We start from the raw sequence: 57,671 nt of genomic DNA on the forward strand, positions 1-57,671 counted from the left end.
TCGACCTCCTCGACGGCGCCCACGTGCTTGAGGGGGCAGTGCGCGAGTGTGCGCAGGCGCACCGGGCGCAGGTTGACCCCCAGCTCCAGCTGCTGGCGCAGCCCGCCGATGACGCGGACCGCGTGCCGGTTGTCGGGGATGCGGGCGTCGCCGAGCGCACCGAGCAGCACCGCCCGGTGGTCGCGGCGGACCGCCGGGATGTCGATCTCGACGTCCCCGTGCTCCAGGAACCAGTCGGCGCTCCAGGGCAGCACCTCGGTCCTCAGGCCGGTGCCGAAGACGTCCTCGACCACCGCGTGCACCTTCAGCACCTCGGCCATGACCTCGGGCCCGATGCCGTCCCCCGGGATGACCGCGACGGTACTCATACGGCCGCCGCCTCCGTCCCCACCCGCGCGCACGCGTACGCCACAAGGCCGCCCGCGGTGAGCAGCTCCCGCTCGAACGCGGAGGGCGGGGTGATCGGGGCGGAGGTCCCGCGGGTCACGTTGACCAGCTCGCCGCGCTCGTCGTCGACGAGCAGCCGGTCGCCCTCCCGGATGCCGTACGCGAAGTCCCCGACCTCCACCAGCCGCAGCCCGATGTTGAGGGCGTTGCGGAAGAAGATCCGCGCGAAGCTGTGCGCGACGACGAAGGGCGCACCGGACGCCTTGATGCCCATCGGGGCGTTCTCGCGGGAGGAGCCGCAGCCGAAGTTCATCCCGCCGACGATCACCGAGCCGCTCAGGTCGTGCCCGGACGCCGCGTAGTGGTCGAGGAACGGCTGGTTCCCCGCGTGGGCCATGATGTGCTTCTTGTACTCGGCCGGGTCGGGGATCTGGCAGAACACGCCGGGCAGGATCACGTCGGTGTTGACGTGGTCGCCGAAGACCCAGGCGAGGTTTCCGCCGTCCCCCGAGCCGGCCGCGCCCGCCGCCGGGGCCGCGGGGGCGGCCTCCGCAGCGGCGGTGTGCGGGGCCCGGCCCTCGCGCGCCGAGTGGAGAGCGAACAGCTCGTCGACGCCGCGCCGCAGCGTGTCCTCGTCGGCGTAGTAGTCGCTCCGGTCGCCGATCGGGGCGAGCACGCCGGTCAGGGCGGCCCGCGCCGCAATGGCGGGGCTGGCCAGGACGACGCTGGCATCGACGTCACCGCACCGGCCGCGGAAGTTCCGGTTGGAGGTGAAGACCGCGACCTCGCCCTTGCCGAGCACACCGGACTTGATGCCGATGCAGGGACCGCAGCTGGAGGACTCCACGTAGCAGCCGGCCTCGATCAGCACGTCGATGAGGCCCTCCTTCATCGCCGCCCGGTACGCCTTCTGGGAGGCCGGGATGACGATGGTGCGGACCGCGTCGTGGACGCGCCTGCCCCGCAGGACGTCCGCGACGACCCGCAGGTCCTCCAGGTGGCCATTGGTGCAGGACCCGATGAAGACCTGGTCGACGGGTATCTCGCCGTTCTCGTTCGCCCTGCGGGCCAGCGGCGCCACGCCGGTCATCAGGTCCTCGCGCCCGGCGTACTCGTCCCAGTTGCGCAGCACGTGCTGGAGCTGGTGGGTGCCGACGGCGTTGTCGGGGGAGAACGGCAGGGCGACGGTCGGCTCGATCAGGCCCAGGTCGACGTCGATGACGTCGACGTACTCGGCGTCGTCCTCGTCGATGGTGAAGGACGGGTACTCCGCCTCGTCGCCGAGGTAGTCGGCGAGCACCGCGTCCGTGGGGAACAGGCCGTACTTGGCGCCCATCTCCACCGCCATGTTGCTGAGCGACAGCCGGTCGGTGATCGCCAGGGAGGCCAGGCCCGGCCCGCCGAACTCCAGGCTCCGGTAGACCGCGCCGTGCACGCCGATCAGCCCGCACAGGTACAGGGCCACGTCCTTGCCCTGGACGTGCGGGCGCAGGCTCCCGTGGAAGCGGACGAGGGTCGCCTCGGGCACCCGCATCCAGCAGCTGCCCCGCACGAGGGCCATGGCCAGGTCGGTGGAGCCGATGCCGGTGGCGAGCGAGCCGATCGCGCCCGCGGTGCAGCTGTGGGAGTCCGCGCCGACCGCGACGTCCCCGGGGCGGATCAGCCCCTGCTCGATGAGGATCTTGTGCTGGATGCCGCCGTCGTAGCCGACGTCGAACACCTTGATGCCGTGCTCGCGCGCGAAGCGCCGCAGTTCCACGAGGATCGAGGCCATCGAGGCGGTGTGGGTGGGGACCACGTGGTCGAAGACGAAGGCGGTCCGCTCCCGCTGCGCGGCGAGGCCGGCGGCGATGTACGCGTCGTCGAAGCCGGAGTCGCGCAGGATGTCCAGGGCCCACTTGACGGTCATCTCGCTGCCCCAGCACAGGTCGAACGGCAGGTCCACGACCTCGCCGGTGCTCACGGGACGGCCGAGTTTGTGCTCGAAGAGCTGCTTAACGAGAGTCATCGCTGAACGCGTCCATCCTGGTCGCCGAGAAGCTGTTTCTTGAGGCAGTCGAAGACGGCGACGTACGGCTCGATCCGCCGCTGCGCCGCCGGCGAGGAGAACCGGATCCATCCCCGCACCGGAGCGGGGCGGCAGCCGCGGAGCCGCTTCGCGTCCGCCGAGCCCATGCCGTACGCGATACGGCGCGGGCCGCCCGCGACGGCCCGCTCGATCTGGTGGTAGAAGACGAGGTTGAAGTAGGCGTAGCCGGCGCCCACGGTGCCGGCGTCGAAGCCGAGGAACTTGGGGTGCAGGACGCCTCCGGCCTCCAGGCACAGCAGGAAGCCCGCGACGTCCGGTCGTGCCCCGTCCCGCGCGCCCTCCGCGTCCCGTCCCCGCACCACGTACAGGGCGGGCCCCAGGGCCGGAGCGGCCAGCAGCGCCGTGAACAGCCTCTCCATCGCGTCCCGGTCGACGGGCAGCCCGTACTTCTTCTGCTGGCCCTCGGACAGTTCGGCGCAGCGGGCGACGACCGCCCGGTCCGGGTCCGTGACCCGCTCCACGCGCAGCCCGGCCTCCTCGAACTTGCGGATCTCGGAGCGGACCACCGTACGGCGCTTGCGGTCCAGGGTTTCCAGGTACTCCTCCAGGGAGGCGCAGGACCCGGTGTCGAGGTCGTACTCCAGGTCGGAGAGGAACCCGAGGTAGCCGTGTGCGGTGAGCGCGCGGTGCAGGTCCGCGTCCCCGCCGGACTCCCACAGGAAGGACTGCGAGGGGATCCCCTCGGTCCGGCAGAAGGCGTCCACCGCGCCGAGGAGTTCACCGATGGCGCCCTCGCGGTCGGTCCCGGGCAGGGTCAGGACGTCGCAGGCGTAGCCGTACGGGCTGGTCATCACGAGCGCCGGATAGCCCGCGGCCCGCGTGTGCCCGGCCTCGGCGCGCACGACGGCGTCGAGCAGCGCCCCCGCCCCGGCCGACTCCTCGGGCGACCGGTCCCGCTCCAGGGCCTGCCGCAGGTGGTCCCTCTCGTAGTCGCCGAACAGGGCGCCCGTCGGATCGTGGTACGGGAACGCGTCCGGGTCCCGCACCAGCAGGCCCTGGACGCCGGCCACCGTACGCCCGCCGTCCCGCAGCAGGAAGAGGACCAGCTCGAACCCGAAGCACTCCTCGACCGCCCGCAGCCAGTCGTACGAGAGGTACACCTGGGCCGCGGGGACCAGTGCGTTCCACTCCTCGCGGCCGACGGCGGACGCCGACCGCAGCACGGCGACCTCAGTGGCCACGGACGCCCCCGCTCTTCGTGGCGACCGCGATCAGGCGCTCGGCCCGGTGGTCGTAGGGTCCGCCCTCGTAGTCCCCGTGGAAGCGGACCTCGGCGAAGCCCGCGCCGTGCAGCATCTCCCGCAGTTCGCGAGCGCTGTAGAGGTGGATGGTCATCGAAGCGGTGGCCGCGCGCGTGCCGTCGACGGAGTACCAGTCGCTGCGCAGCCGGCACCAGTCGTCGAGCACCGTGTCACGCTGTACCAGCACCTTTCCGTCCAGCTCGGAGAGCGAGACCCGCTCGTCGCGCCGCGCCAGGACCTCCTTGCCGACGACGTCGACGAGCAGCGTCCCGCCCGGTGCCAGGCTGGTGTGCGCGTTGCGCAGCACCTGGACGTTGTCCTCGTGCCGGTCCAGGTACCCGAACGAGGTGAACATGTTCACCACGGCGTCGAACGCCCCCGGCTCGGCGAAGGCCAGCATGTCCGCCTCGACGAGCCGGACCTCGACACCGGCGTCCGCGCACCTCTTCCGGGCCCGCTCCAGCAGCGGCGCGCTCAGGTCCACGCCCGTGACCGGGTGGCCGGCCCGGGCAAGGGGCACGGTGAACAGGCCCGGACCGCAGCACAGGTCGAGGACGCGGGCGCCGGCCGGGAAGCGCAGGAGCGGGGACCGCTCCACGATCCGCTCGGCCTGCGCCGCCCGCTCCGCCGAGAACAGGTGGGGGTAGAAGTCCGTCCAGAACGCCTGGTCGGCGAACCAGGCACCCGTGTCGTGCGCGTCGCTCATACCGCCGTGCCCGTCCGTTCGTGGTAGATCCCGATCACCTGGGCCTCGGTGACGCTCGACTTCGTCAGCACGGACGCCTCCTTGACCTCGCGCAGCACCGCGCCGAGGACCTCGTCGTCGTGAGCGAGCCCGTGCTTGTCCAGGACGTGGGAGATGATCCCCTTCCCGGAGTGCTTGCCCATGACGATCCGGCGGGTGTGGCCCACCAGTTCGGGCCGCAGCGGTTCGTAGGCGGTGGAGTCCTTCATCACGGACGACACGTGCAGGCCGGACTCGTGCGAGAAGGCGTTCCCGCCGACGATCGGTTTCATCGGGCTGACCTCGATGCCGGACAGGCCGGCGATCAGGTCCGACATGGGCTTGAGCCGGGACAGGTCGATGTTCGTCTCGAAGCCGTACAGCTGCGTGAGGGCCACCACGACCTCCTCCAGGGAGGCGTTGCCGGCCCGTTCGCCCAGGCCGTTGACCGTGCACTGCACCTCGTCCGCGCCGCCGAGGATGCCGGCAACGGTGTTGGCCGTGGCCAGGCCGAAGTCGTTGTGGCAGTGCAGGGACAGGGTCACGTGGATCTGCGAGCGCAGCCGCTGGATGAGTGCGCGGAAGGCGTCGGGCGTGGTGGAGCCGACGGTGTCGGCGACGCCGACCAGGTCCGCTCCGCTCTCCTGGGCGAGGACCAGGACCTCCTCCAGGTAGTCGTACGGCGTCCGGGTGGCGTCCTCGGACCCGCAGCCGACGTACATGCCGAGGTCCTTGGCGTAGGCGACGCCGTCGGCCATCTCGCGCTTGAGGCGGTCGCGCACCGCACTGTCCGTACCGCCGAACTTGACCCGCATGTGCACGTCGGAGGTGGGCAGGAAGGTGTAGATGGCGTTCGCCCCGCAGGCCCTGGCGAGGTCGATCTCGGTGCGGTTCGGCCGGCAGAACGCCACCACGCGTGCGTCCAGACCCAGTTCGGCCATGCCGCGCACGGCGTCCTGGTCGGCCCGGGAGGACGCCGGGAAACCGGCGTCGATGACGTCGACGCCCATCTCGTCCAGGAGACGGGCGATCTTCACCTTCTCCTCGACCTGGAAGGCAACGCCGCAGGTCTGCTCGCCGTCGCGCAGTGTCGTGTCGCAGACGCGGATCCTGCGTGCGGGGGACGGGGTCTCGCTCATGCGCCTGCTCCCAACAGGTATGCGCGGCACCGGGTGCCGATGACTTCACCGGAGAAGCGGGGACGGCGTCCGTAGACCACCCAGGTGGTGGTCACCGCGCCGATGTAGCGGTCCAGCCGCAGCGCCCCGTTCGACTTCTCCAGGTATTCGAGGTGGGTCAGCCCGGAGTCGTACGCCCCTGCCAGCAGCTGGGCGCCGACCACGGGCTTGGAGGCCACGGGGATCACCTCCTCCCACTGCGACACGTCGACGTAGCCGGCGGTGGCGGGGACCAGTCCGAGGGAGCGGGGCCGCTCCACGTCGGCGCGGCTGAGGAGCACCAGTTCCTTCGTCGGGTGGACGAAGGTGTCCACCACGTGGACTTCGCTGAAGTACCGCTCGGTGAGCAGGTGCACCTCGGGGTGGGCGCTGCACTGCACGAGGTAGTCGGACTCCCCGCGCCGCACGCGTTCCAGGCCGTCGTGCAGGTCGAGGGTGAGGTCGATGCGGGCCTCGTCCTCGATGCCCTGGAAGGCGAAGTAGCGCTGCAGGGCGTTCTCGTGGCAGCTGCCCTCGGGACCGAGGGTGGTGAAGGTCAGGGTCATCGCAGTGCCTCCGTGCCGGCCGCCGCGGGAGCGTCGATGATCTCGTCCTCCAGGCGGCATGCCTCGTCGATGAGCAGGGTGGCCAGGGAGCGCATGAAGTCGGGCGAGAGGCCGAGCCGCTCGCCCCGGGCGGCATACGCCTCGCGGACCGCGGTGACGCGGTGCGGCTGCATCATCGGGATGCCGTGGGTCCGCTTGACCTCGGCCACCTCGCAGCAGACGGTCAGCCGGGCCGCCACGAGCTCGGCGAGCTGCTGGTCCAGGGTCTCCAGCCGCTCGCGGAACGGCCGCAGGACCTCTTCGGGGGTCGCGTTCACCGCGATACCTCCAATGCCAGGGCGCGGGCCGCGCCGCGCAGGGACGGGAGTCCGTATCCGCCCTCCTGGACGAAGACGGTGGGCAGCCGCTGCTGCGTCACGAGCGCGGCGACGGGACCGAAGACCTCCGGCGCCAGGCTCCATGAGCCGTGCGGGTCGCCTGCGAGCACGTCGTAGCCGACCGAGACCACCAGCGCGTCGGGATCCTGGCCGCGCAGGTGGGAGACGGCGTCCCGGACGAGTGCCAGGAATCCCTGCGGACCGGGGTCGGAGCCGGTCCCGAAGAGGCCGGGGCCCGGCGGGAAGGCGTAGGGGAAGTCGTCGGGCCGGGTGGAGTGCACGGACGCGAACGGCAGCGTGGCGTCGCCCTCGACGCAGGCGAGCGTGCCGTTGCCGAGGTGGTAGTCGACGTCGAGGATGCCCACCCGTGCCGCGCCCTCCTCCTGGAGGGTCCGGGCGGCGACGACGGCGTTGTTCAGGAAGCAGTACCCGCCGTACCAGCCGGGCCCCGCGTGGTGCCCCGGGGGCCGCACCAGTGCATAGGCGTGCTCGCCCCGGGCGGCCGTCAGCTCGGCCGCCCGCACCGCGGCGGCCGCGGCGCCCAGGGCGGCCGGCCGGACGCCGCGCGTCACGGGCGTCTCCTGCCGCAGGCCGGGGGCCGCGAACGCGTCGTCGAGGACGGACTCGGAGCCGTCCGGTACCCCGTGGCGCAGGTGCTCCAGCAGCTCCTTGCCGTGCACGGCGGTGGCGAGGCGCTCGGCCCGTTCCGTGTCGTGCGCGCCGGGCGGGGAGAGGACCGCCCCGCCGTCGAGGAGACCGGCCAGGATCCGGTGGATCCGCTCGGGCACCTCCTTGCTCGCCACCCGGGCGCCGCCCGGCTCGACCGTGAACGGCAGGGCCTCGGACTCCTGCGGTACCACCACGTGCAGGGTCATGACAGGTCCTTGATCACGCGCGGGCCGATGACACGGAAGCCGGAGCGCTCGTAGAAGGCCAGCGTCCGGGGGTAGGAGGGGAACTGCTCGGCGGGCAGGCAGACTTCGACCCGCCGTACGCCGTCTTCGGAGCACAGCGCGTCCAGTTCGGCCAGCAGCAGGGCCGCGACCCCCCGGGAGCGCAGTTCCGGCTCCACCCACAGCTCCTGGACGTGCCGGTAGGGCGCGGCCAGCCGCAGTGCCGTCTGGGTGGTGTACCCCAGTACGCCGGCCAGCCGCCCCCGGCCGTCCCGTGCGACCAGCACCCCGGCGCCGTCCCGGCCCGCGATGGCGTCCGCCACCGCCGCACCGAGTCCCGGGATCGTGTGCGAGGCGTCCCCGCGCAGCTCCCGCAGGAGCGCGGTGACGGCATCGGCCACCGCCTCCGCCTCGTCGGGCCTGGCCCGACCCGTCTCGAATTCCACCGTGCTCATCCGCGGCACCTCGCAGCCGTTCCCGATGTGGCCTCCTGCAGCTCCTCGACGCCGAGGACCCGCAGCAGCGCGCGGGCCTTGAGCCGCGTCTCCTGGAACTCCTCCTCGCCGTCGGAGAGGACGATGAGTGCGCCTCCCACGCCGATGCGCACGCGGTTGCCCTCCCAGACGATGGTGCGGATCACGATGGACTGGTCCGCCGCCCCGTCGAAGCCGAACCAGCCGAGGCTGCCGGAGTAGACCCCCCGCTCCTCCGGTTCGAGCTCGTCGAGGAGTTCCACGGTCCGCTTCTTCGGCGCGCCGGTCATCGATCCGCCGGGGAAGAGCGCCTGCACGCAGTCGACGGCGCCGCGGTCGGGGCGCAACTGCCCGCGCACGGTGGTGACGAGCTGGTGCACGGTGGCGTAGGACTCCGCGGCCATCAGCCTGGGCACGTGGACCGTGCCGGCCGCGCAGACCTGTCCGAGGTCGTTGCGCAGCAGGTCGGCGATCATCAGGTTCTCGCTGCGGATCTTGCGGTCCGTCTCCAGCGCCGCGCGGGCGGCCTCGTCGGCCACCGGATCGGGGTGCCGGGGGGCTGTGCCCTTGATGGGCTTGGCCTCCACCGCGCCGTCGGCCGCGACCGCGACGAACCGCTCCGGCGAGGAGCTCAGCAGCGAGCGTTCGCCGAGCCGGACGTAGGCGGCGTAGGGCGCCGGGTTCGTGGCCCGCAGCCGCAGGTAGGTCTCCAGCGGGTCGGCCTCGCTGGTGCCGCTGATCTGGTACGTGTAGCAGGCCTCGTACGTCTCGCCGTCGCGCAGCCACTGCTGCACGGTGTCGAAGTGGCGCAGGTACGTCTCGCGGTCGACGCCCGGCTCCAGCACCGCCGGGGCGCTCTCGCGCCGTGGCCGGGGCACGAGCGGGCGGCGTGCCAGCGTGCGCACCTCCTCGCACCAGGTGTCGTGTTCCTCGGCGGACAGGCCCACCGTGACGAGGTAGCGCCGGCCGGCCTCGTGGTCGTAGGCCACGTAGCGGTCGACGCGGAGCAGTTCGGCGTCCGGCCGCTCACCGCTGCCGGCCCGGCCGATGCCGACGCTTCCCTTGACGCCGTAGCCGAGGTAGCCGAGGTAGCCGCCGGCGAACGGCACGGGCGACGCGCCGGCCGGCACCGCAGTGGCCGCCAGACCGGCCCGCAGGTGCTCGAAGACGGTGCCGGGCAGACGTTCCACGGCCTCGTGGGTCTCGCGCTCCACGACGCCCGCCCCGGCGTACGCCCGCAGGACCTGCAGGCCCTCCCCGGCGCAGGAGCCGAGGTAGCTGTAGCGCCCCATGCCGTACGCGGCGCGTGAGCTGTCGAGCCAGAAGCTGTACGGGCTGTCGGCGAAGGCGCGCAGGAAGAGGCCCTCGGCGTCGACGTCCGCCTCCAGTTCGCTCCAGCGCAGCGTCGGGGTGATGCCCAGGAAGTTCGCGACGATCGCCTCGCCGTACTCGCTGTCCACCGACTCGGGGTGGAACTGCACGCCGTGCAGCGGGCGTTCGCGGTGCCGCAGGCCCATCAGGACGCCGTCCTCGGCCCAGGCGGTCGCCAGGAGGTGTTCCGGCAGCGGCTCGGTGACGGTGAGGGAGTGGTAGCGCACGGCGCGGAAGCCCTGCGGGATGCCGGTGAAGACGCCGGTCCCGGTGTGGGTGATCGCGCTGGTCCGTCCGTGCACGGTCTCCGGGGCGTGCCGCACGTCGCCGCCGAAGGCGAGGGCCAGGCCCTGATGGCCGAGGCATACCCCGAGGACGGGCACGGTGGCCCGCTCCAGCAGGTCCCGGCACAGCCCGAAGTCCTCTTCCCGGGCGGCGGTGCCGGGGCCCGGGGAGATCACGACATGGGTGAAGCCCCGTCCCAGCAGTTCGTCCGCCGTCGCCTCGTCGTTGCGCACGACGACGGGCGGCACACCTGCCACCTTCCAGATCAGCTGGAAGAGGTTCCACGTGTAGGAGTCATAGTTGTCGACGAGAAGGATCCGCAGGTCTATCACGATGTGGTCGAGCTCCTTGATGGCCGGCCCGGCTTTTTGGGCACGGTGAACCGGCTGACCGACTTTTCTATCGGTGGTGATTCATCGGTGAATCGCTTGCGCCGAATGCAGCGCACGGCGGCACGTTCAGGCGGAATCCAGGCATGGCGATGCGGATGAAAGTGACATGGTTTCAACCCCCGTTGTCTCTGTCACTGCTCGGATCTTCACCGGACGTTCATAATCGGCCGTTGGTCGATGGCCGCGGCGGTCCGGTGAGGCCGTTCCGACGTTCGATGCTAGTCATGCCGGGCCGAATATGCATCCTTGTGTGACTCAACCCACTGCGACCTGCGGTAACTGCGGCCCGGCTCGTGCAGGTCAGTTGTCACACCTCCGACGGCGTGGCCGCAAGCCAATATTGAGGAGCCGTCAGCCACCCGGGGGCACGGCTGCGGCCGTCATGACCGCCAGGTCGGCCGCAGGGGGTCGCGAGAAGATGGCGCGTTGCCGGGGAACCGGGCGCGGAATGGCTGAAAGCGCGGAAACGGAATCCTCCCTGACGGTTCGGTCATGTCCAGGCGCTTCGGGGAAATGGGGCGCGGGGCAGCGAGCCGAACATATCGACCTGCTCGATAGTTTCCAGCCACATGCAGTGCGGGCACTGGGATATTGGCCGGATAGCGTCTTTCCTTCCCGGCCACGCCGGAGGCAAAGGGAATGATTCAAGCCAGTGGCTCCGCGTGATCACCTTCACGCCCGGGTCGTTTTTGTCGGCACTTGCTTGCTGGTACGTTGATCGGAACAACCCCGTTCGTAAAGCCGGTTCACAAGACCGGCTCGACCTGAAAGGGGGGCCGGGAAATTCACGCTCGTAACACGCGTGATCCCGCGCCGGGTCTCCGGGAGGCGCCATGCCCCACAAGGTGATTCTGGCGCTTCTCGCAATCGGCTCCTTCGCCGTCGGTACGGACGGCTTCGTCATCAGCGGCATCCTCCCGCGCATCGCCGGCGAGTTGGACGTGTCCGAGCCGATGGCCGGGCAACTCGTCACGGCCTTCGCGCTGAGCTACGCGATCAGCGCGCCGGTCCTGATGACCCTGACCGCCGGACTGTCCCGGCGCGTCATGCTGCGCGGCTCCATGCTGGTTTTCCTGCTCGCCAACCTGCTGGGCGCGCTCGCCCCGACCTACGGGACGCTCATGGCGGCCCGGATCCTGGCCGGGATCAGCGCGGCCCTCTACATGAACACCGCCGCGGCCACCGCGACGGCGCTCGCGGGGGAGCGGTACCGGGGACGGGCCGTCTCCATGATCATCGGCGGCCTCACGGTGGCCACCGCGCTCGGCGTGCCCGGCGGTACGCTGGTCGGCCAACTCGGCAGCTGGCGCCTCACCCTGGCGCTGGTCGTCGCGCTGGCCCTGCCCGTCTTCGTCGGCCTCTTCGTGGTCCTGCCCGCCGTACCGCAGCCGCCCGCGATCGGCATGCGGGACCGGGTCCGGATCGGCGCGCAGCGACCGGTGCTGCTGGCCGTCCTGGCCAACCTGTTCGCGGTCGCGGGCTGCTTCACCGTCTTCACCTACCTGGCGGCCTTCACCCGCGCCACCACGGGCATGGACGACGCCCGGGTGAGCATCGTCCTGCTGGTCTTCGGCGTCGCCGGGGCCGTGGGCAACGCGGTCGGCGGCCGGCTCGGCGACCGCATCGGGGCCGAACGCACCTTCACCGCCGCGGTGTCGGGTGTAGCGCTGACGATGGCGCTGCTGGGCGTGCTGGCGAGCTTCTTCGCCTCCGGCTCGGCGGCGGTGGTGGCGGTCTTCCTCGCCGTGACCGTCGCCTGGGGCACGGTCTACTGGGCCGAGCCGCCCACCGCCATCCACCGCGTCCTGGACCTGGCACCGACTGCCCCGAGCGTGGCCATCTCCGTCAACAGCTCCGCGTCGTACCTCGGCGTGGCCCTCGGCGGTGCGGTCGGCGGTGCGGTCCTCGACCGGCTCTCGCCGGCCGCCCTGGCCTGGACGGGCGCGGGGCTGGAGCTGGTCGCCCTGGCCCTGGTCGTCCTGCCCAGGATGGCGGCGGGCCGGGGCGGTCGCGCCGGGAAGGCAGCCGGTGTGCTGCGGGAGCCCGTGCCCGAGGGATGACCCGACGACAGCCGGGACGTCCGGATCCGCATGAAACACATACAATCCATACGATTTTGGGGGAGGTTGGCCACCCGTGGCTAACGACGACGTTTTCGACCGCCTCACCACCTGCGCCGTCGACGTCCTGCAGGTCAAGGCCGAGTCCGTGACCGCGGACGCGAGCCTGACCGACGATCTCGGCGCCAGCAGTCTCATCCAGGTCGAACTGGTCATGGCCGTCGAGGAGGAGTTCGGCATATCGGTGCCGGACGAGTCCGTCGAGGAGATCCGGACCGTCGGCGACCTGCACCGGCTGATCCTCTCGCTGGTCGCCCGATGACCGGCGGGAAGCACGGTGCACGCCGCGTGGCGGTCACCGGGATCGGTGTCGTCAGCGCCTGCGGCACGGGCGCGGACGCCTTCTGGGAGGGCCTCTTCACCACCCCGCCGGACGGCCACCGGGAACTGGCGGACTGGGACCCCTCACCCTGGATGGACGTCCGGGAAGCGCGGCACACCGACCGGTTCACCCAGTTCGCCGTCGCCGCCGCCGACATGGCGTGCCGCGACTCCGGCCTGACCGAGGTGGACGCCGAACGCAGCGGCGTCGTCGTCGCCACGGCCCTCGCCGGCGTCAGTACCTTCGAACGGCAGAGCATCGTCCACCACGAGCGCGGCGGCAGGCGGGTCTCCCCCTTCCTCGTGCCGATGATGATGGCCAACGCGGCCGCCGCGACGGTGGCCATGCGCCAGGGCTGGCGCGGACCGTGCGAGAGCCTGGAGACCGCCTGCGCGGCCGCCACCCACGCCATCGGGCACGCGGCACGGATGATCGCCGACGGCACCTGCGACCGGGTTCTCGCCGGCGGCACCGAGGCGGCGATCACACCCACCATCGTGGCCGGGTTCACCAACATGCGGGCCCTCTCCGCGTCCGGCCGCACCCGGCCCTTCGACGCGGAACGCGACGGCTTCGCCATCGCCGAGGGGGCCGCGGTGCTGGTCCTGGAGGACTGGGACACGGCGGTGGCGCGCGGCGCCACCCTGTACGGCGAGGTGCTCGGCTCCGGCAGCACGGCCGACGCGCACGACATCACCATGCCCGCGCCCTCGGGAGCCGACGCGGCCCGCTGCATCCGCCTGGCCCTGGAGGACGCCGGCGTGCGCCCGCAGGACGTACGGCAGATCAACGCCCACGGCACGGGCACCCTGCGCAACGACGAGGCGGAGACGAACGCCATCCTGTCGGTCTTCCCGGACTGCCCGCCGGTGACCTCCACCAAGGGGGCCACCGGACACGCCTTCGGCGCGGGCGGCGCGCTGGAGGCCGTCGCGGTGCTGCTGTCCATGCGCCACTCGGTGATCCCCCCGACCATCGGCCTGACCACCCCCGACCCGGCGCTCGCCGTGGACGTCGTGACCGGCGACGGCAGGAAGTGGGAGCCCGGACCGTCCCTCACCCAGTCGTTCGGGTTCGGCGGCCACAACGGCGTCCTCGTCCTCGGCCCCGCCGGATAGCGTTCGGAGCGAAGCGATGGAAACAGAGCGACACGGCGACCCGCACGAGGTCTTCGCGTGGATCGACGACAGCACCCGGCGTCGTGACCGGGCGGGCCTCACCCGCCGGGTCCAGGTCCGGGGACCCCGCCCGAACGTGATCGACTTCGGCGGCAACGACTACCTCGGCCTCACCCGCCACCCCGGTGTCGTCCGGGCGGCGGCCGACGCCACCGTGACCTGGGGCGCCGGATCGACCGGCTCCCGGCTCGCCACCGGCACCACCGAGGTGCACGTCGAACTGGAACGGGAACTGGCCGACTTCGCCGGGGCGGAGGCCGCCCTGGTCTTCTCCTCCGGCTACCTGGCCAACCTGGGCGCGGTGACCGCCCTGGCCCGCCCCGGCACCCTGATCGCCTCCGACGCGTTCAACCACGCCTCCCTGATCGACGGCTACCGCCTCTCCGGCGCCGACGTGGTCGACACCGGCCACGCCGACCCGCAGGCGCTGGAGCGGGCGCTCGCCGAACGGGACCAGCAGCGCGCGGTGGCCGTGACCGAGTCGGTGTTCTCCGTCGACGGCGACCTCGTCGACCTGCGCGCGGTCCTTGACGTCTGCCGCCGTCACGGCGCCGGGCTGCTCGTCGACGACGCCCACGGCTTCGGTGTCATCGGCGCGGCGGGAGAGGGCGCGGTGAGGGCCGCCGGCCTGGCCGGCAGCCCCGACGTGGTCACCACCATCACCCTGTCGAAGTCCCTGGGCGCCCAGGGCGGCGCGGTGATCGGCCCCTGCCGGGTCGTCGACCACGTCATGAACATGGCCCGAAGCTTCCTCTTCGACACCGGGCTCGCCCCGGCCTCCGCCGCCGGAGCCCTGGCGGCACTGCGGGTCCTGCGCGCCGAACCGGACCGTCCGGCCCGGACCCGGGCGGTCGCGGTGGCGCTGGCCGAACGCCTCTCCGCCGCCGGCCTGCCGGTGACCGAGGCGCAGGCGGCCGTGGTCTCGGTCCGCGGACCCTCCGCGGCCCTGACCGCACAGTGGGCGCAGGACTGCCTCGCCGACGGCGTCAAGGTCGCCTGCTTCCGCCCGCCGTCGGTCCCCGACCGGTTCTCCCGGATCCGGCTCACCTCCCGGGCCGACCTCACCGAAGCGGAGATCGACCGCGCCATCGACGTCGTGGTCAAGCACAGCCCCTGGTAGCCCGACCGGCCCGGGTCCGGGCCGCGGCTCCGGGCCGAGTGATGGAGGACGTCATGACGATCGCCGGCGGGTTCCTCACGCACGCCGCCGAGTCACCCGACCGGACCGCTCTCGCCGTCGGCGACGGGCCCGGGGGACGGTGGAGCTACGGCGCGCTGCGGCGCGGCGCGCTCGCTGTCGCCCGGGCCCTGCGCGCCGACTTCGGCCCGGACCCCGCCCCCGGGGTGCGGATCGCCCTCCTGCTCGGCAACCGCGCGGAGTTCGCACCGCTCTTCCTCGGCGGCGCGCTCGCCGGCATCCCGGTGATGGTCCTCGACCCGGCGTGGAGCAGCGCCGAACTGGCGGCCGTCCTGCACGACGCGCCGCCCGCACGGCTCTTCTGCGCATCCGCCACAGGACCGGTCGCCCGCTGCGCGGACCCCGCCACCCTCGTCGACGTCACCGACCCCCAATTCGCGGCATGGCTGCGCGGCGGCCCCGCGCCGCCGACCCGCGGCGCGGCCACGCCGTTGCCGTACGTGGCGCCCGACAGGCCCTTCTACGTGGGCTTCACCTCCGGGAGCACGGGCCGCCCCAAGGGCGTGGTCCGCTCGCACCGCTCCTGGTTGCGCACGTTCGACCGCTACACCGCCGCCTTCGGCATCGGGCCGGCCGACACCGTGCTGCTGCCCGGCTCCCTGGCGCACTCGCACTTCCTCTTCGGGCTGGTGCACGCCCTGCACGTCGGCGCGACCGTACGCCTGATGCCCGTCTTCGACGCGGACCGCGCGCTCGACGACCTCGAACGGCACCACGTCACCCGGCTCTACCTGGTGCCGACGATGTTCCAGGCCCTGCTCGAACACGCCCGTCGACACCCGGGCCGCCGCTTTCCGCAGGTGCGCTCGCTGCTCTCGGCGGGCGCGAAGTGGTCCCCGGCCCGGCGCGCCCTTGCCGGGGAGCTGTTCCCGAACGCCGATGCCGCGGAGTTCTACGGCGCCACCGAACTCAGCCTCGTCTCCGTGCAGCACGGCCACGAGGACGGGCCCGGGGACTCCGTCGGCAGACCGGTGGACGGCGTGGAGCTGTCGCTGCGCTCACCCGCGGGCGAGGAGGTCGCCGCCGGCGAGCCCGGCCAGGTGCACGTCCGCAGCGACATGCTGTTCACCGGCTACCTGTCCGCGGAGGACGGCGACGGTCCCGACCGGGACGGCTGGTTCACCGTCGGGGACATCGGCCGCGTCGACGAGCGGGGCTACCTGCACCTCGTCGGCAGGAAGCAGGGGATGTTGATCAGCGGGGGCCTGAACGTGCATCCCGAGGAGGTCACGGCGGCCCTGCTCCGGCTGGAGGAGATCGACGAGGCCGCCGTCGTGGGACTGCCGGACCCGCGGTGGGGCGACCTGGTGTGCGCCGTCGTCCGGTGGCGGCCGGGGGCCCGCCTCGGCCTGGCGGAGGTACGCGACCGGGCCTCGGCCCACCTGTCGCGGCAGAAGTGCCCCCGCCGGCTCTTCGAGGTGGACGAGCTGCCCCACACGCCGAGCGGAAAGATCGCCCACGGCCGGGTGCGCAGGGCCCTGCTGGAGGGCGGGCACGGGATGTGGGAGGTCCTGTGATCGGGCGGCGGCCCGTCGCCGCGGCGGCGCGAAGGCCTCCGGTCGGCCGGACCGGCGGCGGCGCCTGCGGTCCGGCCGACCGTGAACCGCTCAGCCCCGCCGCACCAGCACCTGGAGCGGGGCGCGGAAGGAGAGCAGCGCCAGCATCTGCGGAGAGGACTCCGTGCAGAAGCGGAGGTCCGGAAGCCGGGCCGCGGTCATCCGCATCACCACGTCGGCCTCCATCCGGGCCAGTTCGGCTCCCGAACAGCGGTGGCGTCCGATGCCGAAGGACAGGTGCTTGCGCACGTTGGCCCGGTGCGGACAGATCTGCTCGGGGTGGTCGAAGACCTCCGTGTCCGAACCGGTCGACGCCAGCATCAGCAGCAGCGGAGCCCCCGCCGGCAGGTCGACGCCGGACAGCGTCATCGGCCGGCCGGTGATCCGGCGCCAGGTGGTGATGGGCGGGTCCCGCCGCAGCACCTCCTCGGTCCACGGCTCCACGGCCGCCGGTTCGACGGCGAACCGCTGCCACAGACCGGGCTCCTGCAGTGCCCTGCGGTACATGGTGCTGAGCATCTGGGTGGTCGTCATCTGACCGGCGATGATCATGAAGTAGACGACGGCGGCCTTCTGGGTGACTCCGAGCGGCTCCCCGTCCGGCAGCCGGTGCGCGGCCAGTGCGCCGAGCAGCGTGCCGTCCTCGGGCGCGGGCTGCGACACCAGGTCGGTGAGCCAGGCGTAGAACGCGGCGGCCTCACGGGCCAGCGCCACTTCGCGCTCGCCGCGCGGCCGTCCCCAGAACAGCTCCAGGGAGGCGTCGCTCCAGCGGGCCAGGGTGTCGATGTCCACGTCGATGGCCGATTCCAGCCCGAGCAGTGCCAGCATCACCCGGAAGGGCACGTCGCGGGCAATGGTCGTCGCCAGGTCGCAGACACCGTCGGCGGCGAGCCGCTGCTCGACGTCGTCGAGGGCCTCCGCCACGACCTTCTCCACCATCGGCACCGAGGCGGCCACGGCCTGGGCGTTGAACAGCCTGGTCATGATGCGCCGATAGCCGGCGTGACTGTCGGAACCGTTGTTTGCAAGCGTTTGCGGGAGGTCGAATTTGACCCGCGCCAGCGCGCGCAGCGTCGGCACGGAGAATCGCCCCACTGCGTCGATCGCATTGTCCGGAAGGTAATTCTCCGGATCGAGGAGAACCGTGCGCACGTCCTGGTATCGACTGATCAGCCAAAGCCCCGTGTTCTCGTCGAACTTCACGGGTTCGCGTGCGCGGAGCGCCGCCATCGCCGGATAGGGGTCGAGCGCATACTCCTGGTCGAACAGATCCACACTGTCAACGGGCATTGCCACCATCACGTCAATTCCACCTTCCCCCGGCCGACGGTACCAAGGCGTCGTGATCACGCTGAATACCGGCCGGGGAGGAAACCGTGTGAGACGCGTCTCGTGCGGAACTCCGCCCGGGGCGGGCCCCGCCGGCGGCGGGCGGCCCGCAGGACATGCCTGCGGCCCGCCCGCGCGTATGCGGTCCGACGTCCCGGCACTCCGGGTGCCCGGGCGCTGTTACTGCTGGACGGCGTCGAGCGGGTTGCCGTTGTTGACGCCCGCCTTCTTCGCCGCGTCGATCGACGCGGCCGACGGCTTCACCTTGGTGAAGGTGTCGTGACCCACCAGCGTGGACTTCCAGGCGTTGGCCGCGGTGGTGCCCGAGGTCAGCAGCCACTGGGTGTTGATGCGGGCCTCGGAGCCGCCGACGTACTGGCCGCTCCAGGTAGTGGCGGAGTGGGCATTGCGGTAGTTGTTCTTCCACGCCACCGTCCAGCCGAGGGCGGTGCCGCTGCCGTCGGTGGCCGGGGCGCTGTCGTAACGGCCGGTCAGGACGTAACGGCTCTCGGCGTTGCCGACGGCCGACTCGTAGGTGCCGGTGAGGCTGCCGTCCGCGTTCGCGGTCACGATGAAGGTCGAGCCGAGCTGGTTGTACCAGGTGCCGGTGATGCCGGAGTCGGCGACGGCGGCCTGGGCCTTGGCGTCCTTCGACGGGTCCGCGGAGGCGCTGGCCGTAATACCGACGGTGGTGAGCGAAACGGCGATGGCAGCAACGACGATCTTGCGCATGTGCGACACGAAAAATCTCCCCTAGTTGTTGCGCGGCGGGGGGTGGACGGCGTGCAGGGTGTGCGCGCCGCCGGTATCCCGCCCGTCAAGGTTTGTGACCTCGGCCGGGCACCTGGAGATGCCGGTGGACAATCATCGATTCCGCATGTGCCTTCGGCGGATGATCTGGATGGTCGAGGTCCGGTCGATGGTTGCCAAGGGCACATGTTCGGTTTAAATCGTACTATCGATTGGCGGGTTATCAACAACGTTTCATGCAAAGGAGTTTCGGCCAAACTGTGGCCGAGTCCTTATGGTCGGTGCGTCAAGTCCGGCTGAAAAACGCCCCTTTGCCGACCGTTCCCGCGTGCGGCGGACGGCGCCCGGTCCGGCCTCTTGCGAAGCCGGTCGACCACCGCCAGGCGCGCCTCCACGTCCAGGTCCCACAGCCGCACCGAGCCGTCCGTACTGCTACTCGCCACCGTCCCGCCGTCGGGGGAGAAGGCCACCCCCCACACCGCGTTCGTGTGTCCGGAAAGCGCCGCCAGCGTGCGCCGCCCCGCCACGTCCCACAGCCGCACCGTCCGGTCGTTGCCGCTGCTCGCGAGCGTCCGGCCGTCGGGAGAGAAGGCGATGCCCCGCGCCGAACCGGTGTGGCCGGCCAGCGCCGCCTCGAAGCGGTGGCGCCGCACGTCCCACAGCCGTACGGTCCCGTCGTTGCCGCTGGTGGCGAGCGTCCGCCCGTCCGGGCCGAAGGCCACGCCCCGGACCGCGCCCGTGTGGCCGGTGAGCACGGCGAGCGGCCGGCGTCCGGCCACGTCCCACAGACGGACCGCCAGGTCGTCCCCGGCGCTCGCCAGGGTGCGCCCGTCCGGGCTGAACTCCACGTCGTTGGCGAAATCCGTGTGCCCGCTGAGCGTGGCGACGCGACGGCGGGACGCGACGTCCCACAGCCGGACCGTACCGTCCGACCCGGCCGCCGCCAGGGTCCGCCCGTCCGGTGCGAAGTCGACCGCGAACACGGTTCCCTCCTGGCCGGCCAGGGTGGCCGACGGACCACCCGCCGCCACGTCCCACAGCCGCACCGTCCCGTCGGAACCGGCCGAGGCCAGCGTCCGCCCGTCCGGCGCGAAGTCCACCGAGAAAACGGTCTCGCTGTGCCCTTCGAAGGTGGCCACGACCCGCCGCCCCGCCACGTCCCACAGCCGCACCGCGTGGTCGGCCTCCGCGGTCGCCAGCAGCTTCCCGTCCGGGCTGAACGCGGCCTGCCAGATCTCGGTGAACGGCCGAGAGGCCAGCACCGCGCCCCGCAGGTCCCACAGCACCACCGACTGGTCGAACCCCGCGGTGGCCACGAGCCCGCCCCGGACGTCCACGGCCACCCCGAGCACGTAGTCGGTGTGCCCGGCGAGCGTCGCCGTCGGCCGGGCGCCCGCCACGTCCCAGAGCCGGGTCGCGCCGTCGCCGCCCGCGCTGACCACCGTCGTACCGTCCGGCGTGAAGGCGACACCGTTGACGTCGTCGCTGTGCCCGGCCAGCGTGGCCGCCGGGCGGCGCCCGGCCACGTCCCACAGCCGTACGGTCCGGTCGACGCCGCCCGTGGCGACCGTACGGCCGTCCGGGGCGAACGCCGCGGCCAGCACCTCGTCGGTGTGCCCGGTCAGCACGGCGGGCGTACCACCCCCCGCCGGATCCCACAGCCGCACGGTCCGGTCGGCGCCGGCCGAGACCAGCGTCCGGCCGTCCGCGGCGAAGGCCAGCGCGTTGACCTGCCCGGTGTGCCCGGCCAAGGACGCGACGGCGCCGTACTGCCCGCCGGTCTCCCACAACCGGACCGTCCCGTCCGGGCAGCCCGTCGCCACGGACCGCCCGTCCGGCGCGAAGGCCACCGTCCGCGAGCCCGCCGTGCTCGCCGGGAGCACCGCCTTCACCGCACCGCCGACGGCGTCCCAGAGCCGCGCCGGCCCGTCCGTCGAGACCGCCGCGAGGGTCCGGCCGTCGGGGCTCAGGGCGACCGCGCGGACCCGTCCCGGCATCGGGAACGTCGCGGTCGTCCGCCGGTCCGACAGCCGCCGCAGGGTCACCGTCCCGTCGGAACTCCCCGTCGCCAGGATGCCGTTGTCCGGACCGAAGGCCACCGCGTTGACCGGTCCGCGGTGCCCGCCCAGCCGAGCCAGGAACGGCTGCGACTGCGTGCTCAGCAGGGCCCCGCGCGCCTCGCTCGTCCGCGCGGTCCGGTACGCGTCCCCGGCGAGCAGCATCGAGGCCTCGGGCTGGCCCGCCGCCAGCGCCGCCGACTCCAGTGCGAGCGCCCGTGAACGGGCCACCCGTTCCTGCCCCAGCGCGCCGGCGCGCTGCTGGTACGCGAGCCCGCCGGCGCCCACCGCCAGGACCAGCAGGACGACCAGCGTCGCCAGCATCCGCCGGCGCAGCCGCGCCTGGCGGGCGGCCTGCCGCTCCCGGCCGTCCTGCGCCGCCCGGCTCGCCCGGAGGAAGGCCGTCTCCCGCGGGGTGAGCCGGGTACTGCCGCCGAGTTCGTCCGCCCAGGAACCCGCGGTCTCCAGCCGCGTCCCCCGGTAGAGCGCCGACGGATCGCGGCCCTCGCGCTCCCACTCGGCGGCGGCGTGGCTCAGCTGCTGGTGGATGAGGAGCCCCGCGCGGTCGGCGTCGATCCAGCCGCGCAGCCGCGGCCAGGCGTGCAGCAGCGCCTCGTGGGTGATCTCCACGGTGTCGCTGTCCGCGGTGATCAGGCGGGCCCGGACGAAGGCGTCGAGCGCCGCCGCGGCCGGCCCCGCGTCGGCCGGATGCTCCAGGAGGGCCGTCCGGCTCATCCGCCGGCGCGTCGGCCCCGTACCGTCGGCCACGTGCACCAGCCGCACCAGGACGCGCCGCAGCGTGTGCTGTTCGGCCGGGTAGAGGCGGGCGAACACCTCCTCGGCGGTCCGGGCCACGGCCCCCTGGATGCCGCCGGTCCGCTCGTAGCCGGCGACGGTCAAGGTGGCGCCCTCGCGGCGGCGCCATGTGGTCATCAGCGCGTGGGAGACCAGCGGCAGCGCACCGGAGGGCGTCGTCCCGCCGGGCGGTCCGTCGCGCAGGCCGACGTCGCGCAGCAGCAGGGGGACCAGCCCCGGTTCGAGGGCCAGACCCGCGAGCCGGGCCGGCCGGGTGATCGCTTCCCGCAGTTCCGCGGGCGACATCGGCGGCAGGACGAACAGCCCGCCGGTGAAGACCGGGGCCAGCTCCGGGAGGTCCAGGCAGTTCCCGGTGAAGTCGGCCCGTACCCCGACGACGACGACGGCGGGCGCGTACGGGGTGTCCTGCGGGCCGGGGGCCGCCAGTGCGCAGAGCACCCGTACGAAGGCACGCCGTTCGTCCTCGTCGGTGCAGAGGGTGAACAACTCCTCGAACTGGTCGACCAGCAGGACCGGACGCAGTGGCGGCGGAGGCAGGCCCGGGCCGGTCGCGGCGGGCGGTGGCGACAGCCGGTGGACCGGGGCGAGCAGCGCGTGCGGATGCTCGCGCAACTCCTCGGCGGTGAGGCCGAGATCGCCGCCCAGCACCTTCGCGGCGCGGCCGAGCAGTTCGTCCAGGGGGTGCGCGGTGGGCGTGCACCGGACCACCGGCCAGTCGGCGGCGCCCGGCATCGGGAAGCGGCCGTCCCGCAGGGCCGGCACGAGGCCGGCGTTCAGCAGGGAGGACTTGCCGGCGCCCGACGGGGCGACGAGGACCAGGGGCCCCGTGCCGATCCGCTCGAAGACCCGTTCGGCCAACTCGGCAGTGGCCCGTTCCCGGCCGAAGAACCACCGGGCGTCGCTCGCGGTGAAGGCGGGCAGGCCGCGGTAGGGGCATTCGCCCGCCGACCGCGGCCCGGCCACGGCGGCGTCACCCGCGTCGCCGGCCCCGGCCGTGTCCTCGGGGGCCTCGGCCTCCCGGGCCAGCCGCAGCAGTTCGCCCCCGGCCCGCAGGACATCGTCGCAGCGGCGCGCGACATCGACGGTCACCCGCTTCGAGCCGGTCTCGATCTTGCTCAGATAGCCCTTGCTGTAGTGCGTCTCGCGCGCGAGGTCGGCAAGGGACAGGCCGCGTTGCAACCGCAGACGTCTGAGCCGGGCAGGGAAGGGCCGCGCGGTGTCGTCGGACTCCCGTGGCCGGTCGTCCGTGCGCCGGCGGTCCGGATCCCCCAAAACATCCCCCATGGCAGTGCGCCCAGGCAGTGAGATGGCGTCGCCCAGGCTACCGCGCGGAGCCGCCGGATAGAGGGATCTTCCAGCCGGTACGACGAGCACAGGAAACGCCCGGAGCCGCCGGCCGGCGGCTCCGGACGCCGTCCTCGCCGGGTGCGTCAGCGGTTGAGGCGGATCGAGTTGATCGGCGTGAGGTCGGCGTACACACCGGTCTTGGCGGCGATGGGGCTGCCGCAGCCGGCGCCGTTGTAGCCGGTGCACAGGTTTGCGGTCGCACCGCCGTACTGGTTGTTCAGCACCCAGTGGTGCCCGAACTTGTTGCTGAGGTTGTGCGCCCCGTAGCGGTGGAAGACGTGCGTGGGCTTGACGGCCGGGTTCTGGTTCTGGGGGTAGACGCACACCGCCCCCTCCGGGCATCCCGCCCAGGCGTCGACGGGCTTGGCCGCCACGGAGGCGCTGAGCGCGACCACGGCGACGACGGATGTGGCGAGGGCGGCGGCGCCGCGGAACAGCTTGCGCATGGCTTCCCCTTGGGGACCGGCGGATCGTTCGTGCTTGCGGGCTTCGGGCTGCGGGCTGCGTGTCTCGTGCCCGGTGCCGACGGCCCAGCCTGGCGCCGCCGGGCAGCCGCGGTCGACGGGTTGCCCGTTGCCCGTCCCGCTGCGGACCGGGAAACCCCTCCCGGCCGGCGCCGTTGCCGTTCGGCGGGCAACCGCGCGGGGTCGCGCGGTGTGGAGCCCCCACGGAATCCGCCTCCGGTACGACGATCCACTCTCCGGACGTCAAAATGCGGCCGTTTGCCGACGGCATGCGTCGATCTGCTCACCCAGTGTGGCGATTTGTCCCAATCGCCCATAACTTCTGCAGGGTGACGAACCGACAACTCAAGTCCCTCACGTGCATCGCCGTCGTCATGGCGGCCGGCTTCGGCGTCCTCGCGCCCACCGCGTCCGCGGCCGGACACCGAGTGCACCCGGGCGACTCGATCCAGGACGCGGTGGACTCCGCGCGACCGGGCGACACCATCACCGTCATGCCCGGCACCTACTACGAGAACGTACTGATCACCAAGCGGGTGACGCTGCGCGGATGGGGAGAGCGGACGGTGATCCGGCCACCGGCCGCCACCACCCTGCCCGCCACGCCGCAGGCCTCCGGACGGGCCGCCCTCGCCTGCTCCCAGGCCGACACCGGCATCTGCGTCATGGGCACGCAGGAGCGGCCCGTCACCGGTGTCGAGATCCGCGCGCTGACGGTCTCCGGCTTCAAGCGGAACGGCATCTGGGCCTCGTACACCGACCGGCTGAGCGTCGAGCGCGTGATCTCCGAGAACAACAGCACCTGGGGCATCGCCCAGGAGCGGTCCACCCGCGGCTTCTTCCGTGACAACATCGCCCGCGACAACGGCGAGTCGGGCCTCTTCATCGCCAACACCGTCGCGCGCGAGGGCGGCGCCACCGACACCGGCGGCGCGGTGATCCGCGGCAACAGGCTCACCGGCAACCGCATCGGGGTCACGGTCCGGCGCGTCAGGAACCTCACCGTCAGCGGCAACCACCTCACCGGCAACTGCGGCGGCGTCTTCGTCGTCGGCGACGAGGGCGAACCCGGCGCCGGCGACCTGACCATCCGGGGCAACCGCATCCACGAGAACAACAAGTTCTGCAAGGGCAACAGCCGCCTCCCCGACATCCAGGGCGTCGGCGTCGTCCTCACCGGCGCCGAGGAGACGATCGTCCGGTCGAACTCCATCCGGGGCAACGTCGGATCGTCCCCGCTGTCGGGCGGCATCCTGCTGTTCAAGAGCTTCGTGGGCGCGACGAACACCGACAACGTCATCGAGGACAACGTGGTGCTGGACAACCTGCCCTACGACCTGGCCAACCAGGGAGCGGGCGCGGGCAACCGCTTCCTCGACAACCGCTGCGACACCTCCGTGCCGGCCGGACTGTGCTGAACCATGTCGCCCCTGATCAGGAGAATCGAGGCCGTATGACCACGCTGGATTCCACCCCCGCCCCCGCCTCCGTACCCGTCCCCGCCCCGAACGCCGGCCCCCCGCACACGCCGCCGCCTGCGATGCGCCTGCGGGAACTCGCCTTCGGCGCAGCCGTCGCCGCCGCCGTACGGGCCGCGGCCCGCCTCAAGGTGGCCGACGCCCTCGGGGAGTCGCCCGCCACCCCCGCCGAGCTCGCCGCGGCGGTGCACGCGGAGCCGGCGCCCCTGCGGCGGCTGCTGCGCGCCCTGTCCTGCTACGGCATCTTCGCCGAGACCGAGGACGGCAGCTTCGTCCACACGGAGATGTCCCGGCTGCTGCGCGAGGACGACCCGCACAGCCTGCGCTACATCGCCCTGTGGTGCACGGAACCCTGGACCTGGCAGGCCTGGCCGCGGCTCGACGACGCCGTGAGCACCGGCGGGAGCATCTTCCACGACCTCTTCGGCAAGGGGTTCTTCGACTACCTCCACGAGGACGCGCACGAGTCCGCGCACGTCTTCAACCGCGCCATGACCACCTCCAGCATGCAGTCGGCACTCGACGTCGCGGACCTCCTCGACCTCACGGGCGTCCGCGTGGTGGCGGACATCGGCGGCGGCCAGGGCCATGTGCTGGCCGGCCTGCTCGAGAAGCACCCGACGGTACGGGGACACCTGCTCGACCTGCCCGGTGTGGCCGCGAAGGCCGACCCCCGGCTGCGCGACGGCGGTCCCCTCGCCGACCGGGCCACCATCGTCCCCGGCGACTGCCGCGAGGCCGTCCCGGTCGAGGCGGACCTCTACATCATCAAGAACATCCTCGAATGGGACGACGAGAGCACCCGCCGCACCCTGCGCAACGTCGTCACCGCCGCCCGCCCCGGAGCCAGGGTCGTCGTCATCGAGAACCTCGTCGACGACACGCCGTCGATGCGCTTCACCACCGCCATGGACCTGATGCTGCTGCTCAACGTCGGCGGGGCGAAGCACACCGAGGAGAGCCTGCGCACCCGTCTGGCGGACGCCGGCCTGGTGCTCGGCGAGGTCCGCCCCGTCAACGCGTACCTGCACGCCTTCGAGTGCACCGTGCCCGGGTGATCCGGCCGGCACGAGCCACGGCGCCCCGGGACCGGCGGAAGGCCGGTCCCGGGGCGCCGTCGTGCGTGCCGGGCGGCGCCGCCCGTCCGGCCGGGCGCGTCAGGTGGTCCCGGCCGTCAGGGCTTCGTTGACGAGGTCGAGGAACTCGCGCGGCGACTTGCACTGGTCCGCGCCGGCGGGCAGGGGCCGGCCGTGCCGGTTCTCCAGCTCCCCGACGATGCCGAGCAGCCCGAGCGAGTCGAGCCCCCATTCGTCGAACTGCACATCCGGCCGTTCCGCCATCACGGCGGGGTCGACGGCGATGCCCGCACCCTTCTTCATCAGCGCGGCCAGCTCTTCCACGGTCAGTCGGTCGGTCATGGCGTACTCCTCAGGCTCGGGCCGGCGAGCGCCGGTCGGTGATCAGGCGCATCTCGGAGCGCTCCAGGAAGCGCGAGATCTCCTGGTGGGTGGTGGGGACGCCGTCCGTGGCGCTGTCGAGCAGCCGGGCCAGCACCGCCGCCTTGTGAGCGCCCTCGACGCCCAGCGTCAGGGCCGGGTGGGCGTCGTGCGGCCCGCGCAGGTCGAGGAGGCGGACGACGATGTCGTCGCGCTGGAAGACGGTGCTCGCCTCGATCGGGCTCGTCGCGTCGTCCACGGCCGCCTCGTCCTGTGCGGCGAGCAGCCGGGCGAGTTCCATGCCGCAGCCCTTCTTGGCGGGATGGAACAGCGCGTGCCGTTCGAGCTCGGCACCCTTGCCGCCGCCGGCCGCCACATGGTGCACGGCGGGCAGCGCCGCGCGGGTGAAGAAGGTCCGGGCCGAACCGGGGTCGCTGAGATCTCGGTCCTGCTCCAGGTACGGGTTGATGGCCTCCTCCAGCGCCCTGACCTCGGGCTGCTGGGCCACGTGGCGCAGCGCCGCGAGCAGGTCGCCCTCGACCTCCACGGCCCGTACGACGCGGTTGCCGTGCATGAAAAGGGAGGTGCGGCGCAGCCGCGTGTGCTCGTCGACCTGAGCCTGCGGCGACGCGTACCCGCTCAGCAGCTCCGCCACGACGGCCTCGCTGCCCGGCTTCACCGTGAAGGTCAGGGCGTGGCGGACCACGCCGTCCCCGCGCCGCGGGGCGACCTGGAGACGGCCCCTGGCGCGGTCCGGCCCCTCCGCGGACGCGGAGGCGGAGGCCGGTGCGGACGCGGCGGCCGCAGCGGCCGCGAAGGGGGAGCCGGCGGGCGGGCCCGGGGCCAAGGAGGCCGCGGCACCGGGACCGTGGTCCCTGCCGGTCTCCCGCAGGACGCTGAACCGCAGCGAGCGGGTGTCCCTCACGCAGCCGTGCAGCGGCTGGACCGACGCGACGTGCTCCTCGCTGTTGACCCAGGCGAGGAAACGCGGGGCGCTCTCCCATTCGCTGGTGATCAGCCACTGCGACGGATTCTCGATCGACTGGCACAGCTCGTCCCGGATGTGACCGGGGACGGAGGAGACCCGCTTGTGCAGGTCCTCGTAGACCTCCAGGAACTGGTTCTGCGCACCGTCGTACAGATCCAGCAGCAGCACGACCCGAAGTCTCGAGTCGTCGAAGGCGGACTGGGATATCCGTTCCGACAAGGCTGTCATCGTTCACACTCCTTCGAGACCACACGGTCGCCACGGGTCGGCGCCACCCGAACCGATCGTGGTCCGCCGACCCCGTCGGCGCGAGAGGAGAGAACCAAGCGGGTGAACGACCGAGGGAACCCCCGTCGCAGAGGGCATGGAAGAGCCATGAAGGAAAACGTCGACCACCGCGTCCCGGTCCTCATCGTGGGCGGCTCGCTGGTGGGCCTGTGCACCTCGCTGTTCCTCGGCCGTCATGGCATCACGCACATGCTGGTCGAGAAGCACGCGGGAACCTCGCTGCACCCGCGTGGACGCGGTATCAACGTACGCACGATGGAACTGTTCCGGGTCGCCGGGGTCGAGGACCGGATCCGTCGGGCCGCCTCGGTCCTTGCGGACAACCACGGCATCCTGCAGGGCGGCTCGCTGACCGGCGACGATCAGAAATGGCTGTTCGAGCAGATCGACCCCGGGGGCGCGCTGGCCCGGTTCAGCCCCGCGAGCTGGTGCCTGTGCAGCCAGAACGACATCGAGCCGGTACTCATGTCCGTGACCCCCACCCTCGGGGCGGACCTGCGGTTCTCCACCGAACTGCTCTCCTTCGAGCAGGACGAGAGCGGGGTCACCGCGCTCGTCAAGAACCGGGAGACCGGCGAGCACAGCACCGTGCGCGCCGACTATCTGGTCGCCGCCGACGGGCCGCGCAGCCCCGTGCGCGAGCAGCTCCGGATCGGCCGGAGCGGTCCCGGCGACCTCTTCCACAACGTCAGCATCACCTTCCGGTCCCGCATGCTCGCGGACGTGATCGGCGACCGGCGGTTCATCGTGTGCTACCTCACCAAGCCGGACGCCGACGGGGCGCTGCTGCCCGTCGACAACCGCGAGCGGTGGGTCTTCCACGCGCCGTGGCACCCCGACCGCGGCGAGACCCTGGAGGACTTCACCGACGAACGCTGCGTGGAGCACATCCGGCGGGCGGTCGGCGCACCCGGCCTGGACGTCGAGGTCACCGGCAAGGCGCCGTGGCACGCCGCCCAGCGCGTCGCCCAGCGGTACGCGGCCGGCCGGGTCTTCCTCGCCGGCGACTCCGCCCACGAGATGTCCCCCACCGGGGCGTTCGGCTCCAACACCGGCATCCAGGACGCGCACAACCTGGCCTGGAAGATCGCCGCGGTACTGGACGGCGCCGCGGGCCCGGGGCTGCTGGAGACGTACGAGTCCGAGCGGCTCCCGGTGGCGCGGGCGACGAGCGAGCGGGCCTCGGCCCGTTCGGCCGAGCACAGCCACCCGGGCTACGAGCCGGACCCGGAGTCCGTCCCCGAGGCGCCGGCACGCGGCGGCCCGCAGAACGGCGTCCTGGCCGTCGCCATGGGGTACGGCTACGGCCAGGGCGCGGTCGTCGGCGCCGACCCGGACCTGCCGGTCGTGCCCGAACGGATGCGGCTGCGCGGGGACCCGGGCACCCGTGCCCCGCACCTGTGGCTGCGCGACGCGGCGCGGGGCGTGCGGAGGTCCACCATCGACCTCTACGAGCGGTCCTTCGTCCTGCTCAGCTCGGAGGGCACCGAGTGGAGCGGCGCGGCGGGACCGGTCGCCAAGCGGATGAACGTCCGCCTGGACGCCTACGCGATCGGCACCGGCCCGGAGGCCGACCTGGTCCCGGAGGACGGCGCGGACTGGGCCGAGGCCCACGGCACCACCCCGACCGGAGCGGTCCTGGTCCGCCCGGACGGCTTCGTGGCCTGGCGCTCGCAGGCAGCCGTGGCCGACCCGGAATCGGTCCTCCACAAGGTCCTGACCACCCTCCTGCACCGCCACTAGCGCCCGGGCCTCCCGGAAACGGCAAGGGGGCGCCGTCCCCGCGCACTCCCGCGGGGGCGGCGCCCCCGTGCCGGTACACGGGCGGGTGGTCCCGTCAGACGGGGAGGGGTGGGCCGGTGTGTTCCTGTGGGTGCGGCGTCCGGTCCTCGTCCGTGGTGTCGGTGAGGCCCGCGACGTGGTCGGTGACCATGTCGAGGATGGCCGCGGAGACCGCGGCGTCGCCGAGCACGAGGTGGCGCAGGGTCAGTCCGTCCGTCATGGCGGCCAGGTAGCGGGCGAGCACGGGCACCGGCACGCGCAGCTCGAACGGCATGTGCAGGCGCAGCTGCTCGATGAGCTCCGTGTAGGTGTCGGAGTACAGCTCGTACTGGCGTCGCGCCAGGTGCTCGAATCCGGGCCGACGCAGCGCGTACTGCGTCAGCTCGTAGGTGAGCATGTGCTCGCCGGGGTTGGCGGCGACGTGGTCCCAGTACGCCTGGAAGCCGGCGCGGACGGTCTCCCGCAGAGTGGCCCGGGGCCGGATGGCCTCCCGCGCGACGGTGATGCCGTGCTCGGTGATCGCCACGATGACGGACTCCAGCAGGGCCTGCTTGGAGTCGAAGCAGTAGTGGAACACGCTCAGGGACACGCCTGCCTCGGCGCAGATCGACCGTGTCGTCGCCCTGGCCACGCCGTCGCGGGCCATCACGCGGATCGCCGCCTCGGTCAGCTGGCGGCGTCGCTCGGCCGACGGCATGCGGGCCATGGGCGTACGTTCCCTTCGTCGCGTGGGCTGTGCTGTGCCGGGCTGTGCTGCGGTCCGGTGCGGCGTCGCCGTTCGGGAACGGCGGCCGGGGCCGGCCGGATCCACCGATCCGGCCGGCCCCGGCCCCGGGACCCGAGCGGCGTCAGCTGCTGTGGACGCCGACCTCGTGGAGCGAGTAGCCCCACTGGGTGGCGCGCTGCACGCCGTGGATCCGTACGTACCGGGCCGTGGTGCCGGCGAACCGGGCCGTGTCCAGGCCGCCGTCACCGGTGGTGGTCGACCAGGCCGTCTGCCAGTTCGTGCCGTCGTTCGACAACTCGATGCGGTAGGCCCGCGCGTGCGCCCGCTCCCAGTCGAGGGTGACCCGCTTGACGAGGTGCGCCGCGCCGAGGTCGATCCGGATCCACTGGTCGTCGCTCCAGTCGCTCGCCCAGCGGGTGCCCGTGTTCCCGTCGACGGCCCGGGACGGGGCGTAGCTGGTGAAGGGGTTCCACTCCGCCGAACTGGCCGTCGTGGCCGCGCCCGCCGCCAGGTTCACGCCCGCCTTGTGCTTCTCGGACGATCCCCAGGTGGTGAGGTAGGACTCGGCGCCGCGGAAGAGGTCGTCCACCACGTCCTGACCGCCGACGAGCCGGACGTCCTCGATCCAGTCCGGCACCAGACCGTAGTGCGAGGCACCGTCGGTGTTGAGGTCCCAGGTGCGCTGCCCGGTGGTCTGCCGGTCGATGACCGAGCCGCCGTCGACGCTGCGGAACGGGTAGCGCACCGGATTGGGGGTGTCGGCGCCGCGGGGAGCGGGCCAGCCGCCGACGCCGTTCATGTCGGTGCCGTAGCCGTAGCCCACGTTGTACTTGTCGCGCAGGGCGTTCTTTGCCTTGGCCTCCGCGCTGAAGCCCTCGGCCCCGTTCATGTACTGGGCGACGAACCCGCCGAGCTTGTAGAGCCGCTCGGTCCAGTTGTCGTCCATCCAGCTGTGCGAGGAGATGATGCCCGGGTAGGACTCCGACTCCAGGATGTCGAACGCCCGGCCCGCGGCCTTGACGCTCATGTGGTCGATCTCCAGCATCATCTTGCGTTTCATCATGCCGCGCACCGCGTACTCGCCGAGCTCCGTCAGACCGCGGGTGTTGCACTGGGCGTCCGCCGCGTACGAGGGCACGGACACGCCGGCCGGGAGTTCCTTCTGCGCCTGCGGAGCCGCGGCGAGCCCGATGGGGTTGTCGTGCTGCGGGCCGGTGCACTTCTCCGTCTTCCAGAAGGTGCCGGTCGACAGGAACTGGCCCACGTTGATCGCGGTACCCAGCGCGCCCTGGTCGAAGCGGACGCCGCACAGGGCGTTGTCGAACTTGTGGCAGAGGAACATGCTGCGCACGCCGAGCCTGTGCAGTTCGTCGAGGCCTCGGTCGACGTCCTCCTTGCTGCACTGCGCGATGTCGAGGATCTGCTTGCAGCCGAACGGCTCGGAGGTCTCGACGCCCAGGACGACGGCCATCTTGCCCTGCTTGACGACCTCGCGTGCCTGGGCAGAGTCGGTGACGATCCGGAACCAGCCCTTTCCGGGGCCGCCGTACATCGTGTCGATGTAGGCCTGCATGTCGTAGGTCTTCTGCGCTTCGAGCCGGATGGCGGTCATCTCGTCGCAGCTGCGGTCCTTGAAGAAGTAGACCGAGCAGATCACGCCGTTGGTGACCAGGTCGTTGACGAGTACCCGCTGGCCGCCGCGCCAGGCCCGCTCCACCCAGGCGTAGTAGTTCTGCTGGTGGGTCAGCGAGTCGTGGGCCGGCCAGTCCTTGAAGGTCGGCCAGCCGTCGGGGTCGTGCTTGCCGTCGCCGCCCTTGGTGATGAAGTCGAAGATCGCCAGGGTGCCGTCGGGGTAGTGCTCGGGGCAGTCCTTGAGCGCGTCGGCCACGCCCAGTTCGGAGAAGGGCTTGCCGCAGATGAGGCGACCGCCGAAGCCCTCGTTGGACATCAGGTGGTCGTGGGCGTCGACGAAACCGCGGACCCGGCCCTGGGAGTCGGTCCCCTTGAAGGGCTCGCCGGTGATGTTGATGTCGGAGTCGGGTGCGGGCCGCGCCACCGGATTCCACCAGCCGGGTTCGGCGGCGGAGCTGGGCACGGGGCCGAGCGCCAACGCCACCACGGCGAGGAGCAATGACAGGACCGCGAAGGGACTGCGCCTGGGGTGCGTGTGTCGGGAAATGGTCATCACTCACGTCTTCGGTCAGTGGATGGCGCGGTGGAGGAACCGGATGCGTTCGGGGGCCGCGACGGCCGCACGACAACGCGCGACTTGTCATGAACCCGCAAACAGTGGTCCGAGAATCGCCACTGGTGCCGACGGAGTCAAGAGTCCGGGACGGATGACCTGATGATTCGTCAGTAACCCCGTGGGGGCCGACGGTACGGACGGCCGGACCGGCGTGGCCGGTCGTCGAAAAGGCGCCGGGACGGCCTACCGTCGAGCCATGAGTGCGATGACAGTGGTGTACGAGGTCGAGGACCCGGCGGCGGCGCACCCCGGCGGGGCTGCGCCGGACAGCGGTGCGGCGGCGGTCGTACGGGTGCACGCGGCGCCGGCGGCGCCCGGCCTGCCCGGAGTCCCCGGGCCGCGGACCTTCTGCGGCAGGGACACCTTCGCGATGCGGGCGGCCGCGCCGCAACCGGTCGGGGAGCCCCGGGGGCAGTCCGGGGGACGGACCGCGGGGGAGCCCGGCGCGGCCTGGTACGACGAGGTGTACGCGGACCTGGTCTGTCCTGCGTGCGACGACGCGGTGGGCACCGGCTGAGGGCCGGGCCGCTGCCCACCACGGGGCGGCCGGCCGTCAGCGCGCGTGGTGCTCGGGCAGGTCCATCTCGGCCGGGGCGAAGCCGAAGCCGCGCGCACCCTTCTTCTCGGTCTGCTTGCCGCAGAACGCCGCTTCCAGGGTGCCCCCGAGCGCCGTGTTGGCCTGGCCCCGGTTCGAGGTGTTCGCCATCGCGGAGAGGCTGCGGCGGCCGTCGCGCGTGGAGAAGGCGTAGGTGTAGAAGCCCTGCACCGTGCCCGTGTGGCCGTAGACCGACGTGCCGCAGGAAAGGTCGTAGCGGCGCAGCCCCAGCCCGTAGAAACGGGTGTTCGTGGCGTCCGTCGGGGTCGCGGTCACCATGGCGTCCAGCAGCCGGGGCGGCAGCAGCCGGCCGCCGAGCAGCGCCGACGTGAAGGTGTTCAGGTCGGCCGGGCTGGAGATCACCGCCCCCGCGGACTGCGCCCACGAGACGGTCTGCTCGGTGGAGTCGACCAGCGGCGCGCCGGCTTCGTCGGGGTGCAGGTAGCCGCGGGAGTGCAGGCCCTTGATCCGGGTGTCGGGGTGCACGTACGTGGTGTGGCGCAGGCCCAGGGGCTTGAAGATCCGCCGCTCGTACTCCTTGCCCACCCGGTTGCCGGTGGCCTTCTCGATCAGCATGCCCACGACCACGAAGTTGGTGTTCGAGTACTTGTACGCCACGCCGGGCTCGGTCGTCCTGGGCTCGCGCAGCGAGAGGTCGAGCAGCTCCTGGTAGCTGAACACCCGGTTGCGCACGGCCTCGAAGCCCGGCACCGTGTGCTCGAACATGGCGTCCGTGTAGTCCGCCAGACCGCTGCGGTGGGTCAGCAGGTGGCGCACCGTGATCCGGTCGTCGGGCAGCAGGCCGGGCAGGTGGCGGTTGACCGGCGCGTCCAGGTCGATCTTCTTCTCGCCGACGAGCTGGAGCAGGACCACGGACGAGAAGGTCTTGCTGACGCTGCCGATCCGGAAGCGGGCCTGCGGGTCCATGGCCGCCCCCGTGGCCCGGTCGCGTACGCCGACCGCGCGGGTGCGGACCCCCTCGGGGCCGCTGAAGCGGGCCATGGCGCCGGGCGCCCCGGCGGCGGTGGTGTTGCGCAGTGCCTGGGTCAGTGCTTCCAGGTCCGGGGCGGTCCCGGCCGCCCGGGCGGTGGTCGCGGGGGCGACGGCGGCCGTCACGGCGAGCAGGGCGGTGGTCAGGGCGAGGCGTCGGTTCACGCGGAGCTGCACGGTGGTCCTCAGGTCGGTGGTCGGTCGACGGGGGCGTCACGGCCGGCCGGGCGGCACGGCCGTGACGGCCCCAGGAAGATCATCGGTCAGGAGCGGTGGCGGCGTGAGCCGCAACGCGCCGTTCTAGGAGGGGAGTTCCAGCAGGCGGAGGGCCTCCTGGCGCATTTCCACCTTGCGGACCTTCCCCGTCACGGTCATGGGGAACTCCTCCACCACGTGCACGTACCGGGGGATCTTGAAGTGGGCGAGCCGGCCTGCGCAGTAGGCCCGGACGGCGTCCGCCGTCAGCGGTTCGGCCCCCTCGCGCATCCGCACCCACGCCATCAGCTCCTCCCCGTACGTGGGGTCGGGCACCCCGATCACCTGGACGTCGAGGACGTCCGGGTGCGTGTGGAGGAACTCCTCGATCTCACGCGGGTAGAGGTTCTCCCCGCCGCGGATCACCATGTCCTTGATCCGGCCGGTGATGCTCACATAGCCGTCGTCGTCCATCACCGCCAGGTCGCCCGTGTGCATCCAGCGGGCCCCGTCGACGGCCTCCGCGGTCCGCTCCGGCTCCTCCCAGTAGCCGAGCATCACCGAGTAGCCCCGGGTGCACAGTTCACCCGGCTCGCCGCGGGGCACCGTACGCCCGGTGCGCGGATCGACCACCTTCACCTCCAGATGCGGCCCGACGCGGCCGACGGTGGACACCCGCCGCTCGACCGAGTCGCCGGCGCGGGTCTGCGTCGACACCGGCGAGGTCTCCGTCATCCCGTAGCAGATCGACACCTCGGTCATGCCCATCCGCTCGATGACCTCCCGCATGACCTCGACCGGGCAGGGCGAGCCCGCCATGATCCCCGTCCGCAGGCTGGACAGGTCGTACGTGGCGAAGGCGGGCTCCGCCAGCTCCGCGATGAACATCGTGGGGACGCCGTACAGCGAGGTGCACCGCTCGGACTCCACCGCCCTCAGGGTGGCCACCGGGTCGAAGGACGGTGCGGGGATCACCATGGCCGCACCGTGGCTGGTGCAGGCGAGGTTGCCCATGACCATGCCGAAGCAGTGGTACAGAGGCACCGGGATGCAGACCCGGTCCTGCTCGGTGTAGCGGCACAGCTCGCCCACGAAGAAACCGTTGTTGAGGATGTTGTGGTGCGAGAGGGTCGCGCCCTTGGGAAACCCGGTGGTTCCGGAGGTGTACTGGATGTTGACCGCGTCGTCCGGGCTCAACGCCGCCTGCGCACGTACCAGTTCGGCCGGATCGCGCCGGCGGCCGCGTTCCGGCAGGGAGGCCCACAGGGCGCCGTCGAACAGGACGACGAACTCCAGGTCCGGACAGCGCGGGTGCACCTCCTCGATCATGGCGGCGTAGTCGGAGGTCTTGAACCGGGCGGCGGCGGCCAGCAGCCGGATGCCGGACTGCCGGAGCACGTACTCCAGTTCGTGGGAGCGGTAGGCGGGGTTCACGGTGACGAGGACTGCACCGATCCGGGCCGTGGCGTACTGCACCAGCGTCCACTCCGCGCGGTTGGGGGCCCAGATCCCGACGCGGTCGCCCTTGGCGATACCCAGGTCCAGCAGGCCGAGGGCGAGCGCGTCGACGTCGGCTGCGAACTCGGCGTACGTCCAACGGCGGCCCGCGGCCACGTCGACGAGGGCGTCGCGGTCGGGGAACCTGCGCACCGTCCGGTCCAGGTTCTCGCCGATGGTGTCGCCGAGCAGCGGCACCTCGCAGGCTCCGGACGCGTAACTCGATGCGGCTGACACATGGACCTCCTGGACCGGCGGACGGGTTGGACTGACCATCCCCTGCCGGACGGGAGGGAAACGAGGAGGCGCCGGTCCGGGCGGAGCAGGGGCGGTCCCGGTGGCCTCAGGCGGTGGCCGCCAGCGCCAGCGTCGCCGACAGGGTGCCGGCCACCGAGAGGACCAGGCCCGTACCCACGAAGCGGCGCAGGTCGATACGGGTGCCGTGCCAGCGGCACCGCTCGAACCACAGCAGGGTGGCCAGCGAGGCCCACGGCGTGACCACCGGGCCGACGTTGACGCCGACGAGCAGCGCCAGCAGCTGGTGCTGGTTCGCCGCGGGGACGACCGCCTCGCCCGCCATGTACGCCGGCAGGTTGTTGAGCAGGTTGGAGAAGTCCGCCCCGACGGCGGCCGACCGCAGCATCCCGGCCACGTCGTCGTCCGAGCCCATGGCCGCGGCCAGGACGTCGTGCAGTCCGTGCGCGCTGACGGTCTCCACGACCAGGAACATCCCCGGGACCAGGACCAGCAGCCGCCACGGCACGAGGGACGGGCGCAGCGCCGCGCGGTCGCGGACCGCGAAGGCCGCCACCACGACCAGCGCGGCCGCCCCCGACGCCGACCACAGCGGCACGTCGGCGAGGAGCAGCGCCACCAGGAACCCGCCGCAGGCCAGGGCGCACACCCGGAACAGCACCCGGTCCGCCGGGCGCGGCGGTGCCGGCGGCGCGTAGTCGACCGCGCCGCGCCGTCCCGGGCGCCAGTAGAAGCCCCACAGGCAGGCCATGGTGACGGCGATGGCGGCCAGCTGCGGCGCCCACAGGGTGGCGGCCATTTCCGCAGGGGCCGATGCGACGCGGTCCGCGGCGAGCAGGTTCGTCAGGTTGGACACGGGGAGCAGCAGGCTCGCCGTGTTGGCCAGCCACACCGTGGTCATCGCCAGGGGCAGGGGGGCGATGCCCACCCGGGCCGCCAGTGCCAGCATCACCGGCGTCAGCAGGACCGCCGTCGTGTCGAGGTTCAGGGTGATCGTCGTGACGGACGCGAAGGTGACGCAGAGGACGAAGAGCAGCGCGTAGTTGCCGCGGCCCACCCGTGCCACCCAGGTGGCGACCACGTCGAAGACCTCCGCCCTGCCGGTCAGCTCGGCGAGGACGACGACGGTGGCCAGGAAGACCACCAGCGGCCCGATGCGCTCCATGACGTCCCCGGCGGCATCGCGCGGCAGCAGACCGGTGGCGACGCAGAGCACACCGAGTGCGAGCAGCCCGCCGGCCAGCAGGTCGAGGGGGTGCAGACGCCTGAGGAGGGACACGGCGACAGCCTCGCACAGCCCTTCGACCGGGCAGCAGACGGGCCCCCGCCGGAACCGGACACGCCCGCGGGGCCGGGCCTGCGCCGTACCTTCGACATGGTCCCGGTACGCCCCCGTCCGGCGTACCGCAGGCCGTTCCGCTCGCCGGCCCGCCGACGCACGCGCTCGCCCATCCGGCGTACCCGTGCATCCGCCCCACCCGCGAGCGCGGAAGAGATCAGGGAACCAACCCCGGTCGACGGCGGAACGGAGCACCTCCATGACCGACACCCCAGGGCACCCGGCCCAGCCCCCCTGCCCGCTGCCGCCCGATGCGCTGTGCCTGGTCACCGGCGCGACCGGATACATCGGAGGCCGGCTCGTCCCCGAGCTGATCAAGGCAGGACACCGTGTCCGCTGCCTCGCGCGCACCCCCGCGAAACTGCGCGACCATCCCTGGGCGGGCCAGGCGGAGATCGTCCGCGGCGACGTCACCGATGCCGCGTCGCTCGCCACGGCCCTGCGGGGCGTGGACGTCGCCTACTACCTCGTGCACGCCCTGGGCACCGGCCGCGACTTCGAGAAGACCGACCGCCGGGCCGCACGCACCTTCGCCGAACAGGCCCGCGCGGCCGGCGTACGCCGCATCGTCTACCTGGGCGGGCTCGTCCCCGGCGGGGTCCCCGACCGCGACCTCTCGCCCCACCTGCGCTCCCGCACCGAGGTCGGCCGCATCCTGATCGACTCCGGAATCCCCACCACGGTGCTCCGCGCCGCCGTCATCATCGGCTCCGGGTCGGCGTCCTTCGAGATGCTCCGCTACCTCACCGAGCGGCTGCCCGTGATGGTGACCCCCAGCTGGGTACGCACCCGCATCCAGCCCATCGCCGTCCGCGACGTGCTGCGCTACCTGGTAGGCAGCGCCACCATGCCCGCCCATGTCAGCCGGACCTTCGACATCGGCGGCCCCGAAGTCCTCACCTACCTCGACATGATGCGCCGCTACGCCGCCGTCGACGGACTGCCCCCGCGGATCATCTTCCCCGTCCCCGTCCTCACCCCCCGCCTGTCCAGCCACTGGGTCGGCCTGGTCACCCCCGTGCCCCGGTCCATCGCCCGCCCCCTCGCGGAGTCCCTCAAGCACGAGGTCGTCTGCGACGAGCACGACATCGCCCAGTGGGTGCCCGATCCGCCGGGCACCCCGATCCCGTTCGACAGGGCACTCGCGCTCGCGCTCCAGAAGGTCCGCGACGCCCAGGTCGACACCCGGTGGTCCTCCGCCTCCGTGCCCGGCGCGCCGAGCGACCCGCTGCCCACCGACCCCGACTGGGCCGGCGGCAGTCTCTACACCGATGTCCGCGAACGCACCGTCGACGCCCCGCCCCAGGCCCTGTGGCGGGTCGTGGAGGGCATCGGCGGCGAGAACGGCTGGTACTCCTTCCCGATCGCATGGGCCGTCCGCGGCTGGCTCGACCGCCTCATCGGCGGAGTCGGCCTGCGCCGCGGCCGGCGCGACGCCACCCTCCTGCGGATCGGCGACTCCCTGGACTTCTGGCGGGTCGAGGAGATCGAGCGCGGGCGGCTGCTCAGACTCCGCGCCGAGATGCGGCTCCCCGGTCTGGCCTGGCTGGAGATGTACGCCGAACACGACGACGAGGGGCGCACCCGCTACCGGCAACGGGCGCTGTTCCACCCGCGCGGCCTCGCCGGCCACGCCTACTGGTGGGGCGTCTCGCCCTTCCACGCCCTGGTCTTCGGCGGCATGGCCCGCAACATCGCGCGCACGGCCGAGGCTGCGGACGCGGCGGCCCGGGCCGCCGCGTCCGCAGCCGACCGGCAAGGCGCCCCCACCCCAGGAGCACCGTCATGAACGTGTCCGTCGTCCTCTTCACCTCGGACCTGCGCGTGCACGACCATCCGCCGCTGCGTGCCGCCCTGGGCCCGCGCAACGAGACCGTCCCGCTCTTCGTCCGCGACCCCGCCGTGGACCGCGCCGGCTTCGCGGCGCCGAACCGCCTCGCCTTCCTCGCGGACTGCCTCGCCGACCTCGACCGGGCGCTGCGCCGGCGCGGCGGCCGGCTCGTCGTCCGTTCCGGCGACCCCGTCGCCGAGGTGTGCGCCGTGGTACGGGAGGCCGACGCCGACGAGGTGCACATGGCCGCCGGGTGCAGCGCCTTCGCCCTGCACCGCGAGCAGCGGCTGCGCCGCGCCCTGGAGGCCGACGGCCGTCGGCTCTACGTCCACGACGGGGTGGTCACGGCCCTGCCGGCCGGAGCCGTGACACCCAGCGGATCCGATCACTTCGCCGTGTTCACGCCCTACTTCAGACGCTGGTCGGACGAGCGGCTGCGCCCGCCGCTCGCCGCCCCGCGGGTGGTCCGGGTGCCGCCGGGCATCCGGTCCGAGGCCCTCCCGCACCGGCCGGACGCGGCGGCCGTCTCGGCGGGACTGGCCGCCGGTGGCGAGGAGGAGGGCCGCATGCGGCTCGCGCACTGGCTCGACCACCATGCCGACGCCTACGAGGACGGACACGACGACCTCGCCGCCGACACCACCTCCCGTCTCTCCCCGTACTTCCACTTCGGCGCCCTGTCGGCGGCCGAGGCCGTACACCGGGCCCGTGAGCGGGGCGGCGCGGGCGCGGAGGCCTTCGTACGGCAGCTGTGCTGGCGCGACTTCAACCACCAGCTCCTCGCCGCGCGGCCGGCGGTCGCCGAGGCCGACTACCGCAGCCGGGCGGACCGATGGCGGCGCGGCCCGCAGGCGGAGGACGACCTGCGGGCCTGGCAGGAGGGCCGGACCGGCTACCCCGTCGTGGACGCGGCGATGCGCCAACTCGCCCACGAGGGCTGGATGCCGGGCCGCGGACGGCTGCTCACCGCCTCGTTCCTGACCAAGACGCTCTACATCGACTGGCGCGCCGGGGCCCGCCACTTCCTGGACACCCTGGTCGACGGGGACGTCGCCAACAACCAGCTCAATTGGCAGTGGATGGCCGGCACCGGCACCGACAGCCGGCCCAACCGGGTCCTCAACCCCGTGATCCAGGGCAAGCGGTACGACCCGGACGGTGCCTACGTCCGCCGCTGGGTACCCGAACTCGCCGGGCTCCGGGGCCCCTCGATCCACGAGCCGTGGAAGCTGACCGGCTCCGAACGGGCCGGCTGCGACGGCTACCCCGAGCCGCTGATCTCCCTCCCGGACGGGCTGGCCCGGTTCCGCAGGGCCCGCGCCCGGGACTGACCGGGAGGGGCCGGCCGGTCCGCCGCGCCCGCGCCGGCCGCCGTGTCGCAGAGCCCCTGCAGCAGGTCCAGGGCGTCGCGCAGCCCGCCGGGCCGCAGCGTGCCCGGCGGGAGGGGCTGGCCGGCCCATCCCGGGCCCGTCGGCAGGACGACCGGCCGGGCGCGGGCGCCCTTGACACCCCACGCGGTGTCGGCGATGTGCCGGGCCAGCGGCAGGTTCGCCGTTGACCGGGCCTGGGACCACAGCACGACCGCGGCGGGCCCGGTCCGCCGGACGGCCTGGTCGAGCGCTTCGGGCGGCACGGCCGGGCCGAACATGAGGGTGGGCAGGCCCAGTTCGGCCAGGCCGGCGGCCAGTGCCTCCAGAGCGAGGGTGTGCCATTCGCCCGGCACGCAGGCGAGCAGGACCGGGGGCGAGCCCGCCCGCGCCCGGGAGGCCGGCGGCCCGGCGGCCCGGCGCAGCGCGCTCGACACGTGCCAGGACAGCAAGTGCTCCACTTCGATGTACCGGTCGCCGGAGGTCTCCCACTTGCGGCCCACGGCGTGCAGGGCCGGCGCCATCACCTCCTCCCATGCGGTGACCAGCCCGTCCTGGGCGATCACGGAGGCCAGCATGTCGTCCACGGCCCAGGCGTCGAGGCGGACCGCGGCCCGCCCCAGCCCGCGGCACTCCTGCCGTACGGCGCCGAGGGGCAGGCCGTTGCCCGAACCGGGCCGGCGGGCCGGCCCGGGAAGCGGTTCGCGGTCGGCGGGCGGTATGACCGGGGCTGCCGGCCCGGTCGGCATGGCCGGCGGACCGGCGAGCGCGGCCCGTGCGGCCTCCGCGGGCGGGACCCCCGACGAGGTCAGCCGGCACATCTCGTGCAGGACGGCCACGTCCTCGGGGCTCCACCTGCGGTGCCTGCCGTCCTCACGGGCAGCCGGGCCGATGCCGTAGCGCCGGTCCCAGGAGCGCAGCGTCGTCGGGGCGACCCCCAGTCTGCGGGCCACCGCCCCGGTGGTCAGGCCATGTGCGGATTCCGTCATGACTCCATGATGCGACGCACAACCGATGCGAGTGGCACGCAAGCGCACACAAGCCGGAATCTGGAGGAGCCCCCCGGGCCCCACCGGACCGACACGGGGCGCACCGTCCGCCTTCCGAGGCACGGCACCGGCCTCCTCCCGCCGATCCGGCCCGATCGACCAGACCCCTCTAGGAGCAGCCGCCATGACCGCCCCGAGCTCCACCGTCCAGCCGTCCCCCGCGGCCGGGGACCTGCTCCTCGACCACGAGGTCGCCGAGGGATTCGTACGCGGCGACGAGCAGTGCCTGACCGCCGCGTACCGCCGCTGGGGCGGCCTCGTCCAGTCCCTCGCCTCCCGCACCCTCGGGGACCCGCGGGAGGCCGAGGACATCAGCCAGCAGGTCTTCCTGGCAGCCTGGCGGGGCCGGGCGGGCTACCGGCCCGAGCGCGGTGCCTTCCCCGGTTGGCTCGTCGGCATCACCCGGCGGAAGATCGCCGACGCGCTCGCGGACCGCACCCGGCGGCTCGCCCTGGTCACCGCGGCCGGCGCCGCCCTGCCGCCGCCGGACGAGCCGGCGGAGGGCCCCGAAGCCGTACTTGACCGGCTGCTGGTCGCGGGTGAGCTGGCGATGCTGCCCCGCCCGCAGCGGGAGGTGCTGGCCATGGCCTTCTACGGGGACCTCACCCAGAGCCAGATCGCCGAGCGCACCGGGATGCCGCTCGGCACGGTGAAGAGCCACACCCGGCGGGGTCTGCACCGGATGCGCCACCGCTTCTCCGCCGTGGCGGGGTACGCCTGAGCCCTGTTGGGGGTGCGAAGATACCGGCGAGGCGTGCGGCGGAGGGAGCAGCGGTGGCGGAGGCGGACGACCGGGTGCCCGGCCCGGCGCCGGTACGGGTGGACGGGCGGACCGAGCGTGGTCGACGGACCCGGGAGAAGATCGTGGACGCCCTGCTCGCCCTGCTCGACGAGGGCGTCGTGGAGTTCCCGGCCGAGCGGGTCGCCGAACGGGCCGGTGTCTCGCGGCGGTTGGTCTTCCACCACTTCGCCGACATGTCCGAGCTGGTGGACCTCGCCATCACCCGGCGGCTGGAGCAACTGGCCGAGCGGATCAGGCCGCTGCCCGTGTCCGGACCCCGTCCGGTCCGGGTGGCCGCCCTGGTCGAACAGCGGGCGCGGATCCTGGAGTGGATCACCCCGGCGCGGCTGACGCTGATGCGGATCGACCATCCCTCGCCGCGCATCCAGCAGGTCACCGACGAGGCGTTCGCGGACGCACGGCGCAAGGTCGCGGAGGTCTTCGCGGAGGAGCTCGGCCGCCTGGACGAGCAGGGGGCGGCCGAACTCCTCGACGGACTGGACGCCGTCACGACGTGGGGGGCCTGGCACCACTGGCGCTCCGGCGGCAAGAGTCCGCAGGAAGCGCGTGCGGCGATGGAGGCTACCGTGCTGATCCTGCTGGCGGCGGGCGACCGCCCGCGCGGCTGACCGGCGGACCCGCCGGGCCCCGGCCCCTCAGGCCTGCCGGACGTGCTCGGCCCGCGCCGTCACCGTCACCCCGTCCGCGCCCACCGACACGCCCACCGGGCGCAGTCCGAGGGGCAGTTCGGGCAGGGTCCGGGACTGCCGGGCGAGTGCCTGCGCGATGAGCGGGCTGTCGGGGTCCAGGGGCCGGCCGGCCACCGAGGCGGCCGTCGGGCGCAGCGAGACCACGCCGTCGTGGAGTTCGACGCCCGCGGTCAGCACCACGGGAGCACCCAAGACGCTTCGTCTGATGAGGAGTTGGCCGTTGCCCGCGTCGGAGATCCGGGTGTCTGCGTCCGGCCCGTCGCCCAGCGAGGAATAGGGGGCGGTGAACCGGGCCGACGCCGAGTCCGCACGGAAGCCGTCGCCCTCGCGGGAGACGTTGCCGAGGGTGACGTCGGCCCTGACCCGGCTGCCGCGGTCCGTCGTCGCGTCGGCCCGCACGCGCACCTCGGGGTAGCTCTCGCGGGCGGCCTGGAGCAGGAAGGGCCGACCTTCGATGGACACGTCCGGGCGTCCTGCGAGGCTTCCCTGCCGCAGGCTGATGCGGTCCGCGAGCCGGCCCTCGGCCACGTTCCGGGCGACCGAGTCGGTGACGGGCAGGGCGAGCAGCAGTACGCCGGCCAGGCCTGCCGCGTACCGGGCGCGCCGGCGCCGGGGGCGGGGCGGCCGACCGGCGGGCCGGGTCGACGGGCGGCCCTCGGTGCCGCCGGGCCGTGCGGTGGTGCGGGGGAGCATACGGGACCTCACGGGGTCGGAAGGGGACGGGTGGTGGCGCTCCCGCCTGCTCCGCCGGCCCCGGACTCGGTGGCTGCGGGGGCTGCGGGCGCGGTGGCAGCGGGCGGTTCGGCGGGCGGGAGGTGCGCGGTGCCCTCGATGTCGAGGTCGGGCAGGATCCGGTCCAGGGGGCGGGGCAGCCACCACCCGCGGTCTCCGAGCAGTGCCATGGTGGCGGGCACCAGCAGCCCGCGTACGACCGTGACGTCGAGGGCGACGGCGGCGGCGAGCCCGATGCCGAACATCTTCACCACGGGGTCGTCCGAGAGCAGGTAGGCCAAAAACACGCTGACCATGATCAGCGCTGCGGAGGTGATGATCCGCCCGGTCGAGGCGAGGCCCGCGACCACCGCCTCCCGAGCGTCCCCGCTCGCCAGCCACTTCTCGCGCACCGAGGTCAGCAGGAACACCTCGTAGTCCATGGAGAGGCCGAAGAGGACGGCGAACATCACCAGGGGCACGTAACCGGGAAGGGGCACCGGTCCCTCCAGGCCGATGAGCCGTGCGCCCCAGCCCCACTGGAACACCGCGGTGAGCACCCCGTACGCGGCGGCCACCGACAGCAGGTTCAGCACGGCGGCCTTCAGCGCGAGGAGCGGGGAGCGGAAGGCGGCGAGGAGCAGCAGGCCGGCCACGAGCACCACGGCCCCGATCACGGCGGGCAGCCGGTCCGCGAGGCGGTCGTTGAGGTCGGTGGCCGCGGCCGCGGCCCCGCCGACGTGGGCGCTCCCGGCGCCGCCGGCCGTGGCCGCGGGCAGGGTGTCGTCGCGCAGGGTGTCGACCAGCCGGGCGGTGGCGGGGTCGCCGGGGCCGGTGGCGGGGGTGACCTGCCAGCGGACGGTGCGTCCGTCGGCGGTGAGGTGGGGCGGGCTCACCGATGCCACGCCGGGGGTGGCGGCCAGGGCGCTGCTGACCTCGGCGACGCGGGCGTCCTGCGGGCCGGCGGCGGGGGCGGCCAGCGCGTCGGTCACCTGGAGGGGGCCGTTGACTCCGGGGCCGAATGCGGCCGAGAGCTGCTCGTAGGCGGTGCGGCCGGCCGAGCCGACGGGCTTGTCTCCGGCGTCGAGCTGTCCGAAGGCCAGCTGGGTGGCAGGGGCGGCGAGCAGCAGGAGCAGGGTGAGACCGGCGAGCAGGTGGCGCCCGGGGCGGGCCGTGACACGCTCGGCGATCCGCCGCCAGCCGCGGCCCGCGGCTGCGGGGCCGCCGGTCCCGTCCGGTTCCCGGGCGCCCTCCTCCCGGGCGGCACCGAGGAACCGGGCCAGCAGGCCCAGCAGGGCGGGCAGCAGGGTGAGGGTCGCCGCGACCGCGACGACCACCGCGATCGCGGGTGCCAGCGCCAGGGCGCGCAGCAGCGGCAGCCCGCCCAGCGCGAGGCCGGCCAGCGCGGCGATCACGGCGCAGCCGGCGAAGGCGGAGGCCTTCCCGGCCGTGGCCGTGGCCAGCGCGGCGGCGTCCTCGGCCGACAGGCCGCGGCCGCGGAACTCCCGGAACCGGGTGAGGCAGAACAGCGTGTAGTCGATCCCCACGCCCAGGCCGATCATCGCGGCGATCGTGGTGCCGGAGGACGGCATGTCCATGAAGTGCCCGGCCAGGCCGACGGCGGCCAGCGACGCGACCAACCCGGTGACGCCGATGAGCAGGGGAAGCCCTGCCGCGGCCGCCTTGCGGAAGCCGGCGAAGAGGACCACGGCCGCGGCCGCGAGGCCGATGAGCTCGCTGTGCCCGGTGTCCGGCCGGTCCATGGCGGCCGCGAGGTCGCCGCCCGGCGTGACCTCGATGCCGGCGGCCGCGGCCGGCCCGGCGGCGTCGGTGATCCGCTCCGCCAGCTCGGGCGTGATGTCGCGGCCGGCGACGTCGAGGCCGACGGTGAGGTAGGCCGTGTGCCCGTCGCGGCTCATCGCGGCGGCCCCGGAGGACGCGTAGGGCGTGGTGACGGCGACGACGTGCGGCACCGCGGCGATGGCCCGGGCGCTGCGCTCGACTGCCTCCCGGGCGCTCTCGCCGCCCAGGGTCGGACCGTCGGGGCCGGTGTGCAGGACGAGCGGCTGGTTCCCGGAGGCCGGGCCGGGGAAGGCCGTCGCCGCCGTGTCGGCGGCGGCCTGGCTGTCGCTGCCCGGAATGGTCACCGCCTCGCTGGTCACGCGCCCGAACCCCGCGACGGCGCCGCCGAGCACGAGGAGCAGCAGCACCCAGGCCCCGATCACCCGTCTCGGCCGGCGGGCGCACCAGCGCCCCATCGTGAGGAACATGCGGGACCCTCCGTCATCCGGCGACATGACATTGCACTTCGCGTGCAGCTTTACGCTTGCACTGCAAGTGCAATAAGTCAATCCGGGGAGGGGCGGCCCTCGCACGTTTGCGGAGTCCGGCCTGACGGACAGGGAGGGGGCGTGCGATCCCGCCGCCGCCCGCAAGCCCGCCGCCCGTTCAGTGCGGGAGGTCCACCGAGACGTGCGGGGCCAGGGCCCGCAGGAAGTCCGGGGCGTCGAACATCGCGCCGGCCGAGGCCACACCGGTGGCGCGCGTGCGGCCGGACAGCACGCGGTCCAGGGCCTCCACCACCAGAGGGGCGGTGACCGCGTAGATGTCCCGGCCGCGGGCCGTGGCCCGGCGCTCGACCCCGCCCGCATCCACCACCACGTCCACGACGAACGTCTGGTCCGATCGTCCGAACTCGTCCACCGGTTGCGGCGCCGGGGTGTCCTCGCGGGCCAGGTCCCCCGCAGCCTCGACCGTCATGTACGTGCGGACTTCCGGAACGGCGACGTGCGTGGGCACGGTGACGGCGTCGGCCATGGTGAACTCCGCGACCACCCGCCGGGTACCCAGCGGCTCCGGGAAGTGCCAGTCCTGCTGCGCCACCGCGTCGTCGTGGTACTGCAGCGCGCCGTCCGCGAACCGCACGCGGCGGCCCGCGCGCCGCTCGTGGGACACCCGGCCCGCCGCCCGCGTGCCCGCCGTCGGGTGCCAGCTGGTCAGCCCGTAGGCGACGTGCACCACGTCCGCACGGGCCCAGTCGCCCAGCGCCGCCGTCACCAGCAGGTCGCCCAACCCGCCGAAGAACGCCATCGCGGGCACCACGGGCGTCCCCGACGCGGCGGCCGCCCGCCGGTGACCGGCGAACGTCGCCGCGTTCGCCTCCAGTTCCGCCGCCACGTCCAGGTAGGGGATCCGCGCCCGCAGCGCCGCCTCGACGACCGGGCCCGCCGTCACCGCGAAAGGCCCGGCGCAGTTCACCACCGCGGCCGCACCCGCCAGCGCCCGGTCCAGGGCTGCCGCGTCGTCGACCGCGGCGGGGCGGACCTCCACGTCCCCCCACCGCGCGGCCAGTTCCTCCAGCCGCGCCGCGTCCCGGCCCGACACGGCCGCGGTGAACCCGCGCCGCCGCAGTTCGGCGACGACGAACCGGCCGGTGTGTCCCGTGGCGCCGTAGACCACCACTGCCGCTGTACCCATGATTCCCCCTGCTTCCGACCTGCTGACGGCCCCAGTCTCGCCGTCGCGGGGACCCGGCCGTGAGGGTCCGAAACGACGCTGGCCGTACACTTTCGGACATGCCAACTGTCGTACTGCCGACCGCCGGTGACCTCCTCCACTTCGAACTGGCAGTGGCCTGGGAGATCTTCGGCAACCCGCCGCGCGAAGCGGCCGGCGGCTGGTACGACGTCCAGCTCTGCGGGCCCGGGCCGCTGCGGGTCGGCCCGTTCACCGTCGAACCCGACCACGGGCTCGACCGGGTGGCCACCGCGGACACCGTCATCGTGCCCGCCTGCGCCGACGTGGACGTCCCGCCGCCGCCCGACCTCGTCGAAGCCGTCCGCGCCGCCCACGACGCCGGGGCCCGCGTCGCCTCCCTGTGCACCGGAGCCTTCGTGCTCGGCGCCGCCGGCCTGCTCGACGGGCGGCGCGCCACCACCCACTGGGCCCATGCCGCGGACCTCGCGGCACGCCACCCGCTCGCCGTGGTCGACCCGGACGTGCTCTACACGGACAACGGCAGTGTCCTCACCGCCGCGGGCAAGGCCGCCGCCGTCGACCTCTGCCTGCACCTGATCCACCTCGACCACGGCGCCGCCGTCGCCAACTCCGTCGCCCGCCGCCTCGTCATGTCACCGCACCGCCCCGGCGGCCAGGCCCAGTTCGTGGGGACCCCGGTCCCCACCCGGGGCGACCACCGGCTCGCCGGCCTGCTCGCCTGGGCCCAGCAGCGGCTCGACCGGCCGCTGACCGTCACCGACCTGGCGCGCGAGGCGCACACCAGCCCCCGCAACCTCGGACGGCAGTTCCGGTCGGTGGTGGGGCAGACCCCCCTGCAGTGGCTCCTCACCCAGCGCATACGCCGCGCCCAGGAGCTGCTGGAGGCCACCGACGAGAGCATCGACGCGATCGCCCTCGCCACCGGCATGGGCACCGCGACGACACTGCGCCGCCAGTTCAAGCGGACCGTCGGAGTCCCGCCGGCCGCCTACCGCACATCCTTCCGCGCCACCGGCCCCGCCCCGCCCCTCCGCCCGCAGGCCGGCGCGGGGCGGTGACATCGGCCCCGGCCGGGTGACGACCGTCCGGTCCCACTCGTCCGCCGGGCGGGCGGCAGGGCCACTGGATAGACTTCCTGGTGAGGAAGGGGGGCGCCGGATGGGCGCGGATCTGAGCCAGTACACGGGCCGGCCCTCCGGGCTGGTCGGGAAACAGATCGCCGGCTACCGGATCGAGCGCATGATCGGCCGAGGCGGCATGGCCGTCGTCTACTGCGCCAAGGACCTGCGCCTGGACCGCACGGTCGCGATCAAGCTGATCGCCCCCGAGCGGGCCCGCGACGACACCTTCCGGCGCCGGTTCACCCACGAGTCCCGGGTGGCCGCCTCGATCGAGCACCCGCACATCGTGCCGATCTTCGAGGCGGGCGAGACCGACGGCGTCCTGTACATCGCCATGCGCTACGTGCCCGGGCTTGACCTGCGCGGACTGCTGGACCGGGAGGGGCCGCTGCCCGCCCCCACCGCGCTGCGGATCGCCGCCCAGGTGGCGTCCGCCCTGGATGCCGCCCACGACCACGAGCTGGTGCACCGGGACGTCAAGCCCGGCAACATCCTGGTCGCGGCCGGGCCCGACCGGGACCACCCGGAGCACATCTACCTCACGGACTTCGGTCTGACGAAGAAGTCCCTGTCGCTGAGCGGGTTCACCACCGCGGGGGAGTTCGTCGGCACGCTCGACTACATGGCGCCCGAGCAGATCGCCGGCCGGCCGGTGGACGGCAGGTGCGACCTCTACAGCCTGGCCTGCGTCGTCTACGAGACCCTCGCCGGCGGGCCGCCCTTCGTGCGCGAGGAGGACGCGGCCCTGCTGTGGGCGCACCAGTACGACCCGCCGCCGCCCCTGACCGAGCGGAGGCCCGACATCCCCGCCGCCGCCGACGAGGTCCTGGCCAGAGCGCTGGCCAAGGTTCCTGAGGACCGGTACGGCTCCTGCCTGGAGTTCGTGGCCGCCCTGCGGGCCGCCACGGAGAACGGCCCCCGGCCGGACGAGCGACCCCGGCGGAGTACCGAGGTGGTGGCCGCACCACCGCCGGATCCCCCGGAGTGGGCCCTGCCCGTCTTCCGCCGCCCGGACGGCCGCGCGTAGGGCTTTGCTCCGAGAGGCACTCCCTAGAAGCCCAGGAGGGACTGCTCGGCCCAGATGGTCTTGCCGACGGGGGCGTGCCGGGTGCCCCACCGCTGGGCGAGCTGCGCCACCAGCAGCAGACCGCGCCCGCCTTCGTCGAAGGTCCGGGCCCGCCGCATGTGCGGGGCCGTGCTGCTCGCGTCGGACACCTCGCAGATCAGGGTGTCCTTCTCGTGGATGAGCCGGAGCTGGATGGGCGGCTCCCCGTACCGGATGGCGTTCGTGACCAGCTCGCTGACCAGGAGTTCCGTGACGAAGGAGGCCTCCTCCAGCCCCCACGCCGTGAGCTGGTCGGTGGTCTGCCGACGGGCCAGGGAGACGTCCGAGGGATCGGAGCTCAGGTCCCACACGACGACCTTGTCGGCGTGCAGGGCCCGCGTCCGCGCGACGAGCAGGGCCACGTCGTCGTCGGGACGGTGTGTCAGCAGGGCCGTCAGGACCCGGTCGCAGACCGTGTCCAGCGTGGAGGCGGGCTGCGCGAGCGCCGCGAACATCGTGTCCAGGGCCTCGTCGATGTCCCGCTCACGGGGCTGGAGCAGCCCGTCCGTGTAGAGGGTCAGCACGCTTCCCTCGGGAAGGTCGACGTCCAGCGTCTCGAAGGGCAGGCCCCCCAGGCCCAGCGGCGGCCCGGCCGGGACGTCCAGCAAGTACACGGAGCCCGCCGGGGAGACCACCGCGGGCGGCGGGTGCCCGGCCCGGGCGAGCGTGCAGTGCCGGGTGACCGGGTCGTAGACGACGTACAGGCAGGTCGTACCGATCCCCCCGGCGCTCTCGTCGACGGCCTCCCGGCCGCCCTCGTCGGCGGACAGGTGGATGATCAGGTCGTCGAGGTGGGTGAGCAGCTCGTCGGGCGGCAGGTCCACGTCGGCCAGCGTGCGCACCGCCGTACGCAGCCGGCCCATGGTCGCCGAGGCGCGGATGCCGTGGCCGACGACGTCGCCCACGACCAGGGCCACCCGTGCCCCGGACAGCGGGATCACGTCGAACCAGTCGCCGCCGACCCCCGCCTCGGTACCGGCGGGCAGGTAGCGGGAGGCCGTCTCCAGCGCGGGGTGGTCGGGCAGCGTCTGCGGGAGCAGGCTGCGCTGGAGCGTCATGGTGCTGGTGTGCTCACGGGTGGACCGGTGCGCCCTGTGGATGCTCGTGGCGGCCCTGCCCGCCAGCTCCTCGGCCAGCTCCACCTCCTCCGGAAGGAAGGGCTCCCGGCTCCGACGGCGGCCGAGCACAGCCACTCCGAGACCGACCCCGTCGGTGTACAGGGGCACCACCAGCACGGAATGGGTCCCGTGCGCCCCGAGCCAGGCGGCCGCCGGATCCCGCTCCATCCACTGGGCGACCGCCGGGGCGGTCGCCGCGTACACGGCCCCACGACCCGAGGCCAGGCATGCGGCGGGCGGCGACAGGGGCGGGTAGACGGCCGTCTCGCCGACCGCGACCCGCCCCTGCGAACTCCCCTCGACGGCGGACCGCACCGCCGTACGGCGCACGGTGACCGGCCCCGAGGCCGCACCGGTGGGGTGGTCGTGGCCGCGCGGCAGGGGGTCCAGCAGGTCGACCACCGCGAAGTCGGCGAGCCGCGGTACCGCCACGTCGGCGAGTTCCTGTGCGGTGCGGGTGCTGTCACCGGTGGTCCCGATCCGGGCGCCGGCGGCGTCCGGCAGGATCATCTGCTGGGTCTCGACCTCGGCCCCGGTCCGGTCGTGCGCGGCCAGGAACACGGCGCGCACGACACCGTCCGGGTCCCGCAGCGGGGCCGCCGAGGTCGCCCAGCCGTGCTCCGTGCCGACCCCCGCGGCACGGACGAAGGCATCCATGTGCTGCGGCTCACCGGACTCCAGCGCCAGCCGCATCCTGCGCTCGGTCTCCTCGCTCACCGGGTCCGGTGCGATCTCCGGCAGCCGCAGGCCGAGCATCTCGGACTCCGTCAGGGCCAGTGTGCGCTCCATGCCCGCATTGGCCCGCACCAGCCGCAGGTCGGCGTCGAAGACCGCCAGGAAGCAGGGGGACTGGGAGAACGACCACTCGTGCAGCGGATCGCCCCACGAGGGGTCGTCACCACCCCGCCCGCCGGCCACCGCCGAGACCAGGTACCACGTGGTGCTCCCGCCCGTCGACGTCCAGCGGTGCGCGAGCAGCCCCTGCTCCACGCGGCTGCCGTCCCGGTGCCGCAGCGCCACGGTGCCGCTCCAGCGCTCTTGCTCGGGCGGGACCGGGCGCGCCCCGTCTCCGAAGGGGTCGGCCAGCAGGAACTCCGCGGAACGTCCCACCACCTCGGCGGGTGCATAGCCGAGCAGTCGGGTGGCGCCCTCGCCCCACTCGGTGACGATGCCCTGCTCGTCGACGGCGGCCGTCGCCGTGTAGGCGGGCCGCTGGAGGGCATCGGTCTGCTCCGGCCGCTCACCGGGAGGGGTGGGAAGTTGCTCCATCGCCGCTCATCTCGCCCTCGGTAGATCCGTCACCGCTGTCCCACGGGACCTGCACGGCCAGGGGCCCCACTGACAAGCATCATCCGCCGGGCCGAGGAGCACCAACGCAGTGCTGCCGGGCGGGGCGCGCCACCGGCCCGCCGTGTCAAGTCACGTGTTGCAGTGGCATGACCCCGAGCGCGAACCGGGGTGCATTGGACATGACGCCGCCCCGGGAGTCGCGGGGCAGCGGGCCGGCCCGCCGGGTGGCCGGGCCGAACCCGTACCGGATGGAGAAGTGTCGTGTTCGAGTGTTCCTGGATCCGCGGTGTCGTCCTGGCCGCAGCCTCCACGGCGGCCGTGGGTTTCGGCGTGGGCCTGCTGGCGACCTCCGTGGCCACGCCCGCCCCGGACGCGGCCCCGCGACAGGCCGTCCTGTTCCTTCCCCAGGACGGCGCGGGCGCCCTCGTGACGGTACGGGGACCGGGCCCGTGAAGCGTGCCGCCGGCACTGGCCGGCCCCCGGTTCAGCCGATGCGGCGCGCACCAGGCGACGGTACGGCCTCCAGGACGGACGGCGCCCCGAAGCCCGCAGCCGCGAAGGCGGCCGCCACCGCCCCGGCCACCGCGCCGGCCCGCGCGGCCGGCACCAGCGCGATCACGGAGCCGCCGAAGCCGCCGCCGGTCATCCGGGCCCCCAGCGCGCCGGCGGCGACGGAGGCCTCCACCGCCAGGTCGGTCTCCGCACAGGAGACCCGGTAGTCGTCGCGGAGGGAGGCGTGGCCGGCCGTCAGCAACGGGCCCAGCGCCTCCGGTTCACCCGCCGTCAGCCGGTCCACGGTCCGCCCGACCCGGGCGTTCTCGGTGACCACGTGCCGCACCAGCGGAGCGAGCCCGTCGGGCAGTGCGGCGAGGGCGGCGGGCAGCTCCGCCTCGGAGAGGTCCCGCAGGGCCGCCACGCCCAGCAGCCCCGCCGCCCGCTCGCACCCCGCGCGGCGCGCCGCGTACGCCCCGTCGGCGAGGTCGTGCGCGACGCCGGTGTCGAGCACCAGCAGGCGCAGCCCGTGCCCGGTGAGGTCGAAGGGGACCTGCCGCACGTCCAGGCTGCGGCTGTCGAGGTGCAGGGCACTGCCCTCCGTGCAGCAGACCGAGGCCATCTGGTCCATCACCCCGCACGGCACGCCGGCGAAGGCGTTCTCGGCGTACTGCGCCACGCGCGCCAGCTCCGGCCGCGCCAGCCCCAGCGCGTACAGCTCCTCGTAGGCGACGGCGACCGCGCATTCCAGGGCCGCGGAGGAGGACAGCCCGGCACCCGTGGGCACCGAGCTGTCCAGGTGCACGTCGGCGCCGCCCACCGGCAGGCCCCGCTCCCGCAGCGCCCACACCACGCCCGCCGGATAACGGGCCCAGCCGGAGACCGCGCCCGGTGCGAGGGCGGCCACCGCGACCTCGGCGATCCCGCCGCCGGCCTGGGCGCTGTGCAGGCGCAGCAGCCCGTCGTCGCGGCGGCGGGCCGCCAGTACGGTGGCCTGCGGCAGGGCCATGGGCAGGGCGAAGCCGTCGTTGTAGTCGGTGTGCTCGCCGATCAGGTTGACCCGGCCCGGGGCGGCCCAGACACCGTCGGGGGCCCGGCCGTGGACCGCCGCGAAAGCGCGGCCCACGGCGGAGGCCTCCGGCGCGGTCCCGGTCACAGAGCCTCCCGCAGCCGCCGCGCGGCCGTCTCGGGCGCCACGTCGTTCATGAAGGCGTCCATCCCCGCCTCGGTCCCGGCCGTGTACTTGAGCTTGTCGGCGCTCCGCCGAATCGTGAACAGCTCCAGGTGCAGGGCGAGTTCCGCGCCTCCGACGAGCGGGGCCTGGTGCCAGGCCGCGATGTAGGGCGTCGGTGCGGCCAGGCCGAAGAGCCGGTCGAAACGGCGCAGCAGGTCCAGGTACAGCCCGGGGAACTCGGCCCGCTCCTCCTCGGTGAGCGCGGTGAGATCGGGCACCCTGCGATGCGGGTGCAGGTGGACCTCGTACGGCCAGCGCGCCGCGTACGGGACGAAGGCCGTCCAGTACTCCCCGGCGAGGACCACGCGTTCGGTGGCGGCGCGCGCCTGAGCGAGCACGTCCTCGAAGAGGTTGCGGCCGGTGCGGTCGCGGTGCGCGGACGCGGCGGCGAGGTGCTTGGCCGTGCGCGGGGTGGTGGTGGAGAAGGCGTAGATCTGGCCGTGCGGATGGGCCAGCGTGACGCCGATCTCCGCGCCGCGGTTCTCGAAGCAGTACACCTGCCGCACGCCGGGGCGGGCGGACAGGGCGGCGGTGCGGTCGGTCCAGGCGTCCAGAACCAGTCGGACCCGTTGCGGCGTGAGGTCGGCGAAGCCGGCGTCGTGCTCCGGGGTGAAGCACACCACCTCGCAGCGGCCCGCGTCGCCCGCCAGGGACGGGAAGCGGTTCTCGAAGACGGCCACCTCGTAGTCGGCGGCCGGGATCTCGCCCTGCCGGCCGTCCCGGGAGGGGCAGAGGGGGCAGGCGTCCGCCGGCGGGTGGTGGGTGCGGGACTGCCGGTGCGCGGCGATGGTGACCCAGTCGCCGGTGGTCGGGTCCCGGCGCAGTTCGGGGGCGCTCTCGACCCGGTCGGGCGGCCGCCGGTCCACGGCCCCGCGGTCCTGGCCGGGACCGCTGTCGTAGTAGATGAGCTCGCGGCCGTCCGCGAGTTCGGTGACCGTCCTGTGCACGTGCACGTCCTCGCCTGTCTCGTCATGGGGTGACGGCCGGGGCCGACGCGTCCTCGATCATACGGCCGTTTGCCCGCCGCCCGGAGGGGCAGGCGCAGGGCGCGGGCGGGCCCGGCGAGCGGCCCGCCGCTACCGGCGCGGAAAGGACGTGACGACGATGAGGGTGGCGTTTCTCGTGGCGCCCGAGGGCGTGGAGCAGGTCGAGCTGGAGCGGCCGTGGCAGACCGTGAAGGACCAGGGCTGGGAGCCGCGCCTGGTGTCCACCGAGAGCGGCGAGGTGCAGGCCTTCCACCACCTCGACAAGGGCGACACCTTTCCCGTCGACGACGTGGTCGGCGCCGCCGCGCCGGACGACTACGACGCGTTGGTGCTGCCGGGCGGCGTCGCCAACCCCGACGCACTGCGCATGGACGAGGACGCGGTGGACTTCGTCCGGGGCTTCTTCCGCGCGGGCCGTCCCGTGGCGGCCATCTGCCACGCCGCCTGGACGCTCGTCGAGGCGGGCGCGGTCCGCGGCCGCACCCTGACGTCCTGGCCCAGCCTCGCCACCGACCTGCGCAACGCCGGCGCCACGTGGGTCGACGAGGAGGTGCAGGTCTGCCGGGAGGCGCCCGCCACGCTGATCACCAGCCGCAGGCCCGACGACCTCGACGCCTTCTGCTCCGCCTTCGCCAAGGAGTTCGCCGCCGGTCCGTCCGGCCGCTGATGGACGCTCGGTACGGAGCCGGGCAGCGGGTTGTGACGGGAGGTGCGCCGTGAGCGTCGGCGGTTCGGACCCGGCGGGCGCGGGGCGCGGCGCCGGCGGGGGCTCGGCGGGCGCCGGTGGGCCCGCCGGTGCGGGGGCGGGCCGGACGGCCGGCTCCTGGCTGCTGGACGAGGCGCTGACCGCGACGATCCGCCGGACCGGGGCCTCCGCCGGCGGCTTCCAGCTCTGGGAGGGGCCGGAGCGCGACCTCCTGGCCCTCGTCCTCCTGTGCGGCGTTTCGGCGGAAGTGGCCCGGCCGTGGTACCGGATCCCCCTGACCGCCGCCACGCCCGTCAGCGACGCCGTGCGCGAGGACCGGCTGGTCTGGATCGGCTCGCAGGAGGACCTGGCGCACGACTACCCGCAGGCCGCCGTCAGCCTCCCCTACGAGTTCTGCCTGGCCGCGGCGCCGCTGAAGGGGCGCGGCAGTGCCCACGGCGCCCTGTTCCTGCTGTGGCCCGCCGGCCACGCCCACACCGCGAGCCCGCGGGAACAGCACCACATCACCGCGGCCGCCCGCCGCATCGCCCGGACGCTGGACGAGGCGGGGCCCCTGCCCCCCGTGCCCGAGCGGCCCCGTGTCATCCCGGTCACCCCGCCGCGCACGGAGGACGCGGGCGGACCGGCGCAGGCCGCCGCCGACTGGGCCGAGCGGCTGCCCGAGGGCGCCCTGGCCCTCGACCTGGACGGGCGGGTCACCTTCGTCGACGGCACCGCCGCGGACCTGCTGGGACGGAGCTCGGGCCAGTTGCTGGGCACGTGGCCCTGGCAGTCATTGCCCTGGCTGGACGCGCCGCTGGTCGAGGACCGCTACCGCTCCGCCGTCCTCGGCCGCGAGCCGGTGGAGTTCACCGCCCTGCGACCGCCGGACATCCCGCTGCGGTTCCAGCTGTATCCGGACTCCAGTGGCATCAGCGTCCGCGTCACCCGCCCCGCCCGCCACGGGGAGGCGGCCCGGGCCGGTCCGGCCGCGAACGGTCCCGTCCCGCACACGGGCCGCATCCACCAGCTCCTGCACCTCGCGGCCGCCATGACCGAGACCGTCACCGTCCGCGACGTCGTGGAGCTGGTCGCGCACCAGGTCCTGCCCGCGTTCGGCGCCGACGCCCTCGTCCTGTCCGCCGCGGACGCGGGCCGGCTCAGGATCACGGGCTACCACGGCTACGACCCGGCCACCATCGAGCGGCTCGACGGCCTGCCCCTCGGCACCGGGCTCACCCCCGCGGGCCAGGTGCTCACCGACGGTGTCCCGGCGTTCTTCGCCGACCCGGCGGCGATGGCCCGCACGCACCCCGGCGCTTCGCAGATCAGCGGCAAACAGGCGTGGGCGTTCCTCCCGCTGACCGTGTCCGGCCGTCCGGTGGGGTGCTGCATCCTCTCGTACGAGCGACCGCACGCCTTCACGGCGGACGAACGCGCCGTCCTGACCTCCCTGGCCGGGCTCATCGCGCAGGCCCTGGACCGGGCCCGGCTGCACGACGCGGCGCACGACCTCGCCCACGGTCTCCAGCAGGCGCTCCTGCCGCACAGCCTGCCGGCCGTGCCGGGCCTGCAGGCCGCAGCCCGCTACCTGCCCGCGGGCCACGGCATGGACATCGGCGGCGACTTCTACGACCTCATCCCGCTGGACTCCACCACCGTCGCCGCCGTCATCGGCGACGTCCAGGGGCACAACGTCGCCGCCGCCGCCCTCATGGGCCAGGTCCGCACCGCCATCCGGGCCGCAGCGGGCGCCCCGCCCGATGCGGTCCTGGCCCGCACCGGGCGCCTCCTGGCGGGGCTGGACACCGAGCTGCTCGTGTCCTGCCTCTACGTCCACATCGACCTCTCCGGCCGGTGCGCGACCCTGGCCAGCGCGGGCCACCCGCCACCGCTCGTGCACGCCCCGGGCACCCCGCCGCGCCGCGTGGACCTCGACCCCTGCCCGCTCCTCGGCATCGGCGCCGGCACCCCGTGTCCGGTCACCCGGCTGGAGTTGGCCCCCGGGACCCTCCTGACCCTCTACACCGACGGACTGGTCGAGAAACCCACCGCGTCCGGCATCGACGCCGAGCGCGGCACGGACGACCTCGCCGCCGTACTCGCCCGCAACGACGGGGCAGACCTGGACGAGCTCATCGAGGCCCTGCTGCGGGGAACCGGTGCGGCCTCCGCGCACGCGGACGACGTCGCGCTGCTCCTGCTGCGGCTGTGAGCTACAGGTACGGGTCGAAGGGGATGCCCGCCGGTCGGGCCTCCGCCAGGTGGGACGCGAAGGAGCCGTCCTTCAGGCCGAAGTGGGCGCTGCCGAAGTCGGCCTGGCTGAGCTTCTCCCGGATCGTCGCGGGGTAACCCGACCAGCCGACGAGCGTCGGGTACTGCCAGGTGCCGCGGTGGTTCTCCGGCGGTTCGTCGTTGGTGTTGGCCGCGCGGAAGCAGTGCGTGCCGATGCCGTCCTTGTGGTAGACGATCTTGGGATGGGTGCCGTCCCAGCGGATCCGGTCGCGGGCGCGGATCTCGAAGTCGCCGTGTGCGGAGGTGGCGACGTACTTGGCCTCGCCGCCCTGGATCCACACGACGACGTGTTCCCAGTCGTGGCGGTGGCCGCCGAGGCTGATGCCGGGGATCGCCTGGTCCTTCTCGAAATAGAGCGCGTACACCACGGCGCACCAGCCGTTGTTGCACTTCCAGCGCGAGTAGCCGTTGGTGTTGGCAAGGTCCGAGGCGTCCCGACAGTTGCCGTCGAGCGCTCCGGTGGGCTTCAGCCCGCCGTTCAGCACCCC

47 protein-coding genes (2 of these 47 cut by a window edge) are annotated in these 57,671 nt (G+C 73.5%); 18 read left to right on the forward strand and 29 right to left on the reverse strand.

What is annotated here, in order from left to right; all coding sequences use genetic code 11:
- The 10 genes in view from IF89_RS0112020 to pabB are tightly spaced (each overlapping or abutting the next) and all read right to left on the reverse strand, a layout consistent with a single transcriptional unit that may run on beyond the window.
- Window positions 1–368, reverse strand: the beginning of a protein-coding gene (locus IF89_RS0112020; RefSeq protein WP_030765339.1) for an isocitrate/isopropylmalate dehydrogenase family protein. The gene continues 700 nt to the left of window position 1, outside the view; the window shows 368 of its 1,068 coding nt (coding positions 1–368); its start codon is at window positions 366–368; the stop codon falls past the left edge of the window.
- On the reverse strand, window positions 365–2,395 hold the full coding sequence (locus tag IF89_RS0112025; protein ID WP_051806996.1) for an aconitase family protein: 2,031 nt from the start codon (window positions 2,393–2,395) through the stop codon (window positions 365–367). The genes IF89_RS0112020 and IF89_RS0112025 overlap by 4 nt, the downstream gene beginning before the upstream one ends.
- Window positions 2,392–3,657, reverse strand: coding sequence for a GNAT family N-acetyltransferase (locus IF89_RS0112030; protein ID WP_030765343.1), 1,266 nt, complete (start codon window positions 3,655–3,657; stop codon window positions 2,392–2,394). The genes IF89_RS0112025 and IF89_RS0112030 overlap by 4 nt, the downstream gene beginning before the upstream one ends.
- Window positions 3,647–4,423 (reverse strand): class I SAM-dependent methyltransferase, encoded by a 777-nt coding sequence (locus IF89_RS0112035; RefSeq protein ID WP_030765346.1) that lies wholly within the window; start codon window positions 4,421–4,423, stop codon window positions 3,647–3,649. The genes IF89_RS0112030 and IF89_RS0112035 overlap by 11 nt, the downstream gene beginning before the upstream one ends.
- Window positions 4,420–5,580 carry a LeuA family protein gene (locus IF89_RS0112040; RefSeq protein WP_030765351.1) on the reverse strand — a complete coding sequence of 387 codons (1,161 nt, stop codon included), beginning with the start codon at window positions 5,578–5,580 and terminating at the stop codon, window positions 4,420–4,422. Before IF89_RS0112040 ends, IF89_RS0112035 begins: the two co-directional genes overlap by 4 nt.
- A complete protein-coding gene (locus IF89_RS0112045; protein ID WP_030765353.1) occupies window positions 5,577–6,164 on the reverse strand; it encodes a hypothetical protein in 588 nt (195 codons plus the stop codon). The genes IF89_RS0112040 and IF89_RS0112045 overlap by 4 nt, the downstream gene beginning before the upstream one ends.
- Window positions 6,161–6,481, reverse strand: a complete 321-nt coding sequence (locus IF89_RS0112050; RefSeq protein ID WP_051806997.1) for a chorismate mutase — start codon at window positions 6,479–6,481, stop codon at window positions 6,161–6,163. Before IF89_RS0112050 ends, IF89_RS0112045 begins: the two co-directional genes overlap by 4 nt.
- On the reverse strand, window positions 6,478–7,416 hold the full coding sequence (locus IF89_RS40745) for a hypothetical protein (RefSeq protein WP_051806998.1): 939 nt from the start codon (window positions 7,414–7,416) through the stop codon (window positions 6,478–6,480). Before IF89_RS40745 ends, IF89_RS0112050 begins: the two co-directional genes overlap by 4 nt.
- Window positions 7,413–7,889 (reverse strand): GNAT family N-acetyltransferase, encoded by a 477-nt coding sequence (locus tag IF89_RS40750; protein WP_158717853.1) that lies wholly within the window; start codon window positions 7,887–7,889, stop codon window positions 7,413–7,415. Before IF89_RS40750 ends, IF89_RS40745 begins: the two co-directional genes overlap by 4 nt.
- Window positions 7,886–9,895 (reverse strand): aminodeoxychorismate synthase component I, encoded by a 2,010-nt coding sequence (pabB, locus tag IF89_RS0112065; protein WP_051807000.1) that lies wholly within the window; start codon window positions 9,893–9,895, stop codon window positions 7,886–7,888. Before pabB ends, IF89_RS40750 begins: the two co-directional genes overlap by 4 nt.
- 893 nt (window positions 9,896–10,788) lie before the next feature.
- Here pabB and IF89_RS0112070 point away from each other — a divergent pair.
- The 5 genes from IF89_RS0112070 (at window position 10,789) to IF89_RS0112090 (ending at window position 16,290) form a co-directional block, all read left to right on the forward strand.
- Window positions 10,789–12,015, forward strand: coding sequence for an MFS transporter (locus IF89_RS0112070; RefSeq protein WP_051807001.1), 1,227 nt, complete (start codon window positions 10,789–10,791; stop codon window positions 12,013–12,015).
- Between the two features lie 76 nt (window positions 12,016–12,091).
- Window positions 12,092–12,337, forward strand: a complete 246-nt coding sequence (locus tag IF89_RS0112075; RefSeq protein WP_030765370.1) for an acyl carrier protein — start codon at window positions 12,092–12,094, stop codon at window positions 12,335–12,337.
- Between the two features lie 26 nt (window positions 12,338–12,363).
- Window positions 12,364–13,515 (forward strand): beta-ketoacyl-[acyl-carrier-protein] synthase family protein, encoded by a 1,152-nt coding sequence (locus IF89_RS0112080; RefSeq protein ID WP_234327733.1) that lies wholly within the window; start codon window positions 12,364–12,366, stop codon window positions 13,513–13,515.
- Window positions 13,516–13,531: 16 nt separating this feature from the next.
- Window positions 13,532–14,695 (forward strand): 8-amino-7-oxononanoate synthase, encoded by a 1,164-nt coding sequence (locus IF89_RS0112085; protein ID WP_030765376.1) that lies wholly within the window; start codon window positions 13,532–13,534, stop codon window positions 14,693–14,695.
- 53 nt (window positions 14,696–14,748) lie between these two features.
- A complete protein-coding gene (locus tag IF89_RS0112090) occupies window positions 14,749–16,290 on the forward strand; it encodes an AMP-binding protein (protein ID WP_051807002.1) in 1,542 nt (513 codons plus the stop codon).
- Between the two features lie 90 nt (window positions 16,291–16,380).
- Here IF89_RS0112090 and IF89_RS0112095 read toward each other — a convergent pair whose 3' ends face one another.
- From IF89_RS0112095 to IF89_RS0112110, 4 genes are all read right to left on the reverse strand, one after another.
- Window positions 16,381–17,619 carry a cytochrome P450 gene (locus tag IF89_RS0112095; RefSeq protein ID WP_078628254.1) on the reverse strand — a complete coding sequence of 413 codons (1,239 nt, stop codon included), beginning with the start codon at window positions 17,617–17,619 and terminating at the stop codon, window positions 16,381–16,383.
- 219 nt (window positions 17,620–17,838) lie between these two features.
- The gene (locus IF89_RS0112100) at window positions 17,839–18,390 is read right to left on the reverse strand and encodes a streptavidin (RefSeq protein WP_158717854.1); all 552 of its coding nucleotides are present in this window, start codon (window positions 18,388–18,390) and stop codon (window positions 17,839–17,841) included.
- A gap of 290 nt (window positions 18,391–18,680) precedes the next feature.
- On the reverse strand, window positions 18,681–22,565 hold the full coding sequence (locus IF89_RS0112105) for a WD40 repeat domain-containing protein (protein WP_078628247.1): 3,885 nt from the start codon (window positions 22,563–22,565) through the stop codon (window positions 18,681–18,683).
- Window positions 22,566–22,711: 146 nt separating this feature from the next.
- Window positions 22,712–23,074 (reverse strand): hypothetical protein, encoded by a 363-nt coding sequence (locus IF89_RS0112110; RefSeq protein ID WP_030765390.1) that lies wholly within the window; start codon window positions 23,072–23,074, stop codon window positions 22,712–22,714.
- 347 nt (window positions 23,075–23,421) lie between these two features.
- Between IF89_RS0112110 and IF89_RS0112115 the strand changes: the two genes are divergently transcribed.
- Complete coding sequence (locus IF89_RS0112115) at window positions 23,422–24,510, forward strand: right-handed parallel beta-helix repeat-containing protein (RefSeq protein WP_030765393.1); 1,089 nt, start codon at window positions 23,422–23,424, stop codon at window positions 24,508–24,510.
- A gap of 35 nt (window positions 24,511–24,545) precedes the next feature.
- Window positions 24,546–25,628 (forward strand): methyltransferase, encoded by a 1,083-nt coding sequence (locus tag IF89_RS0112120; protein WP_030765396.1) that lies wholly within the window; start codon window positions 24,546–24,548, stop codon window positions 25,626–25,628.
- A 99-nt stretch (window positions 25,629–25,727) separates the two neighbouring features.
- Here IF89_RS0112120 and IF89_RS0112125 read toward each other — a convergent pair whose 3' ends face one another.
- Window positions 25,728–25,988, reverse strand: coding sequence for an acyl carrier protein (locus tag IF89_RS0112125; RefSeq protein ID WP_030765399.1), 261 nt, complete (start codon window positions 25,986–25,988; stop codon window positions 25,728–25,730).
- Window positions 25,989–25,998: 10 nt separating this feature from the next.
- Window positions 25,999–27,222, reverse strand: a complete 1,224-nt coding sequence (locus tag IF89_RS0112130) for a SchA/CurD-like domain-containing protein (protein ID WP_030765402.1) — start codon at window positions 27,220–27,222, stop codon at window positions 25,999–26,001.
- A 147-nt stretch (window positions 27,223–27,369) separates the two neighbouring features.
- Here IF89_RS0112130 and IF89_RS0112135 point away from each other — a divergent pair, with 147 nt between their 5' ends.
- The gene (locus tag IF89_RS0112135) at window positions 27,370–29,025 is read left to right on the forward strand and encodes an FAD-dependent oxidoreductase (RefSeq protein ID WP_030765405.1); all 1,656 of its coding nucleotides are present in this window, start codon (window positions 27,370–27,372) and stop codon (window positions 29,023–29,025) included.
- 94 nt (window positions 29,026–29,119) lie between these two features.
- Here the strand turns inward: IF89_RS0112135 and IF89_RS0112140 are convergent, their stop codons facing one another.
- Both IF89_RS0112140 and IF89_RS0112145 read right to left on the reverse strand, forming a co-directional pair.
- Window positions 29,120–29,770 (reverse strand): TetR/AcrR family transcriptional regulator, encoded by a 651-nt coding sequence (locus IF89_RS0112140; RefSeq protein WP_051807003.1) that lies wholly within the window; start codon window positions 29,768–29,770, stop codon window positions 29,120–29,122.
- 142 nt (window positions 29,771–29,912) lie between these two features.
- On the reverse strand, window positions 29,913–31,976 hold the full coding sequence (locus tag IF89_RS0112145) for a discoidin domain-containing protein (RefSeq protein WP_030765410.1): 2,064 nt from the start codon (window positions 31,974–31,976) through the stop codon (window positions 29,913–29,915).
- Window positions 31,977–32,235: 259 nt separating this feature from the next.
- On the opposite strand from IF89_RS0112145, the gene IF89_RS37915 reads away from it, so the two are divergent.
- Window positions 32,236–32,556 carry a hypothetical protein gene (locus tag IF89_RS37915; RefSeq protein WP_043193757.1) on the forward strand — a complete coding sequence of 107 codons (321 nt, stop codon included), beginning with the start codon at window positions 32,236–32,238 and terminating at the stop codon, window positions 32,554–32,556.
- A 36-nt stretch (window positions 32,557–32,592) separates the two neighbouring features.
- Here the strand turns inward: IF89_RS37915 and IF89_RS0112155 are convergent, their stop codons facing one another.
- From IF89_RS0112155 to IF89_RS0112165, 3 genes are all read right to left on the reverse strand, one after another.
- Window positions 32,593–33,801 carry a serine hydrolase domain-containing protein gene (locus tag IF89_RS0112155; RefSeq protein WP_030765413.1) on the reverse strand — a complete coding sequence of 403 codons (1,209 nt, stop codon included), beginning with the start codon at window positions 33,799–33,801 and terminating at the stop codon, window positions 32,593–32,595.
- A 123-nt stretch (window positions 33,802–33,924) separates the two neighbouring features.
- Entirely contained in the window at window positions 33,925–35,592 is a 1,668-nt protein-coding gene (locus IF89_RS0112160; protein ID WP_051807005.1) for an AMP-binding protein, read from the reverse strand.
- Window positions 35,593–35,659: 67 nt separating this feature from the next.
- Window positions 35,660–36,850, reverse strand: a complete 1,191-nt coding sequence (locus IF89_RS0112165) for an SLC13 family permease (protein WP_030765418.1) — start codon at window positions 36,848–36,850, stop codon at window positions 35,660–35,662.
- Window positions 36,851–37,109: 259 nt separating this feature from the next.
- Here IF89_RS0112165 and IF89_RS0112170 point away from each other — a divergent pair, with 259 nt between their 5' ends.
- Complete coding sequence (locus tag IF89_RS0112170; RefSeq protein ID WP_051807006.1) at window positions 37,110–38,699, forward strand: SDR family oxidoreductase; 1,590 nt, start codon at window positions 37,110–37,112, stop codon at window positions 38,697–38,699.
- Window positions 38,696–40,072 carry a cryptochrome/photolyase family protein gene (locus IF89_RS0112175; protein WP_030765424.1) on the forward strand — a complete coding sequence of 459 codons (1,377 nt, stop codon included), beginning with the start codon at window positions 38,696–38,698 and terminating at the stop codon, window positions 40,070–40,072. Before IF89_RS0112170 ends, IF89_RS0112175 begins: the two co-directional genes overlap by 4 nt.
- On the opposite strand, the gene IF89_RS0112180 is transcribed toward IF89_RS0112175, so the two are convergent.
- Window positions 40,003–41,097 carry a MerR family transcriptional regulator gene (locus tag IF89_RS0112180; protein WP_078628248.1) on the reverse strand — a complete coding sequence of 365 codons (1,095 nt, stop codon included), beginning with the start codon at window positions 41,095–41,097 and terminating at the stop codon, window positions 40,003–40,005. The genes IF89_RS0112175 and IF89_RS0112180 overlap by 70 nt on opposite strands.
- A 184-nt stretch (window positions 41,098–41,281) precedes the next feature.
- Here IF89_RS0112180 and IF89_RS0112185 point away from each other — a divergent pair, with 184 nt between their 5' ends.
- A complete protein-coding gene (locus IF89_RS0112185; RefSeq protein ID WP_030765430.1) occupies window positions 41,282–41,878 on the forward strand; it encodes a sigma-70 family RNA polymerase sigma factor in 597 nt (198 codons plus the stop codon).
- A 53-nt stretch (window positions 41,879–41,931) separates the two neighbouring features.
- Window positions 41,932–42,567, forward strand: coding sequence for a TetR/AcrR family transcriptional regulator (locus tag IF89_RS0112190; protein WP_234327734.1), 636 nt, complete (start codon window positions 41,932–41,934; stop codon window positions 42,565–42,567).
- 27 nt (window positions 42,568–42,594) lie between these two features.
- Here the strand turns inward: IF89_RS0112190 and IF89_RS0112195 are convergent, their stop codons facing one another.
- The 3 genes from IF89_RS0112195 to IF89_RS0112205 form a co-directional block, all read right to left on the reverse strand.
- A complete protein-coding gene (locus tag IF89_RS0112195) occupies window positions 42,595–43,341 on the reverse strand; it encodes a DUF2993 domain-containing protein (RefSeq protein WP_051807007.1) in 747 nt (248 codons plus the stop codon).
- Between the two features lie 8 nt (window positions 43,342–43,349).
- Window positions 43,350–45,629 (reverse strand): MMPL family transporter, encoded by a 2,280-nt coding sequence (locus IF89_RS0112200; RefSeq protein WP_051807008.1) that lies wholly within the window; start codon window positions 45,627–45,629, stop codon window positions 43,350–43,352.
- Window positions 45,630–45,807: 178 nt separating this feature from the next.
- Window positions 45,808–46,836 carry a saccharopine dehydrogenase NADP-binding domain-containing protein gene (locus tag IF89_RS0112205; protein WP_030765440.1) on the reverse strand — a complete coding sequence of 343 codons (1,029 nt, stop codon included), beginning with the start codon at window positions 46,834–46,836 and terminating at the stop codon, window positions 45,808–45,810.
- Between the two features lie 98 nt (window positions 46,837–46,934).
- Here IF89_RS0112205 and IF89_RS0112210 point away from each other — a divergent pair, with 98 nt between their 5' ends.
- On the forward strand, window positions 46,935–47,915 hold the full coding sequence (locus IF89_RS0112210; protein WP_043193759.1) for a helix-turn-helix domain-containing protein: 981 nt from the start codon (window positions 46,935–46,937) through the stop codon (window positions 47,913–47,915).
- A gap of 100 nt (window positions 47,916–48,015) precedes the next feature.
- The gene (locus IF89_RS0112215) at window positions 48,016–49,005 is read left to right on the forward strand and encodes a serine/threonine-protein kinase (RefSeq protein WP_030765445.1); all 990 of its coding nucleotides are present in this window, start codon (window positions 48,016–48,018) and stop codon (window positions 49,003–49,005) included.
- 23 nt (window positions 49,006–49,028) lie between these two features.
- Here IF89_RS0112215 and IF89_RS0112220 read toward each other — a convergent pair whose 3' ends face one another.
- Window positions 49,029–51,470, reverse strand: a complete 2,442-nt coding sequence (locus IF89_RS0112220) for a SpoIIE family protein phosphatase (RefSeq protein ID WP_030765448.1) — start codon at window positions 51,468–51,470, stop codon at window positions 49,029–49,031.
- Window positions 51,471–51,752: 282 nt separating this feature from the next.
- Between IF89_RS0112220 and IF89_RS0112225 the strand changes: the two genes are divergently transcribed.
- On the forward strand, window positions 51,753–51,944 hold the full coding sequence (locus IF89_RS0112225; protein ID WP_030765451.1) for a hypothetical protein: 192 nt from the start codon (window positions 51,753–51,755) through the stop codon (window positions 51,942–51,944).
- 31 nt (window positions 51,945–51,975) lie between these two features.
- On the opposite strand, the gene galK is transcribed toward IF89_RS0112225, so the two are convergent.
- Window positions 51,976–53,139: a galactokinase gene (gene galK / locus IF89_RS0112230; protein ID WP_051807009.1), complete on the reverse strand. Its 1,164-nt coding sequence runs from the start codon at window positions 53,137–53,139 to the stop codon at window positions 51,976–51,978.
- Complete coding sequence (gene galT / locus IF89_RS0112235; protein WP_030765458.1) at window positions 53,136–54,164, reverse strand: galactose-1-phosphate uridylyltransferase; 1,029 nt, start codon at window positions 54,162–54,164, stop codon at window positions 53,136–53,138. Before galT ends, galK begins: the two co-directional genes overlap by 4 nt.
- Before the next feature lie 157 nt (window positions 54,165–54,321).
- Here galT and IF89_RS0112240 point away from each other — a divergent pair, with 157 nt between their 5' ends.
- Window positions 54,322–54,870: a type 1 glutamine amidotransferase domain-containing protein gene (locus IF89_RS0112240; protein ID WP_030765461.1), complete on the forward strand. Its 549-nt coding sequence runs from the start codon at window positions 54,322–54,324 to the stop codon at window positions 54,868–54,870.
- A gap of 163 nt (window positions 54,871–55,033) precedes the next feature.
- Window positions 55,034–57,103: a SpoIIE family protein phosphatase gene (locus tag IF89_RS0112245; RefSeq protein WP_051807019.1), complete on the forward strand. Its 2,070-nt coding sequence runs from the start codon at window positions 55,034–55,036 to the stop codon at window positions 57,101–57,103.
- 1 nt (window position 57,104) lies between these two features.
- Here the strand turns inward: IF89_RS0112245 and IF89_RS0112250 are convergent, their stop codons facing one another.
- Window positions 57,105–57,671, reverse strand: partial view of an NPP1 family protein gene (locus tag IF89_RS0112250; RefSeq protein WP_030765466.1) — the 3' portion only. Its footprint extends 201 nt past the window's final position; 567 of the gene's 768 nt are visible here — the last part of the coding sequence; its start codon lies beyond the right edge, outside the window; it ends in the stop codon at window positions 57,105–57,107.

The sequence above is a fragment of the Streptomyces sp. NRRL F-2664 genome, assembly GCF_000719345.1.
In the GTDB taxonomy this organism is placed as follows: domain Bacteria; phylum Actinomycetota; class Actinomycetes; order Streptomycetales; family Streptomycetaceae; genus Streptomyces.

Coding starts and splice junctions, on each gene's coding strand:
- IF89_RS0112195 (WP_051807007.1), bottom strand. CDS start 43,341: ATGCTCCCCCGCACCACCGCACGGCCCGGCGGCACCGAGGGCCGCCCG.
- IF89_RS0112105 (WP_078628247.1), bottom strand. CDS start 22,565: ATGGGGGATGTTTTGGGGGATCCGGACCGCCGGCGCACGGACGACCGG.
- IF89_RS0112160 (WP_051807005.1), bottom strand. CDS start 35,592: ATGGTCAGTCCAACCCGTCCGCCGGTCCAGGAGGTCCATGTGTCAGCC.
- IF89_RS0112140 (WP_051807003.1), bottom strand. CDS start 29,770: ATGGCCCGCATGCCGTCGGCCGAGCGACGCCGCCAGCTGACCGAGGCG.
- IF89_RS0112025 (WP_051806996.1), bottom strand. CDS start 2,395: ATGACTCTCGTTAAGCAGCTCTTCGAGCACAAACTCGGCCGTCCCGTG.
- IF89_RS0112185 (WP_030765430.1), top strand. CDS start 41,282: ATGACCGCCCCGAGCTCCACCGTCCAGCCGTCCCCCGCGGCCGGGGAC.
- IF89_RS0112045 (WP_030765353.1), bottom strand. CDS start 6,164: ATGACCCTGACCTTCACCACCCTCGGTCCCGAGGGCAGCTGCCACGAG.
- IF89_RS0112145 (WP_030765410.1), bottom strand. CDS start 31,976: ATGACCATTTCCCGACACACGCACCCCAGGCGCAGTCCCTTCGCGGTC.
- IF89_RS0112090 (WP_051807002.1), top strand. CDS start 14,749: ATGACGATCGCCGGCGGGTTCCTCACGCACGCCGCCGAGTCACCCGAC.
- IF89_RS0112125 (WP_030765399.1), bottom strand. CDS start 25,988: ATGACCGACCGACTGACCGTGGAAGAGCTGGCCGCGCTGATGAAGAAG.
- IF89_RS0112240 (WP_030765461.1), top strand. CDS start 54,322: ATGAGGGTGGCGTTTCTCGTGGCGCCCGAGGGCGTGGAGCAGGTCGAG.
- IF89_RS0112175 (WP_030765424.1), top strand. CDS start 38,696: ATGAACGTGTCCGTCGTCCTCTTCACCTCGGACCTGCGCGTGCACGAC.
- IF89_RS0112085 (WP_030765376.1), top strand. CDS start 13,532: ATGGAAACAGAGCGACACGGCGACCCGCACGAGGTCTTCGCGTGGATC.
- IF89_RS0112130 (WP_030765402.1), bottom strand. CDS start 27,222: ATGACAGCCTTGTCGGAACGGATATCCCAGTCCGCCTTCGACGACTCG.
- IF89_RS0112215 (WP_030765445.1), top strand. CDS start 48,016: ATGGGCGCGGATCTGAGCCAGTACACGGGCCGGCCCTCCGGGCTGGTC.
- IF89_RS0112220 (WP_030765448.1), bottom strand. CDS start 51,470: ATGGAGCAACTTCCCACCCCTCCCGGTGAGCGGCCGGAGCAGACCGAT.
- IF89_RS0112180 (WP_078628248.1), bottom strand. CDS start 41,097: ATGACGGAATCCGCACATGGCCTGACCACCGGGGCGGTGGCCCGCAGA.
- IF89_RS0112120 (WP_030765396.1), top strand. CDS start 24,546: ATGACCACGCTGGATTCCACCCCCGCCCCCGCCTCCGTACCCGTCCCC.
- IF89_RS0112200 (WP_051807008.1), bottom strand. CDS start 45,629: ATGTTCCTCACGATGGGGCGCTGGTGCGCCCGCCGGCCGAGACGGGTG.
- IF89_RS37915 (WP_043193757.1), top strand. CDS start 32,236: ATGAGTGCGATGACAGTGGTGTACGAGGTCGAGGACCCGGCGGCGGCG.
- IF89_RS0112110 (WP_030765390.1), bottom strand. CDS start 23,074: ATGCGCAAGCTGTTCCGCGGCGCCGCCGCCCTCGCCACATCCGTCGTC.
- IF89_RS40745 (WP_051806998.1), bottom strand. CDS start 7,416: ATGACCCTGCACGTGGTGGTACCGCAGGAGTCCGAGGCCCTGCCGTTC.
- IF89_RS0112205 (WP_030765440.1), bottom strand. CDS start 46,836: ATGGGTACAGCGGCAGTGGTGGTCTACGGCGCCACGGGACACACCGGC.
- IF89_RS0112210 (WP_043193759.1), top strand. CDS start 46,935: ATGCCAACTGTCGTACTGCCGACCGCCGGTGACCTCCTCCACTTCGAA.
- IF89_RS40750 (WP_158717853.1), bottom strand. CDS start 7,889: ATGAGCACGGTGGAATTCGAGACGGGTCGGGCCAGGCCCGACGAGGCG.
- IF89_RS0112100 (WP_158717854.1), bottom strand. CDS start 18,390: ATGCGCAAGATCGTCGTTGCTGCCATCGCCGTTTCGCTCACCACCGTC.
- IF89_RS0112035 (WP_030765346.1), bottom strand. CDS start 4,423: ATGAGCGACGCGCACGACACGGGTGCCTGGTTCGCCGACCAGGCGTTC.
- IF89_RS0112070 (WP_051807001.1), top strand. CDS start 10,789: ATGCCCCACAAGGTGATTCTGGCGCTTCTCGCAATCGGCTCCTTCGCC.
- IF89_RS0112135 (WP_030765405.1), top strand. CDS start 27,370: ATGAAGGAAAACGTCGACCACCGCGTCCCGGTCCTCATCGTGGGCGGC.
- IF89_RS0112095 (WP_078628254.1), bottom strand. CDS start 17,619: ATGCCCGTTGACAGTGTGGATCTGTTCGACCAGGAGTATGCGCTCGAC.
- IF89_RS0112040 (WP_030765351.1), bottom strand. CDS start 5,580: ATGAGCGAGACCCCGTCCCCCGCACGCAGGATCCGCGTCTGCGACACG.
- IF89_RS0112170 (WP_051807006.1), top strand. CDS start 37,110: ATGACCGACACCCCAGGGCACCCGGCCCAGCCCCCCTGCCCGCTGCCG.